The sequence below is a fragment of the Streptomyces xanthochromogenes genome, assembly GCF_014650455.1.
In the GTDB taxonomy this organism is placed as follows: domain Bacteria; phylum Actinomycetota; class Actinomycetes; order Streptomycetales; family Streptomycetaceae; genus Streptomyces; species Streptomyces xanthochromogenes.
Genome location: NZ_BMUZ01000012.1, coordinates 57330 through 113812, shown reverse-complemented (window position 1 = coordinate 113812; position 56483 = coordinate 57330). Strand labels below are relative to the sequence as shown.

The following is a 56483-nucleotide window of genomic DNA, read 5'->3' as shown; positions in this document are numbered from 1 at the left end:
GACCGCGTTCGGCCCGTACTCCTCGGTGATCGCCGGCAGGCGGGCCGCGATCAGGTCGAAGGCCTCGGCCCAGGTGGCGCGCACCAGCTCGCCGTCACGGCGCACGAGGGGTGTGGTGAGCCGGTCGGGGTCGGCGTCGATCTCCCCGAAGGAGGCGCCCTTGGGGCAGATGAACCCCTGGCTGAACACGTCGTCCGTGTCGCCCCGGGCGCCGGTGACGCGCGCGCCCTCCACGGTGAGGCTCAGCCCGCAGGTGGCTTCGCAGAGCGGGCAGATACGCAGGGCGGTGCGGGACATTCGTCCTCCCGGGGCGACGGCGCGCGAGTCCCTGGAGCATACCGACCGGTAGGCATGTCCGGGAGGTCCCGGGCGGGGTCAGTCCAGGGTGCGGGCGAGGTAGGCGTGCAGGAGCTGCCGGGTCTCCTCGACGATCTTGGGGTCGCCCTGGGGATCGGTGCGGAAGGCGAGGCGCAGGGTGGCGTCGGCCGCCTCCACCGCGACCAGGATCACCCGGCGCAGCTCCGCGTCCAGGGTGCGGCCGAACTGCGCCGGGAGCAGCTCGGCGAGGCGGGCGGCGAGGAGGTGGTTGGCGTCCGCGTCCGGGTCGGGCACCGGCTGGGGGCCGCCGAAGTCGACCAGGTTGAACCCGGGCACCGTCTGCTTCAGGACGAGGTACTCGTCCAGAACCGCGTCGACGGCCCCGCGCCAGTCGGCCGCCTCGATCGTTTCGAGACGGGCATTGATCATGCCGGCGTAGCGGTCGAGGTTGCGGGCCGCGAGCGCCTCGGCCATGGCCCGCTTGTTGCCGAAGAAGCGGTAGACCGAGCCGATCGGCACCCCGGCCCGCTGGGCGACGGCCCGCGTGGAGAGGTCTTCGTAGCCGGTTTCGTCGAGGAGTTCGGCACAGGCGTCGAGTATCCGGGAGAGCCGCTCGGCGCTGCGCTGCTGGACGGGCGCCCGGCGGAGGTTCGCGTGGAGATCAGGAGCAGGAGACACCCGCCCATCATCTCCCGCCCGGCCGGTTTTCCCGTTGACGCGACCGCATCGTAATCCTACGGTTGACCATAGGATTCCGGCACGGGAGCAGGAGAGCGCACGATGACGACATCGACCGGCGAACAGGCGGGGAAGATCGCGGAGGGCCTCGGCTACTCCCGCGGATTCGGCAATGAGCACAGCTCGGAGGCCGTCCCCGGCGCTCTTCCGCACGGCCGCAACGCACCCCAGCGCGCCCCCCTCGGCCTGTACGCGGAACAGCTGAGCGGCTCCGCCTTCACCGAGCCGCGCGCCACCAACCACCGCTCCTGGCTGTACCGGATCCGGCCATCGGCCGCGCATCCGCCGTTCACCCGCATCGACAACGGCCGCCTGCGCTCGGCGCCCTTCACCGAGACCGTGCCCGATCCCAACCGGCTGCGCTGGAACCCGCTGCCCGAGCCCCCGGCGGGCACCGACTGGCTGGCGGGTCTGTGGACGCTCGGCGGCAACGGCGACGCCGCACAGCGCACCGGCATGGCCGTGCACCTCTACCACGCCAACTCCTCGATGGAATCGAGGGTGTTCAGCGATGCCGACGGCGAGCTCCTGATCGTGCCCGAGCACGGCGGGCTGCTGCTTCGCACCGAGCTCGGCCTGCTCGCCGTCCGCCCCGGCGAGGTCGCCCTGGTCCCGCGCGGTGTCCGCTTCCGGGTCGAGCTCCTCGACGCGAGCGCCCGCGGCTATGTCTGCGAGAACTACGGGCGCCCCTTCGAGCTGCCCGAGCTCGGTCCGATCGGCGCCAACGGCCTGGCCAACGCACGGGACTTCCGGGCCCCGCTCGCCGCGTACGAGGACGTCGAGGGCCCGGTCGAGGTGGTCAACAAGTTCTGTGGCAACCTCTGGGCCGCGACCTACGACCACTCGCCGCTCGACGTCGTCGCCTGGCACGGCAGTCATACGCCGTACGTCTACGACCTGCACACCTTCAATGTGATCGGCACCATCAGCTACGACCACCCCGACCCGTCGATCTTCACGGTGCTCACCTCGCCGTCCGACACCCCGGGCCTGGCCGGCGTCGACTTCGTGGTGTTCGCGCCGCGCTGGCTGGTCGGCGAGGACACGTTCCGCCCGCCGTACTTCCACCGCAACGTGATGAGCGAGTACATGGGCCTGATCGAAGGCGCCTATGACGCCAAGACCGCCGGCGAAGGAGGTTTCGTGCCCGGGGGCGGCTCGCTGCACAACATGATGTCGGCGCACGGCCCGGACCGGGAGACCTTCGACCGGGCGAGCGCCGCCGAGCTGAAGCCGCAGAAGATCGACGACGGCCTTGCCTTCATGTTCGAGACGCGCTGGCCGGTCACCGCCACCGAGCAGGCGGCGAGCGCCGACCACCTCCAGCGGGGCTACGACGACGTGTGGCAGGGTCTTCAGCGCCACTTCCGCTCCTGAAGCGCCACTTCCGCTCCTGAGCACCACCTGATACGGAACCCCTGTGACCTCCTCCTTCGCTCCCGACTCCCTGGTCCTGAACCGGAAGCTGCCGCTCTGGTACCAGGTCTCCCAGTCGCTGCGCGCCTCGATACTGGGCCGCTCCCCCGACGCCTCGCTGCGCCTGCCCACCGAGGAGCAGCTCGCCGCGCACTACGGGGTGAGCGTGCTGACGATGCGTCAGGCACTCAAGGAGCTGGAGCAGGAGGGCCTGATCAGCAGGCACCGGCGGCGCGGCACGTTCATCGAGCCGGCCGCCCGTCGGGCGACCCCGGTCCGGCTGCTCGGCTCGATCGACGCGATCGTGGCCCAGCAGTCGGGCGAGCGCACCACGATCCTGGGCCACGGCCCGGAGCCGGTACCGGGCGATCTCGCCGAGTACTTCCCCACGAGCGCCGAGGTGGTGGCGTACCGCAGGCTGCGGTGCGACGAGGAGAGCGGCGAGCCGACCAACTGGGCTTACAACGCGGTGCGTCCGGAGGTGGCCGCCTCGATCGACCTCGCCGATCTCACGCGCTGGCCGATGACGAAGGTGCTGCGGGACGCGGTCGGAGTGGACATCGCACGCATCACGGACACCGTGGAGGCACGGCTCGCCGATCCGGTCACCGCCGAGCTGCTGCAGGTCCCGCTCCTCTCACCGATCCTGCACTACACCGGCGTCACCTACGACGGGCTGGGCCGGGTCGTCGATGTGGCCCGCATCCACTACCGCGGCGACCGCTTCTCGTTCTCGGTGACGGTCGAGGCCCGCTGAGCGTTCTCACTAGCATGCTGGCTGTGAGCGATGACGTGCCTCTCCTCGACGACCTGATGCCCTGGTCGGTGGCCCCGCTGCGGCTCGGGCGCCCCTGGGTGGTGGCCCCGGACGAGCGCACCCTGCGCGCCCGCTGGGATCTGCTCGTACGGTCCGAAGGCGCCGAGCGGGAGCGGCTGTTCGGCCCGAGCCGGGCCCGTACGCTGCGCTCCGCGGTGGCCGCACTGCCCGGCAGCGCCCGGGGTACCGGCCCGTTCGGGCAGGAGCGGGGCCGCTGTCCCGATCCGGTGCGCATCCGGCTCGGCCCCTTCGACGAGCAGTGGCTGATACCGGACCAGCGCCTGATCGACGCCGCCCGGCCGGAGCTGTGGCGGGTGGCCGACGAGCACCAGCTCTTCGTGGTCGAGCAGGGGTACGTGCCGGCGCCGGGCTCCCGGGCCCGGGCGAAGGGCGAGGGCCCGGCGGACCCCGGGCCCGCCGTGACCGTCTCGGCCGTGCTGCCCGACGGCAGCGCGCCCGCCGGGCGTCCGGGCCGCATCCGTCCGCTGTACCGCCGCCCGGGCGGCCTGGAGCCGAACCTCGCCCCGGGCCTGCTCGCCTTCCTCCGCGATGCGTACGGCTGCGCGGTCGCCCCGCACGAGGTGGCCGCCTGGGCTCTGGCGTCGGGCCGCCCGAGTGCGGCGGGCTGCCTCGTCCCGCTGCCGCGGGACCGTCAACTCTGGTCCACCGGAGTGGAGTTGGGGCGGCGGATGAGTGCGTTGATGGCACGCGGGGCGCACGGCGGCGACAAGCCGCGGCTGCCCGGCGGGCGCCGGCCCTATGTGCGCGCGGCCGTCCCGGCCCGCCCGCGGGAGCTGCGCTACGACGCCGCCGAAGAGGCCCTGCACCTCGGCGACGGCGGCCGCATCGCGCCCGTGCCGCCCGAGGCCTGGGAGTTCCGGGTGGGCGGGGTACGGATGCTCGATCTGTGGTTCGAGCGGCGCACCGGGCCCGCCGAGGCGGGCACGCTGGCCGCGGTCGGCCCGGCCGACTGGCCCCAGGAGTGGACGTCCGACCTGCTGGAGCTGATCACGGTGCTGGCGCTCCTCGGCGAACTGCGTTCACAGCGGGCCGAGTTGACGGGCGCCCTGACGACGACGGTGACACGGGAGGCACTGCGTGCGGCGGGCGTCCTGCCCGTGCCGGCCGGCGCGCGCCACCCCGCGTCCGTGCTCGACCACCACGAGGAGGGGCCCGGGGGCCAGTTCGCCCTCATCTGACGCCGCTCGCCCCGGCCGAGCGGCCGGGGCTCAGGCCGCGTACTCGCTCAGGTCGATGGAGTGGATGTTCAGCGCGTGCCCGAACTCCGGGTGGACCGTCTCGCGCTCCAGCTTCATCCCGAGCTTGCGCATCACGTTCTCGGAGGCGTCGTTGCCCACCCTGGAGACGCTGATGACCCGGCCGAGCCCCCGGTCCTGGAGCGCGAACTCCAGCGCGGCGTGGGCCGCCTCGGAGGCATACCCCTGGCCCCAGAAGGGCCGGCCGAGCCGCCAGCCGATCTCCACCTCGTGTGCGGCCTCGGGCAGGAAGTACGGCACGGAAAGGCCGGTGAAGCCGATCAGCTCACCGGAGCCGAGCAGTTCGACGGCGAAGAGCCCGAAGCCCTCGTCGTCCCACTCGTCCTCCCACCTCTCGATGTCCTCGGCGGTCCTCTCCAGGTCCCGGACCGAGCCGTCGCCGATCCAGCGCATGACCTCCGGGTCGGCGTTGATCTCGGCCATGGGGACGAGGTCGTCGTCGGTCCAGCGGCGGAGCAGGAGGCGGGGGGTGCGGATCTCGGTCATGGAGCCATCCTGCACGGCGCCGGGCCGAGCGGGAAATCCGCCCCTCGCCCCGCGGCCCGGGCCTCCCGCGTCGCGGACGGGGGCCCGGGCCACGCGTCGCGTCAGTAGTACTCGCGCATGAGCTCGGTGGCCCAGTCCGGCTGCTCGGTGGCCCCGCGGGGGCCGAACTCGGCCAGGTAGGGCTTGATGTCGAGCACCGGAGTGCCGTCGACCGCATCCAGGCCCTGCACGTGGACGTCGAGTCCCTCGACGCGCAGCAGCCGGCAGCGGGAGACACCGAGCCGGTTGGGCCGGTTCTTGCCGCGCTGGGCGAAGATGCCGACCAGGGGCCAGTCGGTGTTGCCGCGCGGGTGGCGGGCCCCGGTCTCCACCTTTTCGACCGGGACCCGGTCGAAGTGGTAGACGATCTCCACGTGCGAGAAGGAGTCGAGGCCCGCGAGCGCCTCGGGCCCGAACCGCTCCCCGTCGAGTCGGATCACGGCCGACACCTCGCCCCACTCGTCGTCGCGGACCTCGCCGCGGCCTCCGACCACCCGACCGACCGGATCGCAGACGACCTCGACCCGGGTGCTGCTCTCTGACATGTGCTGCGCCTTTCACCGGAAGGGAGCGATCACGGTTCACCGTACGGCGGGCCCAGCGGCGCGCGCGGGGAATCCCCGACGGCGCCCCGGCTAGTCCGCGAACGCGTCGAGCGTCCTCGTCAGAGCCCGCTCGAAGACCGCGTCCATGTCGATGGGGCCCGAATCCTCGGCGAAGGCCGCGGCCAGCCGCGGATAGCGGCCGGTGGCGACCTGGCTGAAGAGGTAGGCGATCCGCACGCCCTGCTCCTGCTCGGGCGACCAGGGCAGCGAGCGCGTCCGCTCGGCGGTGGCGATCTCGTTGGCGACATAGGTGGTGACCACGCCGTTCACCGAGGCGATCAGCTCCATCTTGGTGCCGTACCGCGCCTTCAGCGGGTCGAGGCAGGTCATGCAGTGCTCCAGGTACCGCAGCGCGTTGGGGCTGAACCCGTACACGGGGGACATCAGGCGCGGCAGCCACGGGTGGCGGTGCATCAGCGCCCGGGTCTGGTGGGCGAGGGCGAGCATGTCGGCCCGCCAGTCGCCGGTCGGGTCGCTCAGGTCGTACTCGGCGCTGACCGCGTCCACCATCAGCTCGTACAGGTCCTCCTTGCGCGGCACGTAGTTGTACAGGGACATCGTTCCGCAGCCGAGCTCGGCCGCGACATGGCGCATGGACAGCGCGTCGATGCCCTCCGCGTCCGCGATGCGCACGGCGACGGCCGCGATGTCGGCACGGCTGAATGCGGGCCTGGGGCCCCGTCCGGCGCGCTCGGGGCGCGCCCAGATCACTTCTGGTTCAGCAGGTCGCCCTGCCATGGATCATCACCTCGCCCCCCATCGTAGTTACGTACACCGTACGTAGTGCGCTATGGTGAGCCACATGACGACTACGTACGCTGTACTTAGTGAGGGTCTGGAGAAGCGCTTCGGCGAGGTCCACGCGCTGCGCGGGCTCGATCTGGCCGTGGCCGAGGGCACGGTCTGCGGAGTGCTCGGCCCCAACGGCGCCGGCAAGACGACGGCCGTACGCCTGCTGACGACGCTGCTCGCACCCGACGCGGGCTCGGCACGGGTCGCCGGGCACGACGTGGTGCGCGAACAGGACGCGGTGCGCCGCGCCATCGGCGTGACCGGCCAGTCCGCCTCCGTCGACGTGGAACTCTCCGGACGGCAGAACCTCCGCCTCTTCGCCAGGCTGCACGGCATGCGCGGGGCGGCGGGCCGCGAGCGGGCCGCCGAACTGCTGGACCGCTTCGAGCTGGCGGACGCGGCCGATCGCGCGGCCGGCACCTACTCCGGCGGCATGCGGCGCCGCCTCGACCTCGCGGCGAGCCTGCTCACCCGCCCCCGCGTGCTGTTCCTCGACGAGCCCACCACGGGCCTCGACCCGGCGAGCCGCAACCAGATCTGGTCCGCCGTGCGCGCCCTGACCGCCGAGGGCACCACGGTGCTGCTCACCACCCAGTACCTGGAGGAGGCCGACCGGCTCGCCGACCAGATCGTGCTCGTCGACCAGGGCCGCGCCGCGGTCACCGGAACCCCGGCCGAGCTGAAGGCCAGGATCGGCTCCTACGCCCAGGTCGTCGTCGCGGACGAGGGCTCCATGCCCCGAGCGGCCGCGGTGCTGGACCAGTTAACGGGTTCGCGGCCCCAACTCGACACCGCCACAAGGACGGTGGGTGCCGTCTCGATGGACCCGACGATCACCCTGCCCCGCCTGGTGCGCGAACTGGACGGCGCCACGGTGCCGATCCTCGACGTGAGCCTGCGCCCGCCCACCCTCGACGAGGTGTTCCTCCGCCTCACCGAAAGCGCCAACTCCCGCAAGGAGCTCGTGACATGACCTCGCTCGCCTACGACAGCACGGCCATGCTCGGCCGTCAGCTCCAGCGCATCAAGCACGCGCCCGGCGTGCTCATCCTCACCCAGACCATGCCGATATCGATGCTGCTGTTCTTCGGCTACGTCTTCGGCAGCGCGCTCGCCGTGCCGGGCGAGGAGTACCGCGCCTACCTGGTGCCCGGCCTCCTGGTCGCCACCGCCGCCAACGGCCTGATGACCGGGATGTTCCAGGCCGCGCAGGACTCGCACCGCGGGGTGATGGACCGGCTCCGCACCCTGCCGATGAGCCGGGCCGCGGTCCCGGTCGGCCAGAGCGCGGCGGACCTGCTGACCACCGCGCTCGGCATGGTCCCGCTGATGCTCGTGGGCCTCGCGGTGGGCTGGCGCGTCGACTCCGGGCCGCTCGGCGCACTCGGCGCATTCGGGCTCCTGATGCTGCTGCGCCTCGCGACGACCTGGGCGGGCCTGTTCCTCGGCCTGCTGACCGGCAGCGAGGAGGCCGCGGGGCAGCTCGGCTCGGCCACCTTCATGCTGCCGCTGCTCTCCAACGCCTACATCCCCACCGACCACCTCCCCGGCTGGCTGCGCACGATCGCCGAGTGGAACCCGATCAGCGCCGTCGCCTCGGCCGTCCGCGAGCTCTGCGGCCGGGCCGCGCCCGCCGCGGACGCCGCCTGGCCGGTGGCCCACCCGGTCGCGGGCTCGCTCGCCTGGTGCGGCTTCCTGCTGCTCGTCTTCGTACCGCTCGCGGTGCGCCGGTACGCGAACAACGGCCGCTGAGCGGCGCCGTGGGGTGACAGGAGCCGCCCGTACGCGATAAGTACGGCCATGAGCACTCAGCCCCTGCCCCTCGAAGGCATCACCGTCGTCGCCGTCGAACAGGCCGTCTCCGCCCCGTTCGCCACCCGTCAGCTCGCCGATCTGGGGGCCCGCGTGGTGAAGGTGGAACGCGTCGACGGCGGCGACTTCGCCCGTGCCTACGACACCGCCGCCCGCGGACTCGCCTCGCACTTCGTGTGGTGCAACCGGGGCAAGGAGTCGGTGGCCCTGGACCTGAAGGACCCACGGGGCCTGGACGTCCTGCGCCGGCTCATCGCGGACGCGGACGTCTTCGTGCAGAACCTCGCACAGGGCGCCGCCGCCCGGCTCGGCCTGGACGCGGCCACGCTGTGCGCGGCGCACCCCAGGCTCGTCGCCGTCGACATATCCGGGTACGGCGCCCACGGCCCGTACGCGCACAAGCGGGCCTACGACATGCTCGTACAGTGCGAGGCGGGCCTGGTGTCCGTCACCGGGACACCCGAGCGGCCCGTCAAGGCCGGTGTCCCGGCCGCCGACATCGCGGCCGCCATGTACGCCTTCTCGGGCGTCCTGGCGGCCCTCGTGCGGCGTGGCACGACCGGCCGCGGCGGGCCGGTGGAGATCTCCATGCTGGAGGCGCTCGCCGAGTGGCTCGGGCATCCGCTGCACCACGTGATGCACGGAGGCACCGAACCGGCGCGCACCGGCGTCGCGCACGCCGTGATCGCGCCGTACGACGCCTATGACACGGCGGACGGCGGGCAGGTGCTGCTCTCGGTGCAGAACGACCGCGAATGGCGACGGCTCGCCGAACTGGTGCTTGGACGGCCCGAGTTGGCCGATGATCCGGACTTCGCCACGAACGCGGCACGGGTGGCGCACCGGACGAAGACGGACGAGTCGGTGGCGCGGGCACTGGCCGGGTTCACGGCGGCCGAGGCGGTCGCCCGGCTCGAAGCGGCGGGGATCGCGTGTGCCCGGATCAACACGGTCGCGGACGTCGCCGCGCATCCGCAGCTGGCCGCACGGGACCGCTGGCGGGAGGTGGAGTCACCGGTGGGGCCGCTGCGGGCACTGCTGCCGCCCATCACTCTGGGCGGCAGTCAGGAGGCGTACATGGGTGCGGTGCCCGCGCTCGGCGAGCACACCTGCGCAACGCTGCGGGCCCTGGGAATGACGGACGAGCAGTTGGCAGAGTTGCGCCGGGACGGCGTGATCGCCTGAACGCGGGGCGCCTGGTGTCGGGAGTGGATTCAGCCGCGGCTGCCGAAGAGCGAGCGGCGCAGCCGCCGCAGCGGCGCGAAGAGCGAGACGCGAGCGCTCTTGCTCCTGCGGGTGTGCGCAACGTCACGCGAGGTCAGCTCGCGCATCAGCAACGTCGCCTCGGCCGCCTCGCGCTGCGGAACGGCGGGACCGCCGAGCACCGAGAGGTGGCGGTCGAGCCGCGAACTGGTCGCACTGCTCCCGCAGGTGATGGCAGGCACTCGCGCCCTGCTGTGCATTGTTATCTGTTCCATGTCACTCCCCACCCGTACGAGGGCACCCGGCCCCGGGCAGGGTAACCCTATCGCCCCGGCGTCACACTCGTGAATCCGGTGGCAGGATTCACCTTCAGGGGTGGCAGGTTGACGACCACGCTCCGAATACAGCTGATTCCAGGGCGAGTTGGACACCTTGCCGACGGTCCATCACGCAGAGTCGCCGCCCGTGTTCGCACGTGCTGCGCAATGCCGTTCAAGGGGGCGGCAGCGGCCCGGCCCTGAGCTAACTTGGAAGGGTTTCTCCGCCGCGGATGGGGGGCTCGCCAGTGAGCGAAGTGCCGGGCAGTGAGCAACGTCTGATCGCGGGCCGCTACCGGCTTCTCTCGTCGCTCGGCCAAGGCGGCATGGGGATCGTGTGGCGCGCCCGGGACGAGGTCCTCGGGCGCGAGGTGGCCGTCAAGGAGGTCCGGGCCCCGGCCGCGCTCGACTCCCCCGAGGTGGCCCGGCTGTACGCCCGCCTGGAGCGGGAGGCGTGGGCCGCGGCCCGCATCTCGCACCGCAACGTGGTGACCGTGTACGACGTGGCCACCGAGGACGGGCGGCCGTGGATCGTCATGGAACTGGTGCGCGGCCTCGCCCTGTCCGACGCTCTGGACGCGGAGGGCCCGATGGTCCCGCAGCGCGTCGCGCGCATCGGCGCCGAGGTGCTCGCCGCGCTGCGGGCCGCCCACGACGCGGGGGTGCTGCACCGCGACGTGAAACCGGCGAACGTGCTGCTGGCCAACGACGGCCGGGTGGTCCTCACCGACTTCGGCATCGCGACGGTGGCGGGGAGCCAGACGCTCACCATGACCGGCGAGGTGGTCGGCTCGCCCGAATTCCTGGCTCCCGAACGGGCGTTGGGGCGGACTCCCGGCCCGGCGTCCGACCTGTGGTCGCTCGGCGTGCTCCTGTACGCCGCCGTCGAGGGCCACTCGCCGTTCCGCCAGGACACCCCGCTGTCCACCCTGCGTGCCGTGGTCGACGACCCCCTGGAACCGCCGCGCCGGGCGGGCCCGCTGACACCGGTGATCGAGGGTCTGCTGCGCAAGGAGCCCGGCGAGCGGCTGCCCGCCGAGGAGGCGGAACACCAGCTGCGGCTCGTCGCGGCGGGCGGCACCGTGCCCTCCCCGATGGACCGGTACGAGGCCACCACGGTCCCGGTCGGGCCGCCCGTCCTGCCGCCCACCTCCGTGCTCGGCCCGGCGTCCGCGCCCGCCGAGGGGGCCGGCCCCCCGGGCCGGGGCGGGGCGCGCTCGCGCACCGGGGCGGCGATCCTTGCCGGTGTCGTGGTACTGCTGCTCGTGCTCGGCCTGCTGGTGTACCTGCTGGTGCGGGACAACGGGCAGGGTTCTCACGGGACTTCGTCGGGCGGCGGCTCGTCGGCGCCCGCCGCATCCCACTCCGCGCAGGCCCCCGGGACGACCGGGGCCGCCACGCCCCGGAGCAGCCCGCCCGGCCCGAGTCCCTCCCCGAGCACCAGCGGCAGCCCGTCGGCCTCGCCGACCCCCGAGCAGACGGTGGCGGTCAACGTGCAGGTACTGCGCGGGAGTTACCGGGGCACGTGCCCGGCGCCGAACACCTCGGCGCCCTCGATGGTCGCCGTGTTCACCGTGGGGCGGGCGCCCGCGCGGGTGGAGTACCGCTGGGTCACCCGGGACGGGCGGTCGTCCGACCCGGACTGGAAGACGCTCTCGTTCGCCGCGGGTGACCCGAGGACCCGGCAGGTGGTGCACACCGAATCGCCGTCGCGGAGCGGCTCCAACGAGGTCCATGTCGAGGTGCGCGCGCCGGTGGAGATCGCGTCCGACGCGGTGGCGTACCAGGTGACGTGCGAGGAGGAGACACCGACGGGCGGGGCCTCCTCCCCCGGGTCACCGACGGGCTCCTCCTCGCCCTCCAGCTGAGCGGTTTCAGGCCGCGCGGGTGAAGGTGGGCAGGTAGGCGCCCGACTGGCCGGCCGCGGTGGGGTGGTAGGACTCGCCGATGTTGGTCCACAGGACGCTGTTCAGCCACGGGCTGCTGGAGCAGATCTCGTGGCCGGTGAAGCCCGCCACCACGTCCGCGAAGCTGAAGCCGTGGTCGGCGGCGCGCTTGGCGGTCACCGAGTTGAGCTCGTCGGACGCGCCGTTGATGGCCGAGCGGGACTTGTCGCTGAGGCCCGCGATGCAGCTGCCGCCGATCTTGTAGAAGTGCGGGTAGCCGATCACGACGACGTGCGCGTTGGGCGCCTTGGATCTGATCGCCGAGTACACCGAGTCGAGCAGTCCCGGCAGGTTCGCGTCGACGTAGGCGCGGGCCGCCGCCACCTTGCTGAGGCAGGTGGACTCCGAGTACAGGACGCAGTTGGTCATGACGTCCGAGAAGCCGGCGTCGTTGCCCCCGATGGTGATCGAGACCAGGTCGGTGGTGGAGTTGAGCGGGCCGAGCTGGCTCGACGTCACATCACCCGTACGAGCGCCGGAGCACGCGGCGAAGTTGAACGAGGCGGGTGAATGCGCCGCCGCCCACAGGGCCGGGTAGGCCTTCGTGGAGCGCTTGCAGTCGCCGCTCGAACTGTCGTAACTCCCGGAGCCGAGGCCGGAGGAGTACGAGTCGCCGAGGGCCACGTAGTGGGATCCGGCCGCCTGGGTTGCCGCCGATGCCACGCCGGCCCCGGTGAGGGAAAGCGCGGTGGTCAGCACGAGCGCCCATGCATAAGCCGCGATTCGGGACAGTTTCATGGAACCTCCTTGTAGCGGGTTTTCCGCCACGGCAGTGGTACCAGCCCCCACAGGCTGCGGGAAGTGTCCATGCCAAGAACAGCCGAGGGACATCTGCGGCTATCTGGCGATCCGTCAGCAACTCGCGAGTAATCCTTCACCGGAGCACCACACTCCGCTGACAGTGCGTCAACTCGTGTTCACCGCACGCGAGTCGGCGTCTTGACGGGAGTGTCCGGACTGCGTCACATTGAAGCCTCGCATCCGGCGCATCGGGGGGAACCGTCGCCAATGCAGACCATCAGCGACAGATCGGCCACGGGTCCGCCCGTCTCCGCCGATCTGCTGCCCGTCCTCGCGGGAGCGGCGTTCGCCGCCTCGGCCGTCGGCGCCGCCCTGGCGTACGCCGATCTGGACTCTCCGCTGCGCGCTCCGCTCGCGCTCTTCTATCTGGTGGCCGCACCCGCGGAAGCGGCCGCATTCGCCCTGCGCCGACTGGAACCGCTCGCCCGGATGGTGGCGTCGTTATCGGGAGCAGTACTCATCGATCTGCTGACCGCCGAAAGCATGGCAGGTCTGCACCTTTGGTCGGCCCGGAACGGCGTGACCGCGGTGGGCATGGTCAGCCTTCTCCTCGTTCTGCTCGGAACGGGGGTGAACCGCTCCGGGGACGGCCGTGAAAGAACGGTCAAAAACACTGAAAGGTAGGGCCTCGAAGGGGGTCTTGCCCTACAGTCCCCATCATCAATACCGTCTTGCATCCACCCGCAACGATCCATCGGCAAACGGCACTGGGGGAGGGCTCGGGCGCCGTGATGGTCACCGGTGCGGGGCGCGGTAGGGGGGTGCCGTGGTCGGCCTTCGCCTTGCGGGGGCCGGAGCACGGGCCGCGCGGCCAGCAAAGCCAGCTCACCCGAAGAGTGCGGTGCGCCATGCCGTCATGACCGGGGTGAGAACCCCCCTTTCGTAACCGGAAAACCATCCGGACCGCCCGGGGGCGGGCGGTCCACCGGACGAGAGGGACAGAGATTCACCATGATTCCTTCCGTGCGCCCGGCCGCTCCGGGCCAAGATCAATTGATTGCGGATTCACCGAACAGCCATGCGGAATCCGTCGCCGCCGGCCGAATATCCGGGGCCTATCGACCGGTTTCGGCGAATCTCGCCATTGCGCCGCCCGTGAGCGTCGTCATCCCGGCGATGAATGAAGCGAAAAACCTTCCGCACGTCTTCAGGACGCTTCCGGACTGGATCCATGAAGTCGTCCTGGTCGACGGGAATTCCACGGACGACACCGTGCAGGTGGCCCGCGAACTGCGGCCCGACGTGGTGGTCGTCAAGCAGGTCGGGAAGGGCAAGGGCGACGCGCTGATCAGTGGCTTCGCCGCCTGCACCGGCGACATCATCGTCATGGTGGACGCGGACGGCTCCGCGGACGGCGACGAGATCGTCAGCTACGTCTCGGCCCTGGTCGGCGGCGCCGACTTCGCCAAGGGCTCCCGCTTCGCCAACGGCGGCGGCACCGACGACATGACCCCGATCCGCAAGCTCGGCAACGCCGTGCTGTGCGGCATCGTCAACCGCAAGTTCGGGGCCCGCTACACCGACCTCTGCTACGGCTACAACGCCTTCTGGAAGCACTGCCTCGACAAGATCGTGCTCGACTGCTCCGGGTTCGAGATCGAGACCCTGATCAACATCCGGATCGTCAAGGCGGGCCTGCGCGTCCAGGAGGTCCCCAGCTACGAGTACAACCGGATCCACGGCGTCTCCAACCTCAGCGCGGTGCGTGACGGCATCCGGGTCCTGAAGGTGATCCTCAGAGAGAAGGCGGTGCCCCGCGCCCACCGGCGCACCCAAGCCGTCTTCCTGAACACACGTCGAGGAGAAGTGACTTGACGGAGCGTCAATTCTCCGTGGTGATCTGTGTGTACACCGAGGAGCGCTGGGAGGACATCCTGGCGGCTGTCTCCTCGGTGCGCGCACAGTCGCTGCCCGCCCTGGAGACGCTGCTCGTGGTGGACCACAACGAGCGGCTCCGGGAACGGCTCACCCGGGAGTTCGAGGAGCACGCGGCCTCCGGGGAGGTGCGGGTGCTCGCCAACGCGGGCCCCCGCGGCCTCTCGGCGGGACGCAATACCGCGATCACGGTGGCCCGGGGCGAGTTCGTGGCCTTCCTCGACGACGACGCGGTGGCCGAGCGGGACTGGCTGCGGCACTTCGCCGAGGGGTACGACGACCCGCGCGTGATGGCGGTCGGCGGCCGCACCCTGCCCGCCTGGGCCTCCGGGCGCAGGCCCGCCTGGTTCCCCGAGGAGTTCGACTGGATCGTCGGCTGCACCTATCGCGGGCTGCCGCCCGGCCGGGTCGCGGTCCGCAACGTCCTCGGCGGCAACGCCTCCTTCCGCACCTCCGCGTTCGACGCCGCGGGCGGCTTCGCCACCGGCATCGGACGCGACGGCGACAAACGGCCGCTCGGCTGCGAGGAGACGGAGCTGTGCATCCGGCTCAGCACGGCGCTGCCGGACGCCGTCCTGCTCATCGACGACCGCTCGGTGATCCACCACCGGGTGCCCCCGGCCCGCGAACGCTTCGGCTACTTCCGTACGCGGGCGTACGCGGAAGGCCTCTCCAAGGCGCTGGTCTCCCGAAGTGTCGGCACCGGCAAGGGACTTGAGTCGGAGCGCCGCTACACGAGCCGGGTCCTGCCGGCCGGTGTGGCCCGCGGAGTGCGGGACGCGGTGCTCGGCCGGGCCGGGGGCGCGGGCCGGGCGGGCGCGATCGTGACCGGGGTCGCCGTGGCGGCCGGCGGCTATCTGCTCGGCACCGTACGGGCGTTGCGCGGCGGAGTCACCTTCAGCGTGGCACCCATCGAGCGCGCCGGGTCCGCCCGGGCGGGCGAGGAGGACGAGGCGGCATGATCTCCGCACACCCGGGCCCGGTACCGATCCTGATGTACCACTCGGTGGCACACAGTCCCACGAAGGAGGCGCTCGGCCTGTCCGTCTCTCCGGACGCCTTCGCCGACCAGATGGAGCTCGTCGCCGAGTTCGGCTGCACCCCGCTCACCACGGCCCAGCTGGCGCACGCCTGGCGCACGGCGGGGGCGCTGCCGCGCCGTCCCGTCCTGATCACCTTCGACGACGGCTACGAAGGCGTCCACCGCCATGCCCTGCCGGTGCTCGCCAAGTACGGCTTCGCCGCGTCGCTCTTCGTGTCGACGGGCTGGCTGCGCGGCCCGCACGACGAGGGCGGCGCCCTGGACACCATGTTGGACTGGGACCAGGTGCGCGCCCTCGCGGCGGCCGGAACCGAGATCGGCGGGCACAGCCACAGTCATCCGCAGCTGGACCAACTCACCGACGAGCGACTGTGGTTCGAGACGCTGCGCTGCAAGGAGATCATCGCCGACGAGCTCGGCGCGCGCCCCGTCTCGTTCGCCTACCCCTACGGCTACTCCAGCCGCCGGGTCCGGCGCACGGTGCGCTCGGCGGGCTTCGCGCAGGCACTCGCCGTGGGCAACGCGCTCGCCGAGCGGCGCCAGGGCCCGTACGCCCTGGAGCGGTTGACGGTTCGGCGCTCCACCGGCCTCGACGCGTTCGAACGGCTGCTCGTCGGCACCGGCCGTGACATCGCCCGGGCCTTCACCCGCGACCGCGTCCTGACCAAGGGCTACGCCGTGATCCGCGGGGCCCGCCGAGCCGGGCGCGGGCTCGGCGGCGACTGACCGGGCCGGGCCCCTGGCCCGGCCCGACCGTGCGGGCGGCAGGCCCGACGGTGAGCGACGACCGAGCAGGAGGCGAGCGGCACCCGTGGCCGAGGTGAGCACCACCCAAAGCGCAAGGCCCCCGCTCCCGGACCGCCGCCGGGGCACCCCGCTCTTCCGCAACGCCTACGCCCTGATGCTCAACACCGGCATCAGCGCGCTCCTCGGCCTCGGCTTCTGGCTGATCGCCGCCCGGTACTACACCGACGACGCGGTGGGCCAGGGCTCGGCGGCGATCGCCGCCATGAAGTTCCTCGCCGGGCTCGCCGCCCTCACCCTGACCGGGGCGATGGCGCGCTTCATCCCGGTGTCGGGCGCCGCCACCGGCCGGCTCGTGCTGCGCACCTATGCCCTGAGCGCCTGTGTCGTCGCGGTGGCCGCGCTCGTCTTCATGGAGACGCTGAACTTTTGGGGGCCCTCGTACCGCTTTCTGCACGGGCCGTTCAAGGGGCTCGGCTTCATCGCGGCCGTCGTCGCCTGGTCCGTCCTCACCCTGCAGGACGGGGTGCTCACGGGGCTGCGCAGCGCGTTCTGGGTGCCGGTCGGCAACACCGCGTTCTCCGCGGTCAAGCTGCTGCTCCTGGTGCTGATCGCGGCCTCGCTGCCGACCAGCGGCGTCTTCGTGTCGTGGGTCGCCGCGATCGCGGTGTCCGTACTGCCGCTGGGCTGGCTGGTGTTCCGGCGCCTGGTCCCCCGCCATGTGGAGCTCACCGCGGGCACCGCGAGGCCGCCGACCTTCCGGGAGGTGGGCCGCTTCCTGGCCGGCGACTGCACGGGCTCGATGTTCGCGCTCGCCGTGGTCTACCTGGTGCCGGTGATCGTGGCCTCGCAGATCAGCTCGGCCGACAACGCGTACTTCTACATCACCGCGACGATCGGCGGCACCGTCGAACTGCTCGCCATCAACATGGGCGCCTCGCTGACCGTCGAGGGGGCGCACGACCCCGGGCGCCTCGGCCGCAACGCGCGGGCCGCACTGCTGCGCATGATCAAGATCGTGCTGCCGATCTGCGCCTTCCTCTTCGTCTGCGCGCCCTACATCCTGGGCGTGTTCGGCGCGGGATACGCCCACCATGCGACGGCGCTGCTGCGCTGGCTGGTGGTGGGGGCGCTGCTGCGGGTGGTGATCGAGCTGTACTTCGCGGTGCTGCGCGCCCGGAACCGTACCGCCGGACTCGCCCTGCTCCAGGGCGCGTTGTGCGTCCTGGTGCTCGGTTCGACCCTGGCGCTGCTGCCGCCGCTCGGCCTGACCGGGGTGGGCATCGCCGAGGTCGCGAGCCTTTCGGTGATCGCGGCGGTCGCGGCGGTGAAGCTGTTCGGGGTGCTGCGCTCCGCGGAGCCTCAGCGGGTCAGCCAGCGCACCTCGTAGGCGGCCATCGGGAACGTTCTGCCGTCCACCGCGGCGTCGATGGCACGGCCCAGCGTGTTGACCACGAGCAGGTTCTTGACGCTCGCGAGCACCCGGACGTTCGGCACGTCGTCGGCGGCGACATCGACGCTGGTGAACCGGGTGCCCGGCGGGAAGGCCCTGGCGAACTTGGCGATGAGCGCGTACATCGGCAACTCCCGCCCTCCGTCGCTCTGTTGGGTCGGAGTCCACAGACAGCCGGGGCACGGTCCGCTCCGCTGCTGCGGGCTCCAGTACAGGGCGGTGGCGGTACCGCCGCGGGCCAGTGCCATCATCCCCGCCGCCTGGGTGGCGAGGCGCCGCTGTTCGCTCCAGCCCGATGTGGCGGGCTCGACGTAGTACTCGGCCCACCACAGCGGCAGACCGCTCTGCTCGCGCAGCCACTCGCTGACGGCGGTGAACTTGTCGGTGGCGGCGAAGGCGTCGGGGAGCAGCTGGTTGGTGCGGGTGAAGCCGGCACCGTCGACCACCACGAAGTCGGCGCCCTTCTTGTGCTCGTTCCAGTAGCGGAAGGCATCGAGCACCCGCTGGTCGACGGAGCCCCAGGGGCCCTTGAGCGAGGACGCGAACGACGGGTCCTGCGGGCCGTAGCTGTCCATGACCAGGTAGGGTCCGCCGACCAGGTTGCTGCGATTCACCTTCTTCAGGGCGTCGTAGACCCGGTTGTAGAGCTGGGTGTAGCCCTCGTAGTCCCAGCGGTGGGCGGTGTCGTCGAAGAAGCCCTTGAACTCGTTCCAGACGATGAAGTGCCGTACGTCCGGATAGCGCCGGGCGATCTTGGCGGCCAGGTCGGCGAAGTCCTGGTAGTGCGCGGGCAGCGGCGCCGTCTCCAGGGACCGCACGCTCCAGTCCGTGCTGCTCGCCCCCGACCCGCCGCCCTTCATCCAGTCGGGCGCGCAGCACAGGGTGATGACGGGGGTGGCGCCGGTGGAGCGGATGTAGTCGACGCGCCGGTCCAGATCCGAGAAGTCGTAACTGCCCGGCGACGGCTCGGGGTTGCCCGCGCCCCAGCCCATGATCGCCTGGTCCTGCGGCAGGCCCTGTGCCGAGAGCAGCTCGCGGGCGCGCGTCACCGCGGCGTCGTCGCCGGTGTCGGCGCTGTACTGGGTGTGTGTGAAGCCCCAGCCGAGGGCGGTCGCGTTGTTGCTCGCGCCGGTCCGCCCGGGACCGGCGCCGCCCTCGTTCCGGCTCGTACAGCCGCTCGCCGCCAACAGGAGCGCGAGCGCGGTCAGCAGGACGGCGGCCAGGGGCGCGGTGGTCCCGCGCCGGGGCGCCCTGCCGGGCGGCCTCCCGCTCCGGACGGCTGTCCCACGGTGACGTTCCATCACGAGGCAGCGTAAGGGCGGTGGTTGTCGTTCCGGCCAGTTTTTCCGGAACACGTACGGAACGTCCCCCGCGCGTCGATCCGGCCGCCGGGCCCCCCGTCGCCCGGCCCTCAACGGGACAAAACACGTGCGCGTACGGACGTGTTGCCGGATCATGGGCGCCATGTCCGCAAACCCAGAGGCCACGCTGCCGATTCGGCTGACCATGGACGACAGCGACTCGCCGTCCGACGTCGTCGACGCGCTCTTCCTCGGCCGCTTCGCCACGGGCGAGCAGCCGTATTCGCACAGCTCCTCCATCGACCGGGTCAAGAAGGGCCTCACCCTGCTGCCGCCCGCCGCGAAGGTGCTGCGCGCCGCCCGCGACGACGACCGCAGCGCGACGCTCGCCGAGGGCCCGGGGTGGACGCTGCTCGTCTCGCGCTGGAACCGGGGCGCGGACGTGACGGTGACGGCGACCAGCGAGGAGCTGGCCGAGCAGGTACTGAAGCAGGCCACCGACGGGGCCGAGGACGAGCCGGAGCCACAGCCCGAGAACGTCACGATGGGCTTCTGGTACGTCTCGCCCCGGCGCGGCCCGCACCGCACCACGCGCCAGATCGCGGCCGGCACCTGGGACGAGGTGCGGCCCAACTACACGGCGCCGGTGGCCGATGCGATGGACCGCCTGATGAAGGTGACCCCGGACGACATCGCGGGCCGGCTGCTGCTGCTCCACGGGCCGCCGGGCACCGGCAAGACCTCGGCGCTGCGCACACTCGCCCGGTCCTGGCGCGACTGGTGCCAGGTCGACTGCGTGCTCGACCCGGAGCGGCTCTTCAACGACGTCGGCTATCTGATGGACATCGCGATCGGCGAGGAGGACGGCAGCGCGAAGGGCCGCTGGCGGCTGCTCCTCCTGGAGGACTGCGACGAGCTGATCCGCGGCGAGGCCAAGCACACGGCGGGCCAGGCTCTCTCCCGGCTGCTCAACCTGACGGACGGCCTGCTCGGCCAGGGCCGCAACGTACTGGTGGGCGTCACCACCAACGAGGACCTGGAACGCCTGCACCCCGCTGTGGTCCGCCCCGGCCGCTGCCTCGCCCGTATCGAGGTCGGACCGCTGACCCGGGCGGAGGCGGTCGGCTGGCTCGGCACCGAGGAGGGCATCGGCCGCGAAGGCACCACTCTGGCCGAGCTGTACGCCCTGCGCCGCGGCACTTCCCCGGCCTCGGTCCCGGACCAGCGCCCCGGGGCGGACGAGGGGCTCTACCTGTAGCCCGGCGGCTGTAGCCCGGCTGTATCTGCGGTCCGCGCCTGCGTCGGCCCCGGCAGCCCGGGCCCGCGCCGGGCCTGTGTCGGCAGCCCGGACCGGTACCACCCGCGGTCCGGGCCGGGGCTGCTGTGCGGCCCGGCCCCGAATGAGCTCGGTCCGGCGTCGCGGGGGGCTACTTCCCGTACGCCGCCCGCAGCGCTTCCTCGATGGCGGCGCGGGCGGCCTCCCGGCCGAGGCCGAGCCTGCGGGCCTCCCCCGCGTAGGTGGCCGCGGCGGCCGCCGCCAGCCGCTCCGAGGCGTCCCCCGCCGCCGCGACGAACGTGCCGTTGCGGCCCCGGGTCTCGATGACCCCGTCCGCCTCAAGGGCCCGATAGGCCTTGGCCACCGTGTTCGCGGCGAGCCCGAGGTCCTCGGCGAGGCCGCGGACCGTGGGCAGCTTGAAGCCCACCGGCAGCTTCCCGGAGCGGGCCCGGTCGGCGATCTGGGCACGCAGTTGCTCGTACGGCGCGGTGGCCGCGCCCGGGTCGATCACGATCTTGAGGGTCACGGCCCGATTCTCCCCCGCGCCGGGGCCCGCCGAGAACACGCGGGGCGCGCCGGTCCCGAAAATCGAAGGCGCCCGCCCAGGGCCCCGCGTACCGTGCGGCGACCGCTCCAAGCTCCGCCCATCACGCAACTCCGCCCATCACCCGAGCTCGGCCACCGGCCCGGACTCCGGTGACCCGACACGTACCCCGGAGGTACCGCATGTCCGCGTCCGCGCGTTCGGCCGAGGCCGGCACCCGTATTGCGATCGTCCTGGTCAAGGCCGGGCGCACGAAGCTGCATTACCCGGCGTCGGTGGTGTCCGACGACGGGACCCGGCTGACCGCCGTCGCCCCCTGGGCGGCCGAGGGCGTCCGCGACTTCGGCTTCGTCCGGTTCGAGCCGGGCGATGTGTTCACCGAGCACTACTGGCGCGACCGCTGGTACGCCGTGAAGGAGGTCCGCGGCGCCGACTCGGCGCTCAAGGGCTGGTACTGCGACATCACACGGCCCGCGGTGATCCGGGACGGCGAGCTGATCGCGGAGGACCTGGACCTCGACCTCTGGGTGTCGGCCGACGGCGCGACCGTACTGCGCCTGGACGAGGACGAGTTCGCCGAGAGCGGGCTCGCCGAACGGGACCCCGACGCGGCGGCCCGTGCGATCGCGGCCCTCGACGAGCTCGAACTCCTGGCAAAACTCGGCCGGTTCACGGCGTTGATCGACTGAGCGGCACCGACCGGCCGTCCGCGATCGGCCCCCTCTTCTCCGGTCACGGGCACCCGCCGTCGGGCCACGCCCGCGGTGTCGGCGTCTACGTCCTCGCTTGGGCTGCGCCTGGGTCAGTGGCGGTGGCGGTGGCGGTGGCGGTGGCGGTGGCGGTGGCGGTGGCGGTGGCGGTGGCGGTGGCGGTGGCGGTGGCAACGACCGCGTACCGCTCGTCGTCCACCTCGCGCCCCCACAACCGCGCGTCCCCCGAAAGCCGTTCGTAACGCGCCTCGACGCTCAACGGGGCGAGGGCCCCGGTGAGACGCTCGGCGGTTATGCCCGCGTCGCCCCACACCCCCTCGATCAGGATCAGCCGGCCGCCCGGGCACAGCAGGGACCACCAGTGCCGCAGCGCGGCCTCGGGGTCGGGCAGGGCCCACACCACGTGCCGGGCCAGGATCGCGTCGAAGGTGCGGCCCCCGACGGGCGGCCGTGCCGCGTCCCCGGTCAGCACCTCGGCACCGGTGCCGGCCAGCTTGGCACGGGCCAGCTCGGCCATCCGGGGCGAGAGGTCGACGGCCGTGACGCGGTGGCCCCGGGCAGCGGCGAGCAGCGACAGGCTTCCGGTGCCGCACCCGAGGTCGAGGAACTCGCCCGCGCGCTCCGGCAGCCAGCCCCCCAGGCGTTCGTCCCACGCCGCCCGCACCAGGGGATCGAGCAGCCCGTGGTCGGGCTCCTCGTCGAAGGTGGCCGCGGCTTCGTCCCAGTCGATGTCCATGCCTTGAGCGTGCCAGCCGCCACTGACAATCGGCCCCGTACTCAGGCCCGGCCCGTCCCACCCCCGGCTCGCGCGGCCAGTACCTTGCGGTAGTTCAGGCGGTCGTAGGGCCCGTCCACACGCCGCTCGACGAGTTCGTATCCGTACCGCGGATAGATCTCCTGGTTCTCCCACATCAGCGCGTTGGTGTAGAGCCGGACCTCGGGCAGGCCGAGCGCCCGCGCGTGGTCGTCCACGAAGTGCAGCAGGCGGCGCCCGAGTCCCGTGCCCCTGACGTCCGGATGCACGGAGACCGAGTCGAGGAAGAGGTGGTCGGGCTCCGCCACGAGGACCAGGACGCCGACGACCGGCTCGCCCGCGACGAAGACGCGCCCCGCCGCGACGTTCGCCGCGTGGTCGGCCTCCATGGGCGCGGGCACGACGCCGATGCGGGCGATGTAGGGGTGATAGGCGGCGTCGGTGACCTCCTTCACGCGGGGTACGTCGTCGGCGTTCGCGAGCCTGATCTCCTCGTTCATGGCACCACGGTACGTCGCGGGCGGGACCGTTCTTAATCGCTTCTGAGTGGGTCCTTAAAGCGACCATAAGGATGGCCATCACCCGCTCCCAGCAGGGGATTTCGGGGTTTCTTGGGGCTAGCGTGCTGATCGCCGGACGGGACTTCCGGCAGTCGCGAACCCCCACGCACCCCATGCCCGTGCACCATCGAAGGAGTACGTCACGATGACCTTCCCCCAGCTCTCCACCGCGTCCGAGCAGCGGGGTCCCCGTCGGCGCAGGGCCGCCGTCGTCGCCGCAGTCGGCTTCGTGCCGCTCGCCCTGACCGGGCTCGCGGCCGGGCCCGCCGCGGCCCACGGTTCCATGACGGACCCGGTCAGCCGGGTCTCGGCCTGTTACGCGGAGGGTCCGGAGAGCCCGAAGTCCGCCGCGTGCAAGGCGGCCGTGGCGGCCAGTGGCGCGCAGGCCTTCTACGACTGGGCCGCGGTGAACATGGCCAACGCCGCGGGCAAGTCGAAGGAGATCATCCCGGACGGTCAGCTGTGCAGCGGCGGCAACGACAAGTACAAGGGGCTCGACCTGCCGCGTGCGGACTGGCCGGCCAGCAAGCTGTCGGCGGGCGACCACACCTTCCACTACAAGGGAACGGCCCCGCACAAGGGCTCGTTCGAGCTGTACATCACCAAGGACGGCTACGACCCGTCGAAGCCGCTCAAGTGGTCGGACCTGGAGGCGACTCCGTTCGTCAAGGTCACCGACCCGCCGATGCAGGGTGGCGACTACGTCTTCGACGGGAAGATCCCGGCCCGGTCCGGCCGCCACCTGATCTACTCGATCTGGCAGCGCTCGGACAGCCCGGAGGCCTTCTACACCTGCTCCGACGTGGTCTTCGGCAAGGACAGCGGTACGGCGGGCGCTCCGGCGCCGGCGCCTTCCGCGCCCACCGACCAGGAGATCGCGGACGGCGAAGCCAAGTCGACGGTCCAGCACCACCACGACGGCGCCACCCCGGGCACGCAGCCGAGCACCGCTCCGGCCGCGGCGCCGGAGGCCGCCGTCGGCAACCAGCCGCAGCCGGACGGAGCCGCGGCGAGCAACCCGGTCGCCACGACGGGCGGTTCCGGCACGGGCGGCTCCGGCCCGGCCGGTACGCAGAACCTCGCGGAGACCGGGGGCGACAGCAGCACCCCGTACCTCGCCATCGGCGGCGCGGGCGCGATCGCCGTGGGTGCCGCGGCGTTCTTCGGGACGCTCCGCCGCAAGGCCGTGACCGCGGGCCGCCACGGCCGCTGACCCACACGCACGCCACACCGCCCCCTCCCGGATCCCGGGAGGGGGCGGTCGCGTGGGGGCGGGCCGGTTCGATGGTGGGTCAGCCGACGACGGAGGCGCAGGTGGTGGGGGTGGCGTGCGCGGGATCCAGTGCGTTGGTCACCTCGTGGTAGGTGACGCGGTCGGTGAGACCGATCGCCACGTGCTCGGAGAGGTCGAGCGCGCACTTGTCCTGGATGAGGACGTTGTGGACGTCGGGGCCGTCGAGGAACTGCGTGCGGTACGGGGTGACCACCTCGTCGTACTTGGTCGCGATGACCGTGTAGTGAACTCCGGGGACGGTGTCGCCGCCCTGGTTCAGCCTGGTGACGAAGGGCGATCCGGCGATCTGGTCGGCTAGCCCGGGGGTGGCGAGCGTCAACAGGTCCTGGGCGCCCGGGAAGTAGGGCAGCAGCTGGGTGAGGCCGTCGAGGGTGGTGCCGTGGTTGTCGGGGGCGATGCCGACGAGCGCGTTGACCTTGGAGGCGCCGCCGAGGAACTTCAGGTACCAGCGCGGCATCATGCCGCCCTGCGAGTGGCCCACCAGGTCGGCCTTGGGCGTGCCGGTCGCGGCGAGCACCTTGTCGACGAAGGTGGCGAGCTGGGCGGCCGACTTGTCGATGGGCCCGAGGCCGTCGAAGAGCGGAACCCCGGGGAGCTGGCCGTAGTCGAGGGAGAAGACGCAGTAACCGCGGTCGACCAGGTACGGCGCGAGGGCCAGCCAGTTGTCGGTGCCGTTGCCGAAGGTGCCGTGCACCAGGACGACGGGCCGGGGGTGGGCGGCGGACGGCTTGCAGGAGTAGTTGTTCCAGCCACTGCTCGGCGCGGACTGGGCGTGCGCGGCGGTGGCCGGGGCGAGCGAGGCCGCGGCGGCGAGCAACAGCGCCGACAGCGGTCTGAGCACACGTTTCCAGGGCAGCATCGGGTGATCTCCTTGCGGCTCAAGGGAGTTGCGATGGGGGATTCGCCCTGCGGCCCGGACCACAAGTGAGTGCCGTACTGGGTATGTACGGGGCGTGCTCACGCCAAATTACGCACGGGTAGCCCAGGAGTGAAGTTACGCGTCGGTAAAAAACTGTCGCGCCGCCCGCTGGGGCGCTTCCCCGATCGGGCGCGCGCGGGGACGCCGGCCCCCCGCGCCACCTCGCACCCACGCGACGGTGAGCCGCACGGCCCGTCCGCCCGGCCCGGCCCGGTCCTGCCCGATCGTGTACGTCAGCCTCGTCGCGCGGCCCCGCTTCCGAGGAGCGGGCCGAGCGCGGCGGCGATCTCCTGGGCGAGCGGGCCGTCGACCGGGGCGTGTCCGCTGAGGAGGCGGTACCACATCACTCCGAACGCGAAGTCGACCGCGAGGTCGAGGGAGGCGGGCCCGTCCTGCCTCAACTCGCCGCGCGCCACGCCCCGTTCGAGGATTTCGCGCAGCGCGGCCCGCCGCGGCGCGATCACCTCCGCCTGGAGCCTGAGCGCGAGCGAGGCGTCCGCCTGCGCGTCGGCCATCAGGCCGACGACGGCCCGGCCGATGGCGCCGCGGGTCAGCCGGAAGGTGTGGCCGAGCAGCTCCTCGATGTCGCGGTACACGTCCCCCGTGTCGGGGAAGAGCTCGGCCTGGCTGCGGTGCGGAAGCTCGGTCAGGACTTCGAGCAGCACGTCCTGCTTGGTGGGCCACCAGCGGTAGACCGTCTGCCGGCCGACCTGGGCCTCGTCCGCGATGCCCTTGATCGTCAACTCCTGGTAGCCGTCGCGCCGGCAGAGCTCAAGGGCCGCGTCGAGCACCGAGCGCCTGGCTGTCTCGCTGCGGGGGCGGCCGCGGGGTGGCGAGCCGTCGGCCGGCTCGGCACCCGACCCGTTCTCGATTTTCTTCATGGGGACAGTTTACAAGACACCCTGCCTCGGAATACTCTTTACGAGACAGCGAGCCTCGAAAAGCACGGAGGCCCGTACGAGCACGGAGGCCCGTACGAGAGGGCCTGGAAGGACGCGCACCATGAATGAGCGAGTTGTGATCGTCGGCGGCACCTCCGGCATCGGCCTGGAGACGGCGCGCCGTCAGCTCGGCGCGGGGCGGGACGTCGTCGTCACCGGCCGCGACCCCGAGCGACTGCGGGCCGCGCTGGCCGAACTGACCGCGATCGAGGGCGCGTCGGGCACGGCGAGCGGCTCGGTCGTGGACGCCCGGGACGAGACGGCCACGCAGGAGTTCTTCGCGGGCCTCGGCCGGGTCGACCATGTCGTGATCGCCGCCACGGGCTCGACGGCCGCCGGGCCGTTCCGCTCGGTGGCCACGGACGCCCTGCGCGAGGCGAGCGAGGGCAAGCTGATCGCGCACAGCCTCACCGCGCGGGCCGCGCTCGACGTCCTCTCCCCCGCCGGATCCATCACCTTCGTGACGGCCGCGTCGGCGGGCGCCGCGATGCCCGGCACGGCCGGCCTGGCCGCGGTCAACGCCTCGGTGGCGGCCATGGTCCCGGTCCTGGCCGTCGAGCTGGCCCCGGTCCGTTTCAACGCGGTGTCGCCGGGGGTGGTGGACACCCCGTGGTGGGACTGGATGGACGAGGAGGCCAAGGCGGAGACCTTCGCTGCCTACGCCAAGTCCACTCCGGCCGGCCGCTGCGGCCGCCCCGAGGACATCGCGGACGCGATCTCCTTCCTGGTGGGCAACGGCTTCACGACCGGCGTCGTCCTGACGGTGGACGGAGGTGCCCGCCTGGCCTCGGGAGCGTAAGGGGGCGGGCAGCCGGATTCCTCTCAACCAGGCCCCGGTTGTCGGGAGTTCGCAACGACAGGGCGCCCGTTCGTCCCAGTACGGTCACTTCACGCTGGGTGCCCCCTCCATCGCGGTACGTTCGCGCGAGTGCCAATGCCTTGGGGGGAACCAATGCGCAAGACCCTGTTCGCGATCGCTGCCGCCGCCTCTGTCGCCACCGCCTGCCTCGCCCTGACCGCCTGCGGTCCCGGAGGGGGTGGCACCGACAGCCATCCGTCCGCCTCCGCGTCCACCGCCGGGCAGCCGTCCGCCACCGCGTCCTCGCCCGCCGCCACCCCGGGGAACGGCTCGGGGACGTCGAGTTCGGACCCCGGGGCCGGGCAGAGCGCGCTCGCGCTCGGCCTGCCGTCCCGGACCGTCGGGACCAAGCTCGTCGGCATCCTGGAGATCACCCCGACCACCGTCGTCTACACCAAGGAGGGAGATGGCACGACAGCACGGTTCGGCACCTTCGCCGTCATCACCACCAAGGACGCCTCGCTGACCGCGAACGCCGCGGACGAGGAGCCCGCGAGCGCGGGCGGCACCAAGGGAGGCTGGCGTTGGATCGCCGCCGACGGACAGAGCGTCGCCGAGGGCAACGGCAGCGCGTCCAAGGTCCGGGTGAGCGGATACGACGGCGTCGGCAGGATCGAGCCGGGGACGTCCCAGCTGCGTTCCGAGGTCTTCGACCTGACACCGGATCAGGCCAAGGGCGGCGGCACGCTCGTCTACACGGACGCCACCGGGGCGGAGAACCGCTGGAAGATCCCGGCCGTCGATTCCGGCCCGCAGGCGGCGGACGTCAAGAAGCGACTGGCTTCCTGAGGCGCGCCGCCACCCGCCGCGGGCCCTCTCGGCTCAGGCCGCCTCGGCCGTCTCGGTCCGGGCCGTCTCGGTCCGGGCCGCCTCCGTCCGGGCCGCCCCGGTTCAGGCCGCGCCGATCGGGCCGTCAGCTCAGGCCTCGCCGTTCAGGGCGCGCCCGTCGCACCGCGTCGGCCCGGGTCCCGTCGGTCGGGGCCGGGCCGTTCGGAGCTCGTGCTTGTCGGTTCAGGCCGCGTCGGACAGCGAGCCGGGGACGATGGCGCGGGGGCCGAACTTGGCCCGGGCCAGGTCGGCCACCGCCTCGATGCGGCGGGCCCGCTCGTCCTCGGGGGCGAACGTCAGCTGGTGGGCGGTGTGTTCGGCCGCCATGAGCCCCTCGGCCCGCAGCGCGATGCCGCGGACCCTGGCCCGTTGCAGTCCGAGCGCCGCGTGGAGGGCGTAGGCGAGGTCGGCCAGCGCGGGAGAGTGGGCCGTGGGCTCGCGCAGGCCTCGGGTGCGGGTGGTGGTGGACCGGTCGGCATAGCGCACGGTGAGGGTGAGGGAGCGGCATGCCTGACCGGAGCCGCGCAGCCGGACACCCAGTTCCTCGGCGAGGGAGAGCAGCGCCCGGTGATGGCGCGCCGGGTCCAACTCGTCGCGGGCGAAGGTACGTTCGGCGGCCAGCGACCGGGCGGAGGCGTTCGGCACGACAGAGGTGCGGTCGATGCCGCGGGCGTGCTCCTGGAGATCGCGGCCCTGCCGGGCGCCGAGGATCCGCTGGACGGTGCCCGGCGGCGCCCCGGCGAGGCGGCCCGCCGTGTCGAGTCCGTACGCGCAGAGGCGGCCGGCGGTCGAGCGGCCGATGCCGTCGAGCGCGCGGACCGGCTTCTCGGCGAGGTACCGGCCCACCTCGTCGGGGCGCACCGTGCGGGTCGTGCCGGGTCGGGCGTCCCGCGCGGCCATCCTGGCCAGCATCGGGTTGGGTGCGAGCCCGATGGCGCAGTCCAGGCCGAGGTGGGCGAGCGCGCGGACCCGCAGGACGGCGGCGAGCTGCCCGGCGTCCTGTCCGAAGTACTTCTCGGCGCCGCCCAGATCGGCGAGGAGGCCGTCGGGCGGGAGTGCCTGGACGACCGGGGTGAGCCCCTCGGCGAGGGCGACCAGCGCGGGAAGCGCCGCGTCCGCCTCCGCGGGACCGAAGTGTGCACAGAGGATCATCCCGCGCTCCCCGGGCTCGAATGCCACAACTTCCGCCCTGTGGCGGCCCGTTCACCCGCGGGTTGCAGGTCGGCCCAGGGGTTCAGTTCGTAGCCGGTGGACAGGTGGATGCGTCGGCCGTTGTCGGCGGCGGGCGCGGTCGCGCCATCGGGCGCGGGACGTCCCGCGACCCCGCCCTCGACCCCGGCCCCGTCCCCGGCCCCGTCCACATTCGTGATCCCGTCCGTGGTTCCGGGCGGGGACGCCGGCTCGGGCGGGGTCGCGAGGTGGGCCGAGACCGCGTCCAGGCCGCCCTCGCGGCGCAGTTCGACGAGTTCGGCGAGGTTCCAGGCGCGGGCGCCCACCACGCTGAGGCTGCGCGGGCCGCGTCGCTGCACCACGCCCCGCACGAGGAGGAGCCAGGAGTGGAAGACCGTGTAGGCGCAGGCGTCGTGGCTGTCGTCGAAGAAGGCCAGGTCGACCAGGCCCGTGCCGTCGTCCAGAGTGCTGAAGACGACCCGCTTGCCGGAGCGGATCGGCGGCGTCTGGGTGGCCGCCTTGGCTCCCGCGACCAGGACGGTCTGGCCGTGCTTGGCGTCGCGCAGCCGCTTGGCGGAGACGACGCCGAGTTCGTTCAGGAACGCGGTGTGGTCCTCCATCAGATGGCGCGAGGCGTCCATGCCGAGGACGCCGAGTTCGGCGCTGAGCCGTTCCGCGTCGTCCAGGTCGGGCAGCCCGGCGCGAGCCGTCAACGTGCCGCCGTCCAGCGGTAGTTGACCGCCAGGAGCGCGGCGGGAGCCATGCAGTTCGGACAGGTGGAGCAGCAGGTCGCGGCGGTTGGCACCGAACGCGTCGAGCGCGCCGATCTGGGCGAGCCGTTCGGCGACCGGGCGGCCGGGCCTGGCCCGCTGCCAGAAGTCGCGCAGCGAGGCGTAGGGCCGGCCGGCCTCGATGCGCGCGCTCTCGGCCTCGCTGATGCCGTGAACGTCGCAGAGCGCGAGCCGCACCCCCCATTCGCCGGACACCAGTTCGATTCTGTGTGCGACCGAGGACCGGTTCACATCCACCGGCAGGATCGGCACCCCCCGCCGCCGCGCGTCCGCGAGCAGCAGCCGCTTCGGATACATCCCGGGGTCATGGGTGAGCAGTCCGGCGTAGAAGGCGGCCGGGTGGTGCGCCTTGAGCCAGGCCGACTGGTAGGTCGGCACGGCGAAGGCGACGGCGTGCGCCTTGCAGAACCCGTACGAGCCGAAGGCCTCGACGATCTCCCAGGTGCGGGCGATCACCTCGGGCGAGTAGCCGCGCTCCTGGGCGTGTTGGGCGAACCAGACCTTGATGTGCGCCTGGGACTCCGGGTCGGAGAGCCCGCGTCGCACCCGGTCGGCCTCGCCCCGGCCGCAGCCGGTCATGATGTCCACCATCTCGATGATCTGCTCGTGGAAGACGACCACCCCGTAGGTGTCGCGCAGCGCGTCCGCCAGGTCGGGGTGCGGGAAGCGGACCGGGGCACGGCCGTGCCGGGCCTCGATGAACGGGCGCACCATGTCGGCCGCGACCGGGCCCGGCCGGAACAGCGAGATGTCCACGACGAGGTCGTGGAAGGTCGACGGCTGGAGCCGGCCGACCAGGTCGCGCTGGCCGGGCGACTCGATCTGGAAACAGCCCAACGTATCGGTGGAGCCGATGAGTTGATACGTCTTCGCGTCGCCCGGCGGGACCTGTGCCGGGTCGTCGATGTCGAGTTCCTCGCCGGTGGCCCGGCCGATCTCGGCGACCGCGTGGGCCATCGCGGACTGCATCCGCACCCCCAGGACGTCCAGCTTGAGCAGCCCCAGGTCCTCCACGTCCTTCTTGTCGAACTGGGACATGGGGATGGGGGCACCTCCCTGGCCCTCGGGGCCCAGGGGGATCTCGCCGCTGGTGGGCATCACCGGGGTGCGGCGCAGCAGCGAGGCGTCCGAGAGGAGCACGCCGCACGGGTGCATGGCGATGCCGCGCGGCAGGGCGTCCAGGGCCTCGACGAGCTCCCAGAGCTTGCCGTACTTCTCCATCTCCCCTGCCAGGGACCGCAGTTCGGGGAGTTCCTGGAGGGCCGTGCGGGCGTCACGGGCCCGGATGTGGGGGAAGGACTTGGCGATCCGGTCGATGACGGCCGGGTCCATGGACAGGGCGGCGCCCACGTCCCGGATGGCGTGCCGCACCCGGTAGGTCTCGGGCATGGCGACGGCGGCGACGCGCTCGGTGCCGAAGCGGTCGATGATCGCACGGTAGACGTCGAGCCGGCGGGCGGACTCCACGTCGATGTCGATGTCGGGCAGCACCGGGCGCCGCTTGGACAGGAAGCGCTCCATCAGGAGCCCGTTCTCGATCGGGTCGGCGTGGGCGATGCCGAGGAGGTGGTTGACGAGCGAGCCCGCGCCGGAGCCCCGCGCGGCCACCCTGATGCCCATCTCCCGTACGTCGTCGACGACTTGGGCGACGGTGAGGAAGTACGAGGCGTACCCCCAGTGCGCGATGATGTCCAGCTCGTGGTGCATCCGCTCCCAGTACGTGCGCCGGCCCGCGTAGCCGCGGAGCACCATGCCGGCCGCGGCCCGGGAGGCGAGGACCCGTTGCGGGGCGCGGTGGGCGGCGCCGACGAGATGCGGCTCGGGGTAGCTCGCGGTGCCCATGCCGAGGTCGTCCTGGGGGTCGACGAGGCACTCGGCGGCGGTTTCCTCGGTCATCGCGAGCAGCCGGTGGGCGACGTCGCGCCGCCAGCCGGCCGCCTCGGCGACCCGCTCGGCGATCTTGAACATGGCGTCCGGGCCCTTGAGCCAGCGCTCGCCGCTGTCGAACGGCGCCCGCACCGGAACGAGGCGCCGCGCGGCGTCCAGCACGTCGGCGACCGGGCCCTGCCCGGGGTCGGCGTAGCGCGCGGCGTTGGTCAGGACGGCGCGTACGCCCTGTTCGGCGGCGAAGCCGACGGTGCGTGCGGCCAGCCGCAGCGAGCCGGGGCCGGTGCCGCGGAGCCCGTGGTGGACGGCTTCGAGACGGAGCGCGTCGCCGTAGATCTCCCGCCAGGGGGCGAGCAGGCGCGCGGCCCGGTCGGGGCGGCCCGCACTCAGTGCGCGGCCGATCTCGGAGGCCGGGCCGAGCAGCACGGTGAGCCCTTCGGCGGGCAGGTCGGCGTGGGTCAGGACCGGGCGGCCCCCGGCGGTGTGGGCGGCGCTGACCAGGCGGCAGAGCTCGGCCCAGCCGGCCGCGCCGTCCCGGGCGAGGAAGGTGACACGGGGGGCGGACTCGTCGACGAAGGCGCCGCCCCGCACGGGGGTGCGCCGGGCGGGGCCCCGGCCCGGCCCGCCCCCGGTCCTCCCGAGGTGTTCCGGCACGGCGAGCTCGGCTCCGAACAGCGGGCGGATTCCGGCCTTGGCACAGGCCTTCGCGAAGCGGACGGAGCCGGCGAGGGTGTCCCGGTCGGTCAGGGCGAGAGCGTCCATGCCGCGCTCGACGGCACGCTCGGCCAGCCGTTCCGGGTGCGAGGCGCCGTAGCGGAGGGAGAATCCCGAGACGGTGTGCAGATGCGTGAACCTTGGCATCCGCGCCTCCTACCGATTGCCGAACCGTCTCTCACCCCCTCGCTTCAACCATAGACCAGTTCGAACGTGCGTGCGACACGTATGTTCGAATCCTGGTGCGGCTCCTCCGGGTGGGGGTGCAATGGTTCCCCGGGGTAGGCCTCCCGCGCCCCCAGCCCCCTTTTTTTCCGGCTGCGGACCGTGCCCGCTTCTCGCGCAGTCCCCCGCGCCCCGGTAGGTGACCCCGGGTCTGGGGCGGAGCCCCAGGGGACCCGGAACCAACCAACCCCGGGGCACGGGGGGGGAGGGCGGGCAAACCCCCAGGCCCCCGGTCAGCCGTTTGGGTCAGCCCGACTGCGGGGGCCGCCGGGCCGACGGAGCGTGGGGGCATGACATTCGTCGACGAGGTGAAGAGCGCCGTCTCCGTACGGGCCGCCCTGCTGGTGATCGGCGTACTGGGGCTGATGGTCGCCTTCATCGCGTCCTACGCCGGCGCCTTCCACAGCCCGAAACCGAAGGACATCCCCTTCGCCGTGGTCGCCCCCGCCCAGATCCAGGGGCAGCTCACCCAGCAGCTGGGCTCGCTGCCGGGCAACCCGCTGGACGTGCGCACGGCCAAGGACGCGGCGGACGCCACCCGCCAACTGCGCGACCGCAGCATCGACGGGGCGCTGCTCGTCGACCCGCGGGGCACCACCGACCGGCTGCTCGTGGCGAGCGGCGGCGGCGCCTCGCTCGCCCAGGCCGTGGAGGCCGTCACGACGGCCGCCGAGAAGGCCCAGCGGCGTACGGTCGAGGTGACCGACGTCGCCCCGGCCGCCGCGGGCGACTCCCGCACACTGTCCGCGTTCTACCTGGTCGTCGGCTGGTGCGTGGGCGGCTATCTGTGCGCCGCGATCCTGGCGATCAGCGCGGGCGCCCGGCCCGCCAACACCCATCGCGCGCTGATCCGGCTCGCGGTGCTCGCCGTGTACTCGATCGCCGCCGGACTGCTCGGCTCGCTCATCATCGGGCCGGTGCTCGGCGCGCTGCCGGGCAGCTACCTGGGCCTCGCCGGGCTCGGCGCGCTCGTCGTGTTCGCGGTGGGCGCCACCACCCTCGCCTTCCAGGGGATCGCCGGAGTCGTCGGCATCGGCCTGGCGATCCTGGTCATCGTCGTACTCGGCAATCCGAGCGCGGGCGGCGCCTACCCGTATCCGCTGCTGCCGCCGTTCTGGCGGACGATCGGGCCGGGCCTGCCGCCCGGCGCCGGCACCTGGGCGGCCCGCTCGATCGCGTACTTCAGGGGCGAGGCGGTCACCGGCCCGCTCCTGGTGCTCTCGATCTGGGCGGTGGCCGGTGCCGTCATCACCCTGGTGCTCGCCGGTCTGCGCCGCGACCGCGCCGAGAGGCCGGTGGGCGTGTGAACATCCCCCGCCGCTCCGGCCCGGCCGAACAGGCCTTCTCCGTACGGCGGATGGAGCCGAGCGCGCAGGCGCAGCTCGGTCCGCTCGGCCTGACCGGATTCATCGTGGTGACCACCATCGCCACCGGCATCGACGCGGGGGTCTTCCCCGAGAAGCTCGCGGCGTCCGTGGTGCCGCTGGTCGGCTTCTTCATCGGCGGCCTGGCCCAGCTGCTCGCCGGGCTCTTCCAGGCCCAGCGCGGCGACACCTGGCACGCCACGGTCTTCGGCGGCTTCGGGGTGTTCTGGATGGCGAAGGCGCTGATGCTCCAGTGGGTGGTGCCGGCGCTCGACCCGTCGCTGCGCGGCGACGCCATGGGGCTGTTCACGCTGCCCTGGGTGTTCGTGGTGTTCGTCCTGTGGCTGGGCAGCTTCCGCATCCATCTGGCGCTGCTCTCCACCTTCACCTGCGTGCTCGTCGTCTTCGTCGGGCTCGTCTGCAACGGGTTCACGGGCGAGGTGATCTGGAACCGGATCGCCGGGTGGGCCGGTCTGTGCGCGGCGCTGGGTGCGACCTATCTCCTCGCGGGGCAGATCCTCGCCTCGACCTGGGGCCGCCCGGTGCTGCCGATGGGCCGCTTCCTGTCCCCGCCCGACCATCCGGAGACCTGACAGGGCGAGGCCGGAGACCTGACCAACCATCCGGAGACCTGACCGGGCGGAGCCGGCCGGAGACCGAAGACCAGCACCCGGTCCCCCCGTCACCGCCCCCTCCCCCCGGGAGACATGACGCAGGGCCGCCCCGTCGGAACGGGGCGGCCCTGCGTCCGTCGGGCCTACTTGCCGTAGTACGCCCGCGTCATGAGCTCCTTCATGTCGTCGATCATCGGCATCCGCGGGTTGGCCGGGGCGCACTGGTCGGCGTAGGCGTTCATCGCCTGGACCGGCAGGGCCTCGATGAAGGCGGTCTCGTCCACGCCCTCCTCCTGGAAGGAGGCGGGGATGCCGCACTTGGCGCGCAGTTCCTCGACGGCCCGGGCGTAGGACTCGACGCCCTCCTCGGGGGTCGCGGCCGGCAGGCCCAGCATCTTGGCGATCTCCTGGAAACGCTCGGGGGCCCGGTAGACCTCGGCCTTCGGCCACGGGGTCGCCTTGCCGGACACCTGGCCGTTGTGCCGGATGACGTGCGGCAGGAGCAGTGCGTTGGTGCGGCCGTGGGCGACGTGGAAGGTGTTGCCGAGGGTGTGCGCCATGGCGTGCACCAGGCCGAGGAAGGCGTTGGCGAAGGCCATGCCCGCCACCGTCGAGGCGTTGTGCATCTTCTCGCGCGCCTCGGGGTCGGCCGCCCCGTCCACGACGCAGCGCTCCAGGTTCTCGAAGATCAGCTTGATGGCCTGGAGGCAGAGGCCGTCGGTGTAGTCGTTGGAGTAGACCGAGACGTACGCCTCGGTGGCGTGGGTCAGGGCGTCGAAGCCGGAGTCGGCGGTCACGGTGGCGGGCAGGCCCATGGGGAGCACCGGGTCGACGATCGCGACGTTCGGGGTGAGCGCGTAGTCGGCGAGCGGGTACTTCTGGGCGGCCTCCGGGTCGGAGATGACCGCGAAGGGGGTGACCTCGCTGCCCGTTCCCGAGGTGGTGGGGATGGCGACCAGCTGGGCCTTGTCGCCGAGCGCCGGGAACTTGTAGGCACGCTTGCGGATGTCGAAGAACTTCTCCTTCGTGTCCGCGAACTCGACCTCCGGGTGCTCGTACATCAGCCACATGATCTTGGCGGCGTCCATGGCCGAGCCGCCGCCGAGGGCGACGATCGTGTCCGGCTCGAAGTCGCGCATCATCGCGGCCCCGGCCCGTACCGTCGACAGCTCCGGGTTGGGCTCGACGTTGTCGATGACCTGGAGGACGACGGAGCCGGGACGGGCCTGGAGGATGTCGGTGACCTTCTGGACGAAGCCGAGCCTGCCCATCGTCCTGTCGGTGACGATCGTGACCCGCTTCAGGCCGTCCATCTCGCCGAGGTAGCGGATGGAGTTGCGCTCGAAGTAGATCTTCGGCGGGACCTTGAACCACTGCATGTTGTTGTTGCGCCGTCCGATCCGCTTGACGTTGACGAGGTTGACCGCGGAGACGTTGTTGGACACCGAGTTGTGCCCGTAGGAGCCGCAGCCGAGGGTGAGGGAGGGCAGGAAGGCGTTGTAGACGTCGCCGATGCCGCCGAAGGTGGAGGGCGCGTTCACGATCACGCGGATCGCCTTGACGCGCCTGCCGAACTCCTCGGCCAGCTCGTCGTCCTCGGTGTGGATGGCGGCGCTGTGGCCCAGGCCGTGGAACTCGACCATCTGCGCCGAGAGTTGGAGGCCGTGCTCGGTGGAGTCGGCCTTGAGGGCGGCCAGGACCGGGGACAGCTTCTCGCGGGTCAGGGGCTCCCCCTCGCCCACCTCCGCGCACTCGGCGACCAGGATCGAGGTGGTCTCCGGCACCTCGAAGCCGGCCTGTTCGGCGATCCACCGGGGCGACTTGCCGACGACCGCGGCGTTGAGCTTGGCGCCCGCGCAGTTGCTCGCGAAGGCGGTGGTGCCGAAGACGAACTCCTCCAGCTTGGTCTTCTCGGCCGCGCTCAGGACGTACGCGCCCAGCCGCTGGAACTCGGCGAGGCCCCGCTCGTACACCTCCTCGTCGAGGATGACGGCCTGTTCGGAGGCGCAGATCATGCCGTGGTCGAAGGACTTGGAGAGCACGATGTCGTGCACGGCCCGGGCCAGCTTGCCGCTCCGGGTGACGTACGCCGGGACGTTGCCCGCGCCGACGCCCAGGGCGGGCTTGCCGCAGGAGTAGGCGGCCCTGACCATCGCGTTGCCGCCGGTGGCCAGGATGGTGGAGACGCCCTCGTGGTTCATCAGGAGGCCGGTGGCCTCCATCGACGGGGTCTCGATCCACTGCACACAGCCCTCGGGCGCACCGGCCGCGATCGCGGCGTCGCGCACCACGCGGGCTGCGGCGGCCGAGCAGTTCTGCGCAGAGGGGTGGAAGGCGAAGACGATCGGGTTGCGGGTCTTCAGGGCGATCAGCGCCTTGAAGAGGGTCGTCGACGTGGGGTTGGTGACCGGGGTCATCGCGCAGATGACGCCGACCGGTTCGGCGATCTCGGTGATGCCGTTCAGCTCGTCGCGGCCGATCACTCCGGCCGTCTTCAGACCCCGCATCGAGTTGACGACGTGCTCGCAGGCGAAGAGGTTCTTGACGGCCTTGTCCTCGAAGAGGCCGCGGCCGGTCTCCTCGACGGCGAGCCGGGCCAGTTCGCCGTGCTCGCTCAGCGCGGCGAGCGAGGCCTTCTTGACGATGTGGTCGACCTGCTCCTGGGTGAACGTCTCGAACCGGCCGAGGGCCTCCTGGGCCCCTCGCACCAGTGCGTCGACCGCGGTCTCGGCGGTCGTGACGTCCTCGGCGTTCTTGGCCTCCATGGCAGGAACTCCTTCTTGTCGAGCGCTACCAGCATGGCGAGCGTTGCGATGCTTTTCCGATGTCTCAATTCGACACCTGTTCGCGGTGCTCGCGGGCCCGACAAAGCCCTGTTCCCGGAGGTACAACGTCCTTTCAATTGACCGGACGTCATCAAAAAGTCGGCGCTGACCTGCGCATACACCCAAGGACTTAAGACCCATGCGCGCTTGTGAAAACTTTCACAAGTTTTTCGGAGAATCGATTTCGCCGTCCTCCCCCACGATCTCCACGGGTGCCTGGGCCGGAGGGATTTCCGCCGCGGCCGGTTCCGCCAAGGGCGCGACGGGCGGCGCGACGGGGGCCTTGACGGGCTCGGCGGGCTCGGCGGGCGCGGCCTGCGACGGCTGGGCGCGTTCCAGGAAGCGCAGGAGTTCCACCGGGAACGGCAGGACCAGCGTGGAGTTCTTCTCGGCGGCCACCGCCACCACCGTCTGGAGCAGCCTGAGTTGGAGGGCGGCCGGCTGCTCGGACATCACACCGGCCGCCTCGGCCAGCTTCTTCGAGGCCTGGAGTTCGGCGTCCGCGTTGATCACGCGGGCCCGGCGCTCACGGTCGGCCTCGGCCTGGCGGGCCATCGAGCGCTTCATCGTCTCCGGCAGCGACACGTCCTTGATCTCGACGCGGTCGATCTGCACGCCCCACCCGATGGCCGGGCTGTCGATCATCAGCTCCAGGCCCTGGTTGAGCTTCTCCCGGTTCGACAGGAGGTCGTCGAGGTCGCTCTTGCCGATGATCGAACGCAGCGAGGTCTGGGCCATCTGCGAGACCGCGAACTGGTAGTCCTCGACCTGGATGACCGCGTCCGCCGGGTCGATCACCTTGAAGTAGATGACCGCGTCCACCCGGACCGTGACGTTGTCCCGGGTGATGCCGTCCTGGGCGGGCACCGGCATCGTCACGATCTGCATGTTCACTTTCCGCAGCCGGTCCACGAAGGGGACGATCATGGTGAGGCCGGGGCCGCGCACCGAGTCCTTCAGCCGGCCGAGCCGGAGCACCACCCCGCGCTCGTACTGCTTGACGACGCGGGCCGCGGCCAGCGCGTAGACCACCCCGCCGGATCCGACGGCGATGCCGGCCGCCACCAGTGCCTCGACCATCACGGCCCCCAAGGGTCCGAATCGGACGTGTATCTCGACGGTAACTCCGCACGACCCCCAGGGGGAGACCCCGGCCGGGCCCCCTGTCCGCGAGTAGGCTGCGCCCGGACGGGCTGGAGCGTCGGTCAGTGCCCTGACCGGGTGAGGGGGCCACGGTGCGGGACAAGGTGCGCACGGCCGACGGCCGGATCCTCACGGTGGAGCTGGTCGGCGACCCGCGGGGCAGCCCCGTGTTCCTGCTGCACGGCACGCCCGGCAGCCGGCTCGGGCCCGCGCCCCGCAGCATGGTCCTCTACCACCACCGGATGCGGGTCATCACCTACGACCGGCCCGGCTACGGCGGCTCGGACCGGCTCCAGGGACGCCGGGTCGGGGACGCCGCGCGGGACGTGGCGGCGATCGCCGACCGTTACGGATTGGAGCGCTTCGCGGTCGTGGGCCGCTCCGGGGGCGCCCCGCACGCCCTGGCCTGTGCCGCACTGCTGCCGGACCGGGTCACCAGGGCCGCGGCCCTCGTCACGCTCGCCCCGCCGGACGCCGAGGGCCTCGACTGGTTCGAGGGCATGGCCGCCTCCAACGTCCTGGCCTACTCGACGGGGACCGCCGACCCGGACGAGCTGGCCGCACGGTTCGTCGTGCGCGCGGCGCACATCCGCGAGAACCCGGTACGGCTCCTGGACGAGCTGCGCGCCGAGCTCACCCACGCCGACCGGATGGTGGTCAAGGACGCCGGGGTGCGCGCGATGCTGCTGCGCAACTACCGCGAGGCGCTGCGGACTTCGGCGTACGGCTGGATCGACGACGCGCTCGCGTTCTGCAACCCGTGGGGCTTCGACCCGGCGTCGATCCCGGGCGAGGTCCTGCTGTGGCACGGCGAGCAGGACGTGTTCTCGCCGGTCGGCCACTACCACTGGCTGGCCGGACGCATCCCGGGCGTGACGCCCGTCCTGGAACCGGCCGCCGCCCACTTCGACGCACTGCACGCGCTGCCCCGGGTGCTGCGCTGGCTCGTCGAGGAGTGAGAGCCGGGCCGGCTCCGGCCGCTCAGACCGCGAGCGGCTCCAAGTCCCGGTGGAAGCGCCGCAGTTCACGCACCATGCGCACCAGGACGTGGTCGTCGCCGAGCAGCCGGGCGAGTTCGAGCAGCGCCTCCGAGCGCAGCCGCTGGGCCTCCTCCCGGCGCCCGAGGGCGTCGAGGGTCAGGGCCAGGTTCGCCGAGCAGGCGAGCCGTTCGGGGTGGTGGCGCCCCAGGGCCTTGGTGAGCCCCGCGACCGCGGCCCGCTCCAGCTCCAGGGCGTCGTGCAGCTCGCCCAGGTCCGCCTTCACCTGGGCGAGGTTGACCGCGGCGAACAGGGTGTACGGATGCCCGGGGCCCAGCACCTCGCGCATCGTCGCGATCGCGCCCGTCAGGACCGACTCGGCGGCGGCCGGCTCGCCGCAGCCCCACTGGTAGATGCCGAGGTTGCTGAGCGCCGCCAGGGTGTAGGGGTGGCTCGGGCCCGGGTTCTCGCTGTACTCCGCGACCACGGCGAGGGCGGTGTCGCGGGCCGCCGCGGGCTCGCCCGCCGCGAACAGGTCGGCGGCCAGGTTGAGTTCACAGGCCAGCGAGTCCGGGTTCACCGAGGTGTACTTGGCGCGGTAGCGGGCGCGGGCGGACTGGGTGAGGCGCCGCGCGTCCTCGTAGCGGCCGGTTCGGCGCAGCGCCACGGACAGGCTCTTGGCAGCGGCGAGGGTGCCGGGGAAGGACGCCCCGAGCCGGTCCTTGGAGAGGGCGTACGTGCGCGAGAGCAGCGTCACCGAGTCCTCGTACCGGCCGATCTCGCGCAGGTCGCGGGCCAGGCACATCGCCGAGGAGAGCGTGTAGGGGTGCTCGGGGCCGAGCACCTCGGTGCGCCGGTCGTAGACGTCCTGGTCGAGTTCACGGGCCCCGGCGTACCAGCCGACCAGGCGCCGGGTGAGGGCCAGGTTGTTGCCCGCGGCCAGGGTTCTGGGGTGCGACTCGTCGAAGATCGCGCGGAAGCCCTCGTACGCCTCGGTCGCCAGCTCGATCGCCCTGTCGTAGCGGCCGAGCGCGCCGAGGTCCATGGCGAGGGCGCTGGTGGTCATGTAGGTGTGCGGGTGCGTGGCGCCCAGGGTCTCGCGCTGACGGGCCAGGGTCTCCTCGTCCAGCTCCAGGGCCTCCGCGTAACGCCCTTGCGAGCGGCGGACGTTGGAGATGTGGAAGCGCAGGTAGAGGTACTGGATGTCGTCGCTGCCGAGCTGCTCGCGCCACCGTTCGCGCAGCTCCTCGCCGAGGGCCGAGGCGGCGGTGAACTCGCCGCGCTTCCACAGGTAGCGCATCCGGTCGATGAGCAGCCTGCGGGGCTCGGGCTCGCCGCACAGCGGGACCTCGGAGGGGCCGAGGTGCGGCCAGATGCCGGCGAACCGCGGCCAGGTCTCGGGGTTGTCGATCGGCTCGTCGGCGTCGGGGCGGGCGCCGGCCAGGATGCGGTGGACGGTGTGCTGTGCCTCGTGGCGCTCCTGTTCGGTCAGCTGGGAGCGCACCACGGCCTGGACGAGCCGGTGCACCTCGATGGTGCCCTCGACCGGGTCGACCTTGGCGAGCGCGAACCGGCCGATCTCGCGGATGACCCGGCCGAGCACCAGCTTCTCGCGGAGCGAGGGGTCGTACGGCGTGAGCGCCTCGATCATCTCCCTGCCGTAGAGCAGCCCGGCCCAGATCGGCTCGGGCGCGAAGAAGGCGCAGAGCTGGAGCAGCCGCACCGCGGCCGGTGAGCGCTGTTCGAGGAGCTCGATGGAGACGTTCCAGGTGGCGCCGACCGGTTCGGGGTAGCCGGCCGGCTGGTTGAGCGAGAGCACCCCGGTGCTCTGCCGGGCCAGTTGGTCGAGGTAGTCGGCGACCGGGGTCGCGGTCTCCGCGATCCAGGCGGCCGCCTGCTCCACGGCGAGCGGCAGGTCGCCGAGCGCGCCCGCCACCTGGTCGGCCTCGTGGGCGGACAGGCCGGGCGCCCGCCGCTGGAGGTGCTCGACGGACTCCTCGCGCCGGAAGACGTCCACGGCGAGCGCGCCGCCGTACTGCGACCACGCCTGGTTGCGCGAGGTCACCAGGATGTGGCCGGTGCCGCCCCGCGGCAGGAACCGCTGGAGCTGCTCGGGGTCGTCGGCGTTGTCGAAGACCAGCAGCCAGCGTTCGGTGGGCTCTCCGCGCCGCAGCATCTCGATGGCCTCGCGGCAGGCCACCCCGATGTCGTCGCCGCCCTGACCGCCGAGCCGCCCGCCCAGTTCGGCCAGGCCCGCGGCCACGTCGCTGGTGCGGGCGCAGTTGATCCACCAGACCAGGTCGTAGTCGGCCATGAAGCGGTGGGCGTACTCCAGGGCGATCTGCGTCTTGCCGACGCCGCCGAGTCCGTACAGCGTCTGCGGCTGCGGCAGGACGACCGCGAGTCCGCCGCCGCGCTGGTCGCGCATCCGCTCCAGGACCTGCGAGCGGCCGGTGAAGGCGAGGTTGCGGGGCGGCAGGTTCCAGATCCCCGGCACGGTCCCGGGGAACCTCGGCCCGTCGCTCTGCCCGCCGCCGCCCTGGCCCGGCCGGTCCAGGGCGCGCAGCAGGGACTCGGTGGCGTGGGCCTCGTCGAGCCGGAACAGGTCGACCGGGTTGCGGTCGAGGTAGGCGCCCGGCAGGCGTACGTCGTCGACCCGCACCGGCAGCATGGTGCGGCGCAGCCCGGTCGGGTCGGCGGCGGCCGCGCGCTGCCAAATACCCATCGCCCGGGCCGACTTGAGATAGGCGGCCGAGAGCAGCACCACGCTGCGGCTGGTGTCGGCGGCGGGCTCGGGGCGCGCCGGCGCCGGGTCGGAGACGTCGCGCGGCAGCACCCGGAACCCGGCCCGGCCGAGGACCGCCTCGATCCAGTCGGCCCACATGCGGTTCTCGGCGGCGTACGAGAGGTGGACGTCGACGGGCAGGGTGGGGCGGCGCCGCGTGAAGGCGTCCCTGATGCGCAGCCGGGCCTCTTCGCCGACGCCCGGCATCGAGGTGACCTCGCCGTCGGTGATCACGGAGGTGAGCCGTTCGAAGGCGGAGAGCAGGGAGGTGGAGAGCCCGGCCGCGTCGCCGAAGGTGGCGAGCGACTCCTCGTACGCGTAGTAGGGGCGGTACGGGATCTCGACCGAGCCCCAGTACTGGGCTAGCCGGTCGCCCGCGAGTCCGGCGGGGAAGCCGTCGAACTTGAGCCGGGCCAGGGCGCGTCCGGCGTCCGCCTTCTCCTTCTCGCCCTCGTCGATGCGCATGGGGACGGGCAGGACGCGGATGTTGCGGGTGCCGTAGCGCTCGGTTATCTGGCGGGCCACGGAGGCGGCGCCGTCGATGGACTGGTCGCTGAGGGTGAAGCAGTCGACGAGGACGTCGGGCAGGTGGACCGTGCAGATGTCGGCGACGTCGCTGAGCCCGGTGCGGCTGTCGATCAGGACGTAGTCGTAGTGCGCCTTCATGTCGGCCTGCAGCGCGTCGAAGAACAGGCCGCCGCCGAGCCGGTCGTAGAAGTTGTCCCAGTCGAAGGCGGAGACGGTCGCGGAGTAGTCGCGGTTCTGCAGGCCCGCGGAGACGAAGTCGAGGGTGCCGCCCTCGGGGAAGGCCCAGCCCAGGTTCTCCGGCATCAGGGACACCGCGTGCGGCTGGAGGCGGGCGTAGTCCAGGTGCCAGTCCTCCGCGCGTTCCTCGGGGTCGGTGGCGGCCCAGGCGAACTCGGTGATCAGGTCGATGACACCGGTGGTGGCCCCCAGGGTCGCCGGGTCGAGGAAGGGGTGGAAGAAGCGGTGCAGTCCCGGTGCCTCCAGGTCCCAGTCCACCGCGAGCACCCGCTTGCCGTTCGCGGCGAGGATCAGGGCGGTGTTGGCGAGGGCCATGGTGCGACCGGTGCCGCCCTTGTAGGAGTAGAAGGTGACGACACGTCCGTCACGGCTGGTTGTCATCCGTGTCCTCCACATCGGGTGCCCGGCCGAGCGGGCGGTACGGGGCCGTGCCGCGGCGCCCGGGTTCGGGGGTGGTGCCCATCGGGCCGGTCAGACGCGGCCTCGCGCCGCGCGCGCGGCCCTCGGGCGGGTGCGCCGGGGCGTGTCTCAGATACTGCTGGGCGGCCGCCTCGACCACCTGCGGCAGCAGTTCCTCGAACGCGTCGAGGGACTCCACGCCCCGGGCGGCGGTCCGGCAGGCTGCCCTGCCGTGGTGCGTCCGGAACGGCAGGGCGGCCGCGGTGCGGGCGGCGAGCTCGTCGGTGGCGGCCCGGCTCTGCGGGTCGGCCCGGTTCCACGGGACGACCACGCCGATCCAGGGCCGGTCGGCCGCGTCGAGGGCGGCGAGGCGGGCCCGCCGGCGCTCGTCCCGCAGCACCCAGCGGTCGACGAGCAGGATCTCGGGGCGGGCCGGCGCCTGCGGCCCGTCGGCGGGGTGCTCCTCGTCGAAGGAGGCCACGGTGGGCCGGTAGTTGAGCGAGCCCACGATGTCCTCGGCGATCAGCGCCAACGGCCGCCGGGTGGCCGGGTGGTAGGGGTTCCAGTCGAGCGGGCTCTCGCCGTAGTAGGCCCCGTAGCGTCCTGCGGGGAGCTCGCCGAGGGTGGGCGCGGCGACGGTGACCCGCAGTGGCCGGGGCCCCGGGGCGGCGCCGAAGGCGCTGGGCAGGGTGCGGGCGTCCGGCGGGCGGCCGGGTCCTACCCGGGTGGCACGGGCGGCGCCCACGATGTGCCGGGCCAGGTGGTGGACGGCCCGCTGGTACTCGTCGGCGAGCAGCCGGAGCTTGATGAGGCCGTAGAGCCCGTCGGTGGCGTACCGCTCGCCGAGGCCGCGGTGATCGAAGTCCAACTGCGCCGCGGAGAGCGGCAGTTGGCGGCTCGGTACGGGGACCCACAGGGCGGGGACGATGGCGTCGGACGGGCGGTCGGTGGCGGCACGGTGGCGGATGGCGCGCTGGGCGAAGGCGTACCACTGCTTTCCGCACCGCTCGCTCGCGAAATAGCGGGGCGACAGGAGCGGCACGAACACCCGGCAGGAGGCGAGGCTGCGGCCGAGTTCCTCGGACCAGCCGGTGCCGGGGCGCGGCCCGCGGTCCATGAAGCCCGCGGGCGTGCCGTCGGGCAGCGCGGTCAGCTCGGCCACGCCGCGGCACAGGTCGTCGAAGAGCCGCCCCACCCACAGGTCGGGGTCGGGGCCACCCGCGCCGAGGCCGGCGGGGGCGTGACTGAGGAAGAAGTACGGGCCGTCGCCCACGGGCTCTCACCGCCCTTCCCGGTCGCCGGTCAGTGCCGGTGCTGGACCATCCAGGCGACCGCGTGCTCGACGGCCGCGCCGATCGGGAAGAGCCGGGCGGAGCGGCGCCCCAGCGGCCCGTGGCGCACACCGGCGGCGGGGAAGTCGTCGCCGATGCGGGCGAAGTCGCTGTCGTCGAGGGCGGCGTCCTGGTACTCGAACCACATCGCCGCGCCCCCCTCGTCCCTGATCACCGCCCGGTAGCTGCGGGTCGGGGCGGCCGGCACCAGGTATTCGGCGTGGTGGAAGGCGGAGCACACCGCGAAGCCCACGTTGACGAGCAGCACGTGGGCGTCGGCCGCCACCAGCTTGGCCAGCGGGGACTCCGGGCCGAAGTGGCAGTCGAGGGCGTGGCCCTTCATGAGCTCGGCGGCGCGGGCGCCGAGCGCCGCGAAGGAGGTCTGCGGGTGGTCGCTGCGGACGGCGCCCTCGGTGGTCCTGACCCGCTCGGCGAGCCGTCCCGTGCCCGGGGACGGGGTGTGCTCGGGGTCGAAGGGCGGCATCGCGGCCCGGAACGCCACCGGGTCGGGGGCCTCGCGCAGGAGGGCCAGATGGGCCGGTGAGGTGTCGGAGTTCTCGGGGGTGAACGCGGGGACCACCAGGGTGCCTTCGGGTCCCAGCACGGTGCGCAGCGCGTCCAGGAGCTCGGCGCTGCGCAGGCCGGTGCCGCGCAGCGAGGCGTGCACGAGCAGGAGGCCGCCCTCGCGCACCCCCAGCGCGCGCAATTGCCCTGCCAGGTCGCCCGGGGTGTGTTCTCCTCGGTCCTCAGCGGTGTTCTCGGGCACGCGATGCCTCTTCCCACTCCTGGCGCAGGGTCTGGACCAAGCGCCTTCCGGTGACGGTGAGTTCGGCCGCCCGCTCCAGGGAGTCGAGCGCCGGGCCGAGCTCCGCCAGGGTTCCCGCGTCGCCCTCGTGGGCGGCGACCGCGACCCCTTCGTACGCTGCGGCGAGCAGCCGGGAGACCGGCAGCGGCCCCCAGGGCGACGGATGCCGCCATGCCCCGTCCATGTCGTACGGGTCCGCCACGTCGAGCAGGGCGCGCAGGGTCGCCGCCCGGCCGCCGCGCAGCAGGGCGGCGTCGAGCGCCCGGTCCGTGAGGCCGAGGGGCAGGCCCAGCGCGCCGAAGCCGTGCCGTCCCACCACCGGCGCCGTCCCCCCGGCCAGCGGGGTGAGGGTGGTGAGCGGGCCGGGCGGTGGCCAGGGCGGAACGGCCCCGGCGAGACGGGCGCGGGCCCGGGCCACCCGGCGCCCCCACTCCTGCGCCTCGCGCGGGTCGAGCCGGGGCGGGAGGGGGGTGCCGAAGCAGTCGCGGTAGGGGTCGAGGTCGTCGACGACCAGGCCGTCGACCCGGGTCAACGGGCGCCAGTCCGGGGTGGGTCGATCGGGGCGGGGCACGCGGTGCTCGGCGTGGGCGTTGCGTACCGAGAAGCCGTGGGGCCCGACGGAGACCTCGGCCGTCCCCGCGGTGCCGGGGCCGGCCAGGCGCAGCTCCCCCAGGGTCGGCAGGTGCAGCCGGCCGTCGGACCAGGGGACGGGAAGGGTCAGCGGGGCGCCGTCGCGCACGGCCGCGGCGACCGTGTACGCGGCGAGCCGGCGGGCCGTCGCCCCGGCATCGGGGCGCCCGTGGTCCAGCGCCGCCAGGGCGTCGAGCAGCCAGCCGCGGGTGTACGGGGTGGCCAGGGCGGCATCGAGCCCCGGGCCGTCGAGGGAGGTGGTGAGCTCCCAGATCCGCGCCCACGCGGGGCCGCCCCGCCCGTCGAGCACCCCGTGCAGCCGGGCCAGCAGGAGGCGGTTCAACTCCAGTGCGGATGCCGCGAGTTGCTCGGCGTCGGGCAGCTCGGGGGCGGGCGTGCGGGCCTCGATGCCGTGCACCAGGGCCATCAGGTCGGGGCAGTAGACCGAGGGGTTGTCGAAGCCGCCCTCGGCGCTGTAGCGGTGGGTGTAGTGGCCGCCTCCGCAGGAGCGGACGACCGGGCAGCGGCGGCACTGCTCCCCGACTCCGGCGAGGCCGCGCTGACGGGCCCGTACGCCGGGGTGGGCGGCGACCGCGTCGAAGTCGTCGCGGAAGACGGAGAATCCAGTGGCGGCGGCGCCCTCGTAGGCCGACTTCAGGGAGTCGACCTGTTCGAGCGAGCCGTCGGTCTCCACGACGACGATGTCGGCGGGGGCCAGGCCCAGGGACTCGGTGAGGCTGGGCCCGCCGTGCAGGGTGGAGAGCACCGATTCGAAGAGCCGCACCGGGACGGTCCGGCCCCGCTCGTCCCAGCGGTCGAAGGCCGCGAGCAGCCAGTCCGCGTAGGGCGCCGGGGCCTCGCCGGGGCGGGCGGGCGGTGCCGCCCAGGTGGCGTGCGGCAGGAGGTAGTCGATGCGGGGCGGGTCGAGTTCCACCAGGGCGTCGTGCACGGCGACGGGGTCGTTGGCGAGGTCGACGGTGCAGAGCAGACCGAGGAACAGCGGTCGGTAGCGCGGCTGTTGGAGCAGTTCGACCGCGGCCAGGACCTGCGGGTGGCTGCTGCGGCCGTCGGCGAACCGGCGGTGGCGGTCGTTGGCGGCGCGATCGCCGTCCAGGGAGATGCCGACCTGCACGCCGAACTCCTCGAACAGGTCGAGGTAGGGCGGGCCGAGGAGCACCCCGTTGGTGTGGATGCGCAGATCGAGTGCCGTGACCGGGGTGACGGCGGCGGTCAGTTCCTCGCAGACGCGCCGCAGCCGCGCGGGGCCGGCAAGGAGCGGTTCTCCGCCGTGCAGAATCACCGAAACGGACGGCAGACGGTGTTTTTCGGCGTGCTCGGCCAACCGTCGGGCGGTGTGCGCAATGACGTGGTCGGAGACCGCCCGGGGCTGTTCGCGCCACGTCTGGTCTCCGGCTTCGTACACATAACAGTGATCGCAGGCGAGATCGCACCGGCTGTGCACCTTCAGGACGATCTCGCGGAATGGGACCAGGGGTCCTGTCATTGCGCCAGTTTAGCGAGAACGGGAATTGCGGTGTCCGGTCCGGCAGTTCTCCCGAGCGTGGCCCGAACGATCCCGTGCGGCCCGTCCGCCTCCCGTTCCCCGCCGGGCACACCCGGCGGGGAGGGCCTCAACTCTCCTGTCAGAGCGATGAGTTGAAAGAAGCGCCGTTCGTCATCGGACGGCTGCCCGAGGCGGGCACCACCCTGGCGATCTTCTTCTCGGCGGCCGGGTCCGTCGTCGCGGCCAGGTCGGCCAGCGACATCCGGTCCTTCTTCGCGGTGCTGAATGAGACTGTATTTACGGAGGTTTTCACGTTCGTCCCTGGGGTGAGTGATAACCGCGCGTGGACAGTGGCACCGGCACATGCACCGTTGCAGTGTCGGCAGGACGACTTTACTCTCATCCCCATCGGGGGGTGGAGTGCGCAAAGGGGGCGCACAACTGCCTTCCCCGGCACAGAATTCGGGTATAACCGCAGACGGGGGTGCATGTGACGGCGATTCCCGGCCCACTGCAGAGCATGGTCTTCCGGAACGCGGATCTGCCGGGCCTCTTCCACCACGCGGACACGCTGGCGATCGGCCGGCAGCAGTCGGCGGTCAAGCTGACCCGCACCCAGCTCTCGCTCCTGGTCGTCGGGGCGGCCGCGGCCGCGCTGCCGCAGGTGCGCGTCGGGGCCGGCTTCCAGCTGCTCAGCGCGGTGAGCGCGCTCGCCTACGCGGGGGTGCTGCTCGCCGCGTTCGGGGCGGCCCGGCGGCATGCCGCCTCGCACTGGCAACTCAACCGCTCCGCCGCCGAGTTCATCAAGTCGATGTGCTGGCGCTACGCCGTGCACGGCGCCCCCTTCGACCTGAGTGCGGCGGATCCGGACGGCCTGTTCGTCGCCCGGGTCGAGGAGGGGCTGCGCGAGCTGAAGAAGGTCGGCTGGCGCGACCCGCGCGAGGAGGGGGAGCTGGCCGCCGGGGGCCTCGTCACGCCGAGCATGCGGGAGTTGCGGGCCAAGGCGTTCAACGTCCGCAAGGAGACCTATGTACGCGACCGGCTGATCGAGCAGCGCAACTGGTACCGGCGCCGCCAGGAGACCTCGCGGCGGGCCACCCGGCTGTGGTCGACGGCTATCACGCTGCTCACCCTCCTCGCGCTCTTCTTCGCCGTCCTGCAGACCTTCTCGGTGGCCCAGCGGGCCGACCTCGCCGGCCTGCTGTCGGCTTCGGCGGCGGCCTGTCTCGCCTGGAGCGAGATCCGCCGCCACCAGCCGCTGATATCGGCGCACTCGCTGGTCGAGCAGGATCTGATGGAGATGCACGTGGCGATGGAGAACACGGTGACCGAACGGCAGTGGCCGCAGGCCGTGTACGAGACCGAGCGCATCGTCTCGCCGCAGCACACCGACTGGCTGGCCCGGCTGCGGAGTTGACGGGGAAACACCTCTACGTCACAGCCCCCGGGCCCGCCGGACGCCGTCGCGCCAGATGACGGTGACGGGGCGGCCGAGGCTGCGGGCGTACTGCACGATGTCCCCGGTTCCGCCGAGGCCCCGGGCCGGCAGGCCGTCCCAGACGGCGACGAGCCGGTCGCAGTTGTCCGCGATGTAGGCGCCGGCCGCGTAGTACGCCTCGTCCGTCGCGTGCGGGTAGCCGAGGTCGACCTCCTGGGTCGCCCGGCGCTTCAGGCCCCGGTAGCGGGCCAGTTCGGCGGCGTCGGCGAAGCCCGTCTCGTAGTCGCCGCTGGGGATGACCGCGGTGAGGGCGGCGCCGCAGTCCAGGGCGATGGCCGCGAAGAGCTGGTCGGCGCCGGTGGCCAGGCTGGAGAGGACTTCGAGGGAGCCGTCGTGGCCGCACAGCAGCGCCCGCAGGCGGTCGCGGACCTCCTCGAAGGCTGCGGGCGGGATGTCCCGGTGACCGGTCACTCCGATGCGCTTCAATGCGTCTCACCCCGTGTGTCCGGCGCGGGCCGTCCCTGGGCCCGTATTCCGTCCTGCCCTTGCACATCCTCCCAAAACCACTCATCACGTTCAGCCGGAAGCCCCCGCCCGGTCGTTCCCGGACGGGGGCTCGGAGCCGCGTGCGGCCGTCGTGGTGACGAACCGTCAGAACAGGCTCACGCCATAGGCGTTCATCGCCTCGACGACCGGCTGGAAGAACGTGGTGCCGCCGGAGGTGCAGTTCCCGCTGCCGCCCGAGGTGAGGCCGAGGGCGGTGGAACCGGCGTACAGGGGGCCGCCGGAGTCGCCGGGCTCGGCGCACACGGTGGTCTTGATGAGGCCGGAGACGATGTCACCGCTGCCGTAGTTGACCGTCTGGTTGAGCGCGGTGACCTTGCCGCTGTGGACGCCGGTGGTCGAGCCGCGCCGGGTGACCGTCTGGCCCACCGTCGGGTTGGCGGCGCTGGTGATCTGCTGGCTGCCCACCGCGCTCGGGTGCGCGAGCGAGGTGTTGGTGTACTGCACGAGGCCGTAGTCGTTGCCCGGGAAGCTGGTGCCCACCGTCGGGCCGATGCTCGTCGTGTGCGACGAGTTGGTGTAGTAGTTCGGCTTGCCCTCGGTGCAGTGGCCCGCCGTCAGGAAGTAGTACGTGGAGCCCTTCTTGACGTTGAAGCCGAGGGAGCAGCGCCAGCTGGTGGTGTAGATCGCGTCGCCGCCGGAGAGCAGCTTGGTGAACTTGCCGGGGGTGCGTTCGATGCGTATCGCGCCCGCGTTGGCCCCGGCCTCGTGCCGGATCTTCGCCAGGTCGGCGGCCGTCACGGTCGAGTCGGCGGTGACGACGACCTTGCCGGTCGCGCTGTCCACGCTCCAGGCGGTTCCGGCCACGTCCGCGCCGCGTACGGCGTCGCTCGCGGCGGTCAGCGCGGCGGCGCCGAAGGTCTGGGCGGGGGCGGCACTGGCGTGCGGGACGGCGATGGCCGCGGCGGCGAGCAGACCGGCGGCGACCGCGGCGAGCCTGGTGCGTCTCGCGAGACCGGAGGGGGCTGTGGGGGTGGTGCGCTTGATCCTCACTTCTGTTCCTCCCGAGGGGAATCGAGGGGCCCTTGGGTGGGGGGACCCCGTGAGGCGCAGCCGGAGCACGGCCGCACGACAGGTCGTGCGGCCGTGCTCCTGACAAGCGCTGCGGAGGAGTATTCGGGGGCCCGGCCGGGGCGCGCAAGGGGGCCTTTTGGCCGGGCGCCCGCGAGGAGGCGCACGCCGGGGTCAGTTGGTGCGGATGGTGCGCTCCCCCGCCGGGATGTCGATGGGGAGGGTGTTGCCCGGGGGCGGGAAGGGGCAGATGAAGTGGTCCGCGAAGGCGCAGGGCGGCAGTTGGGCACGGTTGAAGTCGACGGTCACCGAGTGGTCGGCGGCGGGTGCGTCGGGCCGCAGGAAGCGGAACCGGAAGGTGGACTTCCCGCTGGTGCCGTCGGCGAACACGGCCCACAGCGAACCGTCGGCCTCGACCGCCACCTGAAGGGTGTGCTCCTGCCCGCCGAGCGTGAAGGCGATCTCCCCCGCGAGTTCGAGGCCGCGCTCGACCCCGTCCGCGTTGGGCACCCGCACCTGCCGCTGCTCGTACGGGCGGAAGGTGCCGGGCAGGCGGAACCGCTCCTCGTACGCGGCGGCCTCGATGCCCGCGAAGGCCCGGCGGGCCGGGGACTCGGGGTCCCACACCCGGACCGCCCACAGGCCTTCGCGGCGCAGCACCACGAGCCGGCGGCCCCGCTGGGAGAGCCGGGATTCTTCCACCGGGCCCGAGTCGGCGCCGAGCCGGGCCTCACCGGTCAACGGGCTGTCGTCCAGCGCCAGTTGGCGGTCGGCGGTGGCGGTCACGACCACCTCGTCACCGTCCTCGCGCCACTGCCCGAACTCCTCGGGCACCCCGTCGGCGAGCCAGTGGGTGGCGGTCAGCGCGAGCGGGCCGTACGGCGCGGAGACCGTCGCGACGCGGTGCTCGTGCCACTGCTTCCAGTCGAGCTCGTGGCCGGAGTCCGGGCCCTTGGGTTCTTGCGTGCTCATGTGATCAACCTTTCCATACCGGATGGCGCAGCCCGAGGTGCGAGCGCAGCGTCGTTCCGGTGTATTCCGTGCGGTACGCGCCGCGTTCCTGGAGCAGCGGCACCACGTGGTCGACGAAGTCGTCCAGGCCGCCGGGGGTGAGGTGGGGGACGAGGACGAAGCCGTCGGCGGCGTCGCTCTGCACGAAGGTGTCGAGCTCGGCGGCGACGGCGTCGGGGGTGCCGATGAAGGACTGGCGGCCGGTGCTCTCGATGACCGTCTGCCGGATGGAGAGCCCCTTGGCCTCGGACAGGGCACGCCACCTGGCGGCGGTCTGCGGGGCGTTGGCGATTTTCGCCCGGCCCTGGACGAGCGCGGACTCCGGGACGGGATCGAGGGCGGGCAGCGGCCCGTCGGGGTCGTAGGCGGACAGATCGCGGCCCCAGACCTGTTCGAGGGCGAGGATCGCGTTCTGCGGGGAGACCTGCTGCCGGCGGATCTCGGCCGCCTTCTCCTGTGCTTCCGCGGCGGTGTCGCCGAGGACGACGGTGACACCGGGCATGATCTTGAGGTCGTCGGGTTCCCTGCCGTGGCGGGCGAGCCGGCCCTTGACGTCGGCGTAGCGGGCCCGGCCCGCCTCCAGGGTGCCGTGCCGGGTGAGGATGACGTCCGCGGCCGAGGCCGCGAACTCGCGGTCCTCGCCGGAGTCTCCGGCCTGGATGACGACGGGGTGCCCCTGTGGGGAGCGCGGCACCCCGAACCTGCCCTCGACGGAGAAGTGCCGCCCGTGGTGGACGACGGGTTTCGGCGTCCCGCCCTCCGCCCAGGAGTCCCACAACTCCCTTGCGGTGGACAGGAATTCGGCGGCGCGCGTGCTGAGGGTCTCCCCCGGTCGAGCGGAGTCGAGACCTTGGTCCAGGTCAACCCGGTCGGGACGACCGGCGCGGCGGAAGTTCTCGCCGGTGAAGGCATCGGGCGAGGCGACCACGTTCCAGGCGGCGCGGCCGCCGCTGAGGTGGTCGAGCGAGGCGAAGCGGCGGGCGATCTCGTACGGCTCGTTGAAGGTCGCGTTCATCGTGGCGGCGAGCCCCAGCCAGTCGGTGACGGCGGCCAGGGCGTTGAGCAGGGTGAGCGACTCGGGGCGGCCGGCCACGTCCAGGTCGTGGACGCGGCCCTTGTGCTCGCGCAGCCGGAGCCCCTCCGCCAGGAAGAAGAAGTCGAACTTGCCGCGTTCGGCGGTGCGCGCCAGGTGCTCGAAGGAGGAGAAGTCGATCTGCGACCGGGAGCGCGGGTCGGCCCAGACGGTGGTGTTGTCGGCGCCGGGGAAGTGGGCGGCGAGGTGGATCTGCTTCCTGTGCGTGCTCGCGTTCTTGTGCGTGGTCGCATTCTTGTGCGTGGTCGCGTTCGCGCGTGTGGTCGCGTTCGTTTGTGTGGTCCTGTTCCTACCCGTGGTCGTGCTCCTACCCGTGGCCATGGCGGACTCCCCCGGCGGTGGCGTACTGGTTGACGGGCCGTGTCAGGCCCAGGTGTTCGCGCAGCGTGGCGCCCGGATAGAAGCGCCGCAGCAGACAGCGGTGCTGGAGGACGGGGACGGTGGCCTTCACGATGAGCGCGAGGTCGCGTTCGGGGTCGGCCAGGCGCAGATGGAAGCCGTCGACGGCACGTTCGTCGTGCCAGTCGCCGATGAGGCCGGCCAGTTCCACGGCGTCCGCGGTGGTGTGCAGGGCCACCGGGATCGAGCCGAGCACCCGCAGCCGCTCGGGGTCCCGGCCGTGTGCGCGGGCCCGGTCGAGCAGTTCCTCGCGGGCCGTGCGCGCGGCGAGCGGGTCCTGGGTGCGGACGAGGGCGACGTCGGCGTGCCGTACGGCGGCGGCCCTCGGATCGGCGGCGGTCGCGTCGACGACGGTGACGGGGTGGCCCTGGGGCGGCCGGGGCACGACGGCGGGCCCGCGCACCGAGAAGGTGCGGCCCTCGAAGTCCACGTGGTGCAGCTTGTCCCGGTCGATGAAGCGCCCGGTGGCCTGGTCGCGTATCTCGGCGTCGTCCTCCCAGGAGTCCCACAACTTGGCTGCCACGTCGGCGACTTCACGCGCCTCGTGCCACACCTCGGCGCTACGGGCGGCGGGCCGGCGCCCGAAGAGGCGGGCCTCGGCCTCCGTGGTGGACACCTCGGGGCTCCAGCCGGCCCGGCCGCGGCTGACCCAGTCCAGGGTGGCAACGGCGGAGGACACGTGGAACGGCTCGGTGTGGGTGGTGTTCACGACCGGCACGAGCCCGATGCGCTCGGTGGCGGGGGCGACCCGGGACAGGACGGCGAGCGCTTCGAGGCCGGGCCGGGTGAAGGAGTCCCCGAGCGTGACGAAGTCGAGCGTGCCCTGTTCGGCCAGCCGCGCGAGGGCGGTGAAGTGCCCGGCCTCGTACTGTCCGCCCCCGTCGAGGGAGGCGGCCAGGTGCACAGGGCTGCGGACGGGGGGTGCGGGCATGGGGGGACCTCTCGTGGGGGCTACGGGTGCGCCGCCGCCCGTGGACGGCGGCGCACCGGGGCGGTCAGGACGTGGGCTTGGGCAGGCCGGGCGGGTTGATCTCCGACCGCGTGACGGCCTCGCCGGACAGGCCCCAGCGCGCGAGCACCTTGGCATAGGAGCCGTCCTGGATGACGTGGTCGAGGGCCGCGGCGTACGCCTCGACGAGGCCGCTGCCCTTCTTCGTCGTGGCGGCGATCTCCCCCTGGAGTCCCGCGCCGCCCCCGGAGTAGGTGCCGGCGATCTCGGTCTGTCCGGCGGACGCGACGTGGTAGGCGGCCGACGGGTTCGGGCCCAGGTAGGCGTCGATGCGCCCGGACTGGAGGGCGAGGTAGTAGTCCGTCGCCGTCTGGTAGTACTTCACGTTCACGGGCTTGCGCCCGGCCTTGACGTCCTCGGCACTCCAGTCGAGGAGGATCTTCTCCTGGTTGGTGCCGGAGCTCACCGCGATCGTCTTCCCCGCCACGTCCGCGGGTCCGTTGACCTTCCAGCCCGCGCCCTTCTTCGTCTCGAAGGCGAGCTGGTCCTTGCGGTAGGTGGCGAAGTCGTACTTCTCCTTGCGCTCCTCGGTCACGGTGACGTTGGAGAACACCCCGTCGAACTTGCCGCTGTCGAGGCCGACGAAGAGGTTCTCCCAGGAGACCGGCTGGAACTTCGCCTGCACCCCGAGGGTGTCCGCGACCAGCGTGGCGATGTCCAGCTCGACGCCGATGGGCGTCTTGTCGTCGGTGGCGTAGAAGCTGAGCGGCGGCACCGAGCCGGTCGCCACGCCCACGTTCAGGGTGCCGCGGCCGCGCACGGCCGCCGGGAGCTTGGCGGCGATCGCGTCGACCTTCTGCTCCCTGATGCGCTTCTGGTCCGGGCCGAGGTTGATGCCGGTGCCCTTGGCACCCTTGGGGGCGACGTCGGCGGTGGCGGCGTCGCCGGTGCCGCAGCCGGCCAGGAGGCCGGCGGTGGCGATCGTGGCGACGAGGGCGGCGAGGGTGCGGCGCGTGGACACGTACGTTCTCCTGAGGAAGAGGGACATCACAGCACCTTGGAAAGGAAGGCGCGGGTGCGCTCGTGGCGCGGGGCGTCGAGGACCTCGGCGGGCGGGCCCTGCTCGACGATCGCCCCGTCGTCCATGAAGACGACGGTGTCGGCGACCTCGCGGGCGAAGCCGATCTCGTGCGTGACGACGATCATCGTGGTGCCGGATGCGGCCAAGTCCTTGATGACGTCGAGGACTTCGCCCACCAGCTCGGGGTCGAGCGCGGAGGTCGGCTCGTCGAAGAGCAGCAGTTTGGGTTCGAGGGCGAGCGCGCGGGCGATGGCGACGCGCTGCTGCTGTCCGCCGGAGAGCTGCTTGGGGTAGGCGTCCGCCTTGTCGGACAGGCCCACCCGGGCGAGCAGCTTCTCGGCGGCGGCCACCGCGTCCCTGCGCGGCCGCTTGAGGGCGGCCACCGGAGCCTCGATGACGTTGTCGAGGACGGTGAGGTGCGGGAAGAGGTTGAAGTTCTGGAAGACGAAGCCGATCTGGGTGCGCTGTTTCAGGACCTCGCGCTCGCGCAGCTCGTACAGCTTGTCGCCGGAGCGGCGGTAGCCGACGAGCGTGCCGTCGACCGTGATCCAGCCACTGTCCACCTTCTCCAGGTGGTTGATGGTGCGCAGCAGCGTCGACTTGCCGGAGCCGGAGGGCCCGAGGACGACGGTCACCTCGCCGGCCCGGACGTCGAGGTCGACGCCCCGCAGGACTTCGAGGGAGCCGAAGCTCTTGTGCACGGACCGGACTTCGACCATGGCGGTGCTCATCGTGTGGCCCCCTTCGCGTAGTGGCGTTCGACGTAGTGCTGGAGGACGGAGAGCACGGTGGTGAGCAGCACGTACCAGACCGTGGCGACCATCAGGAGCGGTACGACCCTGCCGTTGCGGCCGTAGATGACCTGGACCTGGTAGAAGAGTTCGCCGATCGCCATGACGGAGACGATCGAGGTGCCCTTGAAGAGCGAGATGATCTCGTTGGCGGCGTTCGGCAGGATCGAGCGCATCGCCTGGGGAAGCACGATCCGGCGGATCTGGCGAAGGCGCGGGATGCCCAGGGCGGCCGCCGCCTCCAACTGGCCTCCGTCGACGGCCAGTACACCGCCGCGCACGATCTCGGCCGCGTACGCCGCCTGGTGCAGGGCGAGTCCGAGGACGGCGGCGCTCATCGCGCCGACGAGCCCCACCGTGTCGAAGGTGAGGAAGCCCGGCCCGAAGGGCACGCCGAACGTCAACTCCTTGTACAGATAGGCCAGGTTGAACCAGAACAGGAGCTGCACGATCAGCGGGATCGAGCGGAACGCCCAGATGTAGCCGAAGGCGACCGTCCGCAGGAACGGGCTGCCCGACAGGCGCATGAAGGCGAGGACGATGCCGATGG

At 72.4% G+C, this 56483-nt stretch carries 50 protein-coding genes and 1 pseudogene (2 of these 51 cut by a window edge); 21 read left to right on the top strand and 30 right to left on the bottom strand.

Annotated elements, in window-relative coordinates; translation table 11 throughout:
• Together IE267_RS28670 and IE267_RS28665 are read right to left on the bottom strand one after the other, a co-directional pair.
• On the bottom strand, positions 1-297 hold the start of the coding sequence (locus tag IE267_RS28670) for a molybdopterin oxidoreductase family protein (protein ID WP_189765219.1). 1929 nt of this gene lie to the left of the window's left edge; the window shows 297 of its 2226 coding nt (coding positions 1-297); it begins with the start codon at positions 295-297; the stop codon falls past the left edge of the window.
• A 78-nt stretch (positions 298-375) separates the two neighbouring features.
• Complete coding sequence (locus IE267_RS28665) at positions 376-996, bottom strand: TetR/AcrR family transcriptional regulator (protein WP_161245264.1); 621 nt, start codon at positions 994-996, stop codon at positions 376-378.
• Positions 997-1098: 102 nt separating this feature from the next.
• Here IE267_RS28665 and hmgA point away from each other — a divergent pair, with 102 nt between their 5' ends.
• From hmgA to IE267_RS28650, 3 genes are read left to right on the top strand one after another with little or no spacing between them, the layout of a single operon-like run.
• The gene (gene hmgA, locus IE267_RS28660; RefSeq protein WP_189765218.1) at positions 1099-2433 is read left to right on the top strand and encodes a homogentisate 1,2-dioxygenase; all 1335 of its coding nucleotides are present in this window, start codon (positions 1099-1101) and stop codon (positions 2431-2433) included.
• A gap of 43 nt (positions 2434-2476) precedes the next feature.
• On the top strand, positions 2477-3229 hold the full coding sequence (locus tag IE267_RS28655; RefSeq protein WP_167154415.1) for a GntR family transcriptional regulator: 753 nt from the start codon (positions 2477-2479) through the stop codon (positions 3227-3229).
• A gap of 14 nt (positions 3230-3243) precedes the next feature.
• Positions 3244-4488, top strand: a complete 1245-nt coding sequence (locus IE267_RS28650; RefSeq protein WP_189765217.1) for a type ISP restriction/modification enzyme — start codon at positions 3244-3246, stop codon at positions 4486-4488.
• A gap of 30 nt (positions 4489-4518) precedes the next feature.
• Here the strand turns inward: IE267_RS28650 and IE267_RS28645 are convergent, their stop codons facing one another.
• The 3 genes from IE267_RS28645 to IE267_RS28635 form a co-directional block, all read right to left on the bottom strand.
• On the bottom strand, positions 4519-5052 hold the full coding sequence (locus IE267_RS28645; RefSeq protein ID WP_161255918.1) for a GNAT family N-acetyltransferase: 534 nt from the start codon (positions 5050-5052) through the stop codon (positions 4519-4521).
• A 101-nt stretch (positions 5053-5153) separates the two neighbouring features.
• Entirely contained in the window at positions 5154-5636 is a 483-nt protein-coding gene (locus tag IE267_RS28640; RefSeq protein WP_167154408.1) for an SAM-dependent methyltransferase, read from the bottom strand.
• Between the two features lie 90 nt (positions 5637-5726).
• Entirely contained in the window at positions 5727-6434 is a 708-nt protein-coding gene (locus tag IE267_RS28635; RefSeq protein WP_167154405.1) for a TetR/AcrR family transcriptional regulator, read from the bottom strand.
• Between the two features lie 64 nt (positions 6435-6498).
• Between IE267_RS28635 and IE267_RS28630 the strand changes: the two genes are divergently transcribed.
• Genes IE267_RS28630 through IE267_RS28620 form a run of 3 tightly spaced genes read left to right on the top strand, consistent with a single transcriptional unit; the run spans position 6499 to position 9485 of the window.
• Positions 6499-7461 (top strand): ATP-binding cassette domain-containing protein, encoded by a 963-nt coding sequence (locus IE267_RS28630; RefSeq protein WP_167154402.1) that lies wholly within the window; start codon positions 6499-6501, stop codon positions 7459-7461.
• A complete protein-coding gene (locus IE267_RS28625) occupies positions 7458-8240 on the top strand; it encodes an ABC transporter permease (RefSeq protein ID WP_189765216.1) in 783 nt (260 codons plus the stop codon). The genes IE267_RS28630 and IE267_RS28625 overlap by 4 nt, the downstream gene beginning before the upstream one ends.
• A 48-nt stretch (positions 8241-8288) precedes the next feature.
• Positions 8289-9485: a CaiB/BaiF CoA transferase family protein gene (locus tag IE267_RS28620; RefSeq protein ID WP_189765215.1), complete on the top strand. Its 1197-nt coding sequence runs from the start codon at positions 8289-8291 to the stop codon at positions 9483-9485.
• Positions 9486-9514: 29 nt separating this feature from the next.
• Here the strand turns inward: IE267_RS28620 and IE267_RS28615 are convergent, their stop codons facing one another.
• The gene (locus tag IE267_RS28615; RefSeq protein ID WP_189765214.1) at positions 9515-9778 is read right to left on the bottom strand and encodes a hypothetical protein; all 264 of its coding nucleotides are present in this window, start codon (positions 9776-9778) and stop codon (positions 9515-9517) included.
• A 275-nt stretch (positions 9779-10053) separates the two neighbouring features.
• On the opposite strand from IE267_RS28615, the gene IE267_RS28610 reads away from it, so the two are divergent.
• The gene (locus IE267_RS28610; RefSeq protein WP_189765213.1) at positions 10054-11688 is read left to right on the top strand and encodes a serine/threonine-protein kinase; all 1635 of its coding nucleotides are present in this window, start codon (positions 10054-10056) and stop codon (positions 11686-11688) included.
• Positions 11689-11694: 6 nt separating this feature from the next.
• Here the strand turns inward: IE267_RS28610 and IE267_RS28605 are convergent, their stop codons facing one another.
• Complete coding sequence (locus IE267_RS28605; RefSeq protein WP_167154390.1) at positions 11695-12504, bottom strand: SGNH/GDSL hydrolase family protein; 810 nt, start codon at positions 12502-12504, stop codon at positions 11695-11697.
• A gap of 270 nt (positions 12505-12774) precedes the next feature.
• Between IE267_RS28605 and IE267_RS28600 the strand changes: the two genes are divergently transcribed.
• From IE267_RS28600 to IE267_RS28580, 5 genes and pseudogenes are all read left to right on the top strand, one after another.
• Positions 12775-13191, top strand: a complete 417-nt coding sequence (locus IE267_RS28600; RefSeq protein ID WP_189765212.1) for a hypothetical protein — start codon at positions 12775-12777, stop codon at positions 13189-13191.
• 327 nt (positions 13192-13518) lie between these two features.
• Positions 13519-14382: a glycosyltransferase family 2 protein gene (locus IE267_RS28595; RefSeq protein WP_167154387.1), complete on the top strand. Its 864-nt coding sequence runs from the start codon at positions 13519-13521 to the stop codon at positions 14380-14382.
• A complete protein-coding gene (locus IE267_RS28590; RefSeq protein WP_189765211.1) occupies positions 14379-15404 on the top strand; it encodes a glycosyltransferase family 2 protein in 1026 nt (341 codons plus the stop codon). The genes IE267_RS28595 and IE267_RS28590 overlap by 4 nt, the downstream gene beginning before the upstream one ends.
• The gene (locus IE267_RS28585; RefSeq protein WP_189765210.1) at positions 15401-16210 is read left to right on the top strand and encodes a polysaccharide deacetylase family protein; all 810 of its coding nucleotides are present in this window, start codon (positions 15401-15403) and stop codon (positions 16208-16210) included. The genes IE267_RS28590 and IE267_RS28585 overlap by 4 nt, the downstream gene beginning before the upstream one ends.
• A gap of 85 nt (positions 16211-16295) precedes the next feature.
• Positions 16296-17585, top strand: a pseudogene (locus tag IE267_RS28580) (lipopolysaccharide biosynthesis protein); the annotation flags it as partial.
• Positions 17586-17590: 5 nt separating this feature from the next.
• Here the strand turns inward: IE267_RS28580 and IE267_RS28575 are convergent.
• On the bottom strand, positions 17591-18982 hold the full coding sequence (locus IE267_RS28575; protein WP_189765209.1) for a GH39 family glycosyl hydrolase: 1392 nt from the start codon (positions 18980-18982) through the stop codon (positions 17591-17593).
• A gap of 163 nt (positions 18983-19145) precedes the next feature.
• Here IE267_RS28575 and IE267_RS28570 point away from each other — a divergent pair, with 163 nt between their 5' ends.
• The gene (locus IE267_RS28570) at positions 19146-20240 is read left to right on the top strand and encodes a DUF5925 domain-containing protein (RefSeq protein ID WP_373304604.1); all 1095 of its coding nucleotides are present in this window, start codon (positions 19146-19148) and stop codon (positions 20238-20240) included.
• A gap of 169 nt (positions 20241-20409) precedes the next feature.
• Here the strand turns inward: IE267_RS28570 and IE267_RS28565 are convergent, their stop codons facing one another.
• Entirely contained in the window at positions 20410-20784 is a 375-nt protein-coding gene (locus IE267_RS28565) for a GntR family transcriptional regulator (protein WP_189765207.1), read from the bottom strand.
• Between the two features lie 200 nt (positions 20785-20984).
• Here IE267_RS28565 and IE267_RS28560 point away from each other — a divergent pair, with 200 nt between their 5' ends.
• Positions 20985-21491 (top strand): ribonuclease FAU-1 family protein, encoded by a 507-nt coding sequence (locus IE267_RS28560; RefSeq protein WP_189765206.1) that lies wholly within the window; start codon positions 20985-20987, stop codon positions 21489-21491.
• Between the two features lie 85 nt (positions 21492-21576).
• Here IE267_RS28560 and IE267_RS28555 read toward each other — a convergent pair whose 3' ends face one another.
• A complete protein-coding gene (locus IE267_RS28555; RefSeq protein WP_189765205.1) occupies positions 21577-22248 on the bottom strand; it encodes a class I SAM-dependent methyltransferase in 672 nt (223 codons plus the stop codon).
• Positions 22249-22289: 41 nt separating this feature from the next.
• A complete protein-coding gene (locus IE267_RS28550) occupies positions 22290-22766 on the bottom strand; it encodes a GNAT family N-acetyltransferase (RefSeq protein ID WP_189765204.1) in 477 nt (158 codons plus the stop codon).
• A gap of 205 nt (positions 22767-22971) precedes the next feature.
• Between IE267_RS28550 and IE267_RS28545 the strand changes: the two genes are divergently transcribed.
• Positions 22972-24039 (top strand): lytic polysaccharide monooxygenase auxiliary activity family 9 protein, encoded by a 1068-nt coding sequence (locus IE267_RS28545; protein WP_189765203.1) that lies wholly within the window; start codon positions 22972-22974, stop codon positions 24037-24039.
• A gap of 79 nt (positions 24040-24118) precedes the next feature.
• On the opposite strand, the gene IE267_RS28540 is transcribed toward IE267_RS28545, so the two are convergent.
• Both IE267_RS28540 and IE267_RS28535 read right to left on the bottom strand, forming a co-directional pair.
• Positions 24119-24979, bottom strand: a complete 861-nt coding sequence (locus tag IE267_RS28540) for an esterase/lipase family protein (protein ID WP_167154363.1) — start codon at positions 24977-24979, stop codon at positions 24119-24121.
• Between the two features lie 293 nt (positions 24980-25272).
• Positions 25273-25920 carry a TetR/AcrR family transcriptional regulator gene (locus IE267_RS28535; protein WP_189765202.1) on the bottom strand — a complete coding sequence of 216 codons (648 nt, stop codon included), beginning with the start codon at positions 25918-25920 and terminating at the stop codon, positions 25273-25275.
• A gap of 121 nt (positions 25921-26041) precedes the next feature.
• Here IE267_RS28535 and IE267_RS28530 point away from each other — a divergent pair, with 121 nt between their 5' ends.
• Both IE267_RS28530 and IE267_RS40190 read left to right on the top strand, forming a co-directional pair.
• Complete coding sequence (locus tag IE267_RS28530) at positions 26042-26779, top strand: SDR family oxidoreductase (RefSeq protein ID WP_167154357.1); 738 nt, start codon at positions 26042-26044, stop codon at positions 26777-26779.
• Between the two features lie 153 nt (positions 26780-26932).
• Positions 26933-27628 carry a hypothetical protein gene (locus IE267_RS40190; RefSeq protein WP_189765201.1) on the top strand — a complete coding sequence of 232 codons (696 nt, stop codon included), beginning with the start codon at positions 26933-26935 and terminating at the stop codon, positions 27626-27628.
• A gap of 222 nt (positions 27629-27850) precedes the next feature.
• Here the strand turns inward: IE267_RS40190 and IE267_RS28520 are convergent, their stop codons facing one another.
• Positions 27851-28819, bottom strand: coding sequence for a DNA polymerase Y family protein (locus IE267_RS28520; RefSeq protein ID WP_189765200.1), 969 nt, complete (start codon positions 28817-28819; stop codon positions 27851-27853).
• Positions 28816-32376 (bottom strand): DNA polymerase III subunit alpha, encoded by a 3561-nt coding sequence (locus tag IE267_RS28515; protein ID WP_189765199.1) that lies wholly within the window; start codon positions 32374-32376, stop codon positions 28816-28818. The genes IE267_RS28520 and IE267_RS28515 overlap by 4 nt, the downstream gene beginning before the upstream one ends.
• 368 nt (positions 32377-32744) lie before the next feature.
• On the opposite strand from IE267_RS28515, the gene IE267_RS28510 reads away from it, so the two are divergent.
• Both IE267_RS28510 and IE267_RS28505 read left to right on the top strand, forming a co-directional pair.
• Positions 32745-33761, top strand: coding sequence for an ABC transporter permease (locus IE267_RS28510; RefSeq protein WP_167154345.1), 1017 nt, complete (start codon positions 32745-32747; stop codon positions 33759-33761).
• Positions 33758-34411, top strand: coding sequence for an acetate uptake transporter (locus IE267_RS28505; RefSeq protein ID WP_167154342.1), 654 nt, complete (start codon positions 33758-33760; stop codon positions 34409-34411). Before IE267_RS28510 ends, IE267_RS28505 begins: the two co-directional genes overlap by 4 nt.
• A 164-nt stretch (positions 34412-34575) precedes the next feature.
• Here the strand turns inward: IE267_RS28505 and adhE are convergent, their stop codons facing one another.
• Both adhE and IE267_RS28495 read right to left on the bottom strand, forming a co-directional pair.
• Complete coding sequence (adhE, locus tag IE267_RS28500) at positions 34576-37197, bottom strand: bifunctional acetaldehyde-CoA/alcohol dehydrogenase (RefSeq protein ID WP_167154339.1); 2622 nt, start codon at positions 37195-37197, stop codon at positions 34576-34578.
• A gap of 219 nt (positions 37198-37416) precedes the next feature.
• Positions 37417-38337 carry a slipin family protein gene (locus IE267_RS28495; protein WP_189765347.1) on the bottom strand — a complete coding sequence of 307 codons (921 nt, stop codon included), beginning with the start codon at positions 38335-38337 and terminating at the stop codon, positions 37417-37419.
• Between the two features lie 167 nt (positions 38338-38504).
• Here IE267_RS28495 and IE267_RS28490 point away from each other — a divergent pair, with 167 nt between their 5' ends.
• Positions 38505-39359, top strand: coding sequence for an alpha/beta fold hydrolase (locus IE267_RS28490; protein ID WP_167156385.1), 855 nt, complete (start codon positions 38505-38507; stop codon positions 39357-39359).
• A 22-nt stretch (positions 39360-39381) separates the two neighbouring features.
• Here IE267_RS28490 and fxsT read toward each other — a convergent pair whose 3' ends face one another.
• The 5 genes from fxsT to IE267_RS39765 all read right to left on the bottom strand — a co-directional run bounded on the left by fxsT (position 39382) and on the right by IE267_RS39765 (position 47909).
• Positions 39382-43308: an FxSxx-COOH system tetratricopeptide repeat protein gene (fxsT, locus tag IE267_RS28485; RefSeq protein ID WP_167154335.1), complete on the bottom strand. Its 3927-nt coding sequence runs from the start codon at positions 43306-43308 to the stop codon at positions 39382-39384.
• Positions 43292-44599, bottom strand: a complete 1308-nt coding sequence (gene fsxC / locus IE267_RS28480) for an FxsC protein (RefSeq protein WP_229861474.1) — start codon at positions 44597-44599, stop codon at positions 43292-43294. The genes fxsT and fsxC overlap by 17 nt, the downstream gene beginning before the upstream one ends.
• Positions 44600-44628: 29 nt before the next feature.
• Positions 44629-45423 carry an AAC(3) family N-acetyltransferase gene (locus IE267_RS28475; protein ID WP_189765197.1) on the bottom strand — a complete coding sequence of 265 codons (795 nt, stop codon included), beginning with the start codon at positions 45421-45423 and terminating at the stop codon, positions 44629-44631.
• On the bottom strand, positions 45404-47596 hold the full coding sequence (gene fxsBH / locus IE267_RS28470; RefSeq protein WP_189765196.1) for a radical SAM/SPASM protein FxsBH, inactivated beta-hydroxylase extension form: 2193 nt from the start codon (positions 47594-47596) through the stop codon (positions 45404-45406). Before fxsBH ends, IE267_RS28475 begins: the two co-directional genes overlap by 20 nt.
• A 139-nt stretch (positions 47597-47735) precedes the next feature.
• On the bottom strand, positions 47736-47909 hold the full coding sequence (locus IE267_RS39765; RefSeq protein ID WP_229861473.1) for an FxSxx-COOH-like cyclophane-containing RiPP peptide: 174 nt from the start codon (positions 47907-47909) through the stop codon (positions 47736-47738).
• Between the two features lie 207 nt (positions 47910-48116).
• On the opposite strand from IE267_RS39765, the gene IE267_RS28465 reads away from it, so the two are divergent.
• On the top strand, positions 48117-49013 hold the full coding sequence (locus IE267_RS28465; protein WP_161254326.1) for a DUF4231 domain-containing protein: 897 nt from the start codon (positions 48117-48119) through the stop codon (positions 49011-49013).
• A gap of 18 nt (positions 49014-49031) precedes the next feature.
• Here IE267_RS28465 and IE267_RS28460 read toward each other — a convergent pair whose 3' ends face one another.
• The 8 genes from IE267_RS28460 to IE267_RS28425 all read right to left on the bottom strand — a co-directional run.
• Positions 49032-49520 (bottom strand): hypothetical protein, encoded by a 489-nt coding sequence (locus tag IE267_RS28460; protein ID WP_161254321.1) that lies wholly within the window; start codon positions 49518-49520, stop codon positions 49032-49034.
• 165 nt (positions 49521-49685) lie between these two features.
• Complete coding sequence (locus tag IE267_RS28455; protein WP_167154332.1) at positions 49686-50591, bottom strand: S1 family peptidase; 906 nt, start codon at positions 50589-50591, stop codon at positions 49686-49688.
• 192 nt (positions 50592-50783) lie between these two features.
• Positions 50784-51581 (bottom strand): DUF1684 domain-containing protein, encoded by a 798-nt coding sequence (locus IE267_RS28450; RefSeq protein WP_189765195.1) that lies wholly within the window; start codon positions 51579-51581, stop codon positions 50784-50786.
• A gap of 4 nt (positions 51582-51585) precedes the next feature.
• Entirely contained in the window at positions 51586-53034 is a 1449-nt protein-coding gene (locus IE267_RS28445; RefSeq protein WP_189765194.1) for an NtaA/DmoA family FMN-dependent monooxygenase, read from the bottom strand.
• Entirely contained in the window at positions 53021-54043 is a 1023-nt protein-coding gene (locus tag IE267_RS28440) for an LLM class flavin-dependent oxidoreductase (RefSeq protein WP_189765193.1), read from the bottom strand. Before IE267_RS28440 ends, IE267_RS28445 begins: the two co-directional genes overlap by 14 nt.
• Before the next feature lie 64 nt (positions 54044-54107).
• A complete protein-coding gene (locus IE267_RS28435; RefSeq protein ID WP_167154322.1) occupies positions 54108-55082 on the bottom strand; it encodes an ABC transporter substrate-binding protein in 975 nt (324 codons plus the stop codon).
• Positions 55083-55108: 26 nt separating this feature from the next.
• Positions 55109-55861, bottom strand: coding sequence for an amino acid ABC transporter ATP-binding protein (locus IE267_RS28430; RefSeq protein WP_161249806.1), 753 nt, complete (start codon positions 55859-55861; stop codon positions 55109-55111).
• An 8-nt stretch (positions 55862-55869) separates the two neighbouring features.
• Positions 55870-56483, bottom strand: the 3' portion of a protein-coding gene (locus IE267_RS28425; RefSeq protein WP_167154319.1) for an amino acid ABC transporter permease. The gene runs 271 nt beyond the window's last position; only the last 614 of its 885 coding nucleotides appear in the window; its start codon lies beyond the right edge, outside the window; it ends in the stop codon at positions 55870-55872.

Coding starts and splice junctions, on each gene's coding strand:
- hmgA (WP_189765218.1), top strand. CDS start 1,099: ATGACGACATCGACCGGCGAACAGGCGGGGAAGATCGCGGAGGGCCTC.
- IE267_RS28650 (WP_189765217.1), top strand. CDS start 3,244: ATGCTGGCTGTGAGCGATGACGTGCCTCTCCTCGACGACCTGATGCCC.
- IE267_RS28645 (WP_161255918.1), bottom strand. CDS start 5,052: ATGACCGAGATCCGCACCCCCCGCCTCCTGCTCCGCCGCTGGACCGAC.
- IE267_RS28640 (WP_167154408.1), bottom strand. CDS start 5,636: ATGTCAGAGAGCAGCACCCGGGTCGAGGTCGTCTGCGATCCGGTCGGT.
- IE267_RS28635 (WP_167154405.1), bottom strand. CDS start 6,434: ATGGCAGGGCGACCTGCTGAACCAGAAGTGATCTGGGCGCGCCCCGAG.
- IE267_RS28630 (WP_167154402.1), top strand. CDS start 6,499: ATGACGACTACGTACGCTGTACTTAGTGAGGGTCTGGAGAAGCGCTTC.
- IE267_RS28625 (WP_189765216.1), top strand. CDS start 7,458: ATGACCTCGCTCGCCTACGACAGCACGGCCATGCTCGGCCGTCAGCTC.
- IE267_RS28620 (WP_189765215.1), top strand. CDS start 8,289: ATGAGCACTCAGCCCCTGCCCCTCGAAGGCATCACCGTCGTCGCCGTC.
- IE267_RS28615 (WP_189765214.1), bottom strand. CDS start 9,778: ATGGAACAGATAACAATGCACAGCAGGGCGCGAGTGCCTGCCATCACC.
- IE267_RS28610 (WP_189765213.1), top strand. CDS start 10,054: ATGGGGGGCTCGCCAGTGAGCGAAGTGCCGGGCAGTGAGCAACGTCTG.
- IE267_RS28605 (WP_167154390.1), bottom strand. CDS start 12,504: ATGAAACTGTCCCGAATCGCGGCTTATGCATGGGCGCTCGTGCTGACC.
- IE267_RS28600 (WP_189765212.1), top strand. CDS start 12,775: ATGCAGACCATCAGCGACAGATCGGCCACGGGTCCGCCCGTCTCCGCC.
- IE267_RS28595 (WP_167154387.1), top strand. CDS start 13,519: ATGATTCCTTCCGTGCGCCCGGCCGCTCCGGGCCAAGATCAATTGATT.
- IE267_RS28585 (WP_189765210.1), top strand. CDS start 15,401: ATGATCTCCGCACACCCGGGCCCGGTACCGATCCTGATGTACCACTCG.
- IE267_RS28575 (WP_189765209.1), bottom strand. CDS start 18,982: ATGGAACGTCACCGTGGGACAGCCGTCCGGAGCGGGAGGCCGCCCGGC.
- IE267_RS28570 (WP_373304604.1), top strand. CDS start 19,146: ATGTCCGCAAACCCAGAGGCCACGCTGCCGATTCGGCTGACCATGGAC.
- IE267_RS28560 (WP_189765206.1), top strand. CDS start 20,985: ATGTCCGCGTCCGCGCGTTCGGCCGAGGCCGGCACCCGTATTGCGATC.
- IE267_RS28555 (WP_189765205.1), bottom strand. CDS start 22,248: ATGGACATCGACTGGGACGAAGCCGCGGCCACCTTCGACGAGGAGCCC.
- IE267_RS28550 (WP_189765204.1), bottom strand. CDS start 22,766: ATGAACGAGGAGATCAGGCTCGCGAACGCCGACGACGTACCCCGCGTG.
- IE267_RS28545 (WP_189765203.1), top strand. CDS start 22,972: ATGACCTTCCCCCAGCTCTCCACCGCGTCCGAGCAGCGGGGTCCCCGT.
- IE267_RS28540 (WP_167154363.1), bottom strand. CDS start 24,979: ATGCTGCCCTGGAAACGTGTGCTCAGACCGCTGTCGGCGCTGTTGCTC.
- IE267_RS28535 (WP_189765202.1), bottom strand. CDS start 25,920: ATGAAGAAAATCGAGAACGGGTCGGGTGCCGAGCCGGCCGACGGCTCG.
- IE267_RS28530 (WP_167154357.1), top strand. CDS start 26,042: ATGAATGAGCGAGTTGTGATCGTCGGCGGCACCTCCGGCATCGGCCTG.
- IE267_RS40190 (WP_189765201.1), top strand. CDS start 26,933: ATGCGCAAGACCCTGTTCGCGATCGCTGCCGCCGCCTCTGTCGCCACC.
- IE267_RS28520 (WP_189765200.1), bottom strand. CDS start 28,819: ATGATCCTCTGTGCACACTTCGGTCCCGCGGAGGCGGACGCGGCGCTT.
- IE267_RS28515 (WP_189765199.1), bottom strand. CDS start 32,376: ATGCCAAGGTTCACGCATCTGCACACCGTCTCGGGATTCTCCCTCCGC.
- IE267_RS28510 (WP_167154345.1), top strand. CDS start 32,745: ATGACATTCGTCGACGAGGTGAAGAGCGCCGTCTCCGTACGGGCCGCC.
- adhE (WP_167154339.1), bottom strand. CDS start 37,197: ATGGAGGCCAAGAACGCCGAGGACGTCACGACCGCCGAGACCGCGGTC.
- IE267_RS28495 (WP_189765347.1), bottom strand. CDS start 38,337: ATGGTCGAGGCACTGGTGGCGGCCGGCATCGCCGTCGGATCCGGCGGG.
- fxsT (WP_167154335.1), bottom strand. CDS start 43,308: ATGACAACCAGCCGTGACGGACGTGTCGTCACCTTCTACTCCTACAAG.
- fxsBH (WP_189765196.1), bottom strand. CDS start 47,596: ATGACAGGACCCCTGGTCCCATTCCGCGAGATCGTCCTGAAGGTGCAC.
- IE267_RS28465 (WP_161254326.1), top strand. CDS start 48,117: ATGGTCTTCCGGAACGCGGATCTGCCGGGCCTCTTCCACCACGCGGAC.
- IE267_RS28450 (WP_189765195.1), bottom strand. CDS start 51,581: ATGAGCACGCAAGAACCCAAGGGCCCGGACTCCGGCCACGAGCTCGAC.
- IE267_RS28445 (WP_189765194.1), bottom strand. CDS start 53,034: ATGGCCACGGGTAGGAGCACGACCACGGGTAGGAACAGGACCACACAA.
- IE267_RS28440 (WP_189765193.1), bottom strand. CDS start 54,043: ATGCCCGCACCCCCCGTCCGCAGCCCTGTGCACCTGGCCGCCTCCCTC.
- IE267_RS28430 (WP_161249806.1), bottom strand. CDS start 55,861: ATGGTCGAAGTCCGGTCCGTGCACAAGAGCTTCGGCTCCCTCGAAGTC.